The sequence below is a fragment of the Streptomyces soli genome, from assembly GCF_003999195.1.
Taxonomy (GTDB): Bacteria; Actinomycetota; Actinomycetes; order Streptomycetales; family Streptomycetaceae; genus Actinacidiphila; species Actinacidiphila soli.
Genome location: NZ_RJVR01000254.1, coordinates 1 through 55,577, shown reverse-complemented (window position 1 = coordinate 55,577; position 55,577 = coordinate 1). Strand labels below are relative to the sequence as shown.

Annotated in this window: 57 protein-coding genes and 3 pseudogenes (1 of these 60 running past the window's edge); 29 read left to right on the top strand and 31 right to left on the bottom strand. The window is 71.3% G+C overall.

What is annotated here, in order from left to right; genetic code table 11:
* Positions 1–66 carry the 3' portion of a DUF6629 family protein gene (locus EFK10_RS26110; RefSeq protein WP_127358106.1) on the top strand. 576 nt of this gene lie to the left of the window's left edge, so the window shows 66 of its 642 coding nt (coding positions 577–642); the start codon falls outside the window, past its left edge; its stop codon occupies positions 64–66.
* 24 nt (positions 67–90) lie between these two features.
* Complete coding sequence (locus tag EFK10_RS26105; protein ID WP_127358105.1) at positions 91–282, top strand: DUF1059 domain-containing protein; 192 nt, start codon at positions 91–93, stop codon at positions 280–282.
* Here EFK10_RS26105 and EFK10_RS26100 read toward each other — a convergent pair.
* The 19 genes and pseudogenes from EFK10_RS26100 to EFK10_RS26025 all read right to left on the bottom strand — a co-directional run bounded on the left by EFK10_RS26100 (position 254) and on the right by EFK10_RS26025 (position 16,052).
* Positions 254–1,060, bottom strand: coding sequence for a lysophospholipid acyltransferase family protein (locus EFK10_RS26100; RefSeq protein WP_127358104.1), 807 nt, complete (start codon positions 1,058–1,060; stop codon positions 254–256). The two genes, EFK10_RS26105 and EFK10_RS26100, sit on opposite strands and share 29 nt — an antisense overlap.
* Positions 1,060–1,860: a GNAT family N-acetyltransferase gene (locus EFK10_RS26095; RefSeq protein WP_127358103.1), complete on the bottom strand. Its 801-nt coding sequence runs from the start codon at positions 1,858–1,860 to the stop codon at positions 1,060–1,062. Before EFK10_RS26095 ends, EFK10_RS26100 begins: the two co-directional genes overlap by 1 nt.
* A gap of 501 nt (positions 1,861–2,361) precedes the next feature.
* Complete coding sequence (locus EFK10_RS47780; RefSeq protein WP_164836150.1) at positions 2,362–2,523, bottom strand: hypothetical protein; 162 nt, start codon at positions 2,521–2,523, stop codon at positions 2,362–2,364.
* Positions 2,524–2,570: 47 nt separating this feature from the next.
* Positions 2,571–3,083 (bottom strand): MarR family winged helix-turn-helix transcriptional regulator, encoded by a 513-nt coding sequence (locus tag EFK10_RS26090; RefSeq protein ID WP_127358102.1) that lies wholly within the window; start codon positions 3,081–3,083, stop codon positions 2,571–2,573.
* Positions 3,084–3,124: 41 nt separating this feature from the next.
* Positions 3,125–3,736 (bottom strand): FUSC family protein, encoded by a 612-nt coding sequence (locus EFK10_RS48850; RefSeq protein ID WP_206305591.1) that lies wholly within the window; start codon positions 3,734–3,736, stop codon positions 3,125–3,127.
* The gene (locus tag EFK10_RS52780; protein WP_206305590.1) at positions 3,697–4,116 is read right to left on the bottom strand and encodes a hypothetical protein; all 420 of its coding nucleotides are present in this window, start codon (positions 4,114–4,116) and stop codon (positions 3,697–3,699) included. The genes EFK10_RS48850 and EFK10_RS52780 overlap by 40 nt, the downstream gene beginning before the upstream one ends.
* 37 nt (positions 4,117–4,153) lie before the next feature.
* Positions 4,154–5,128 (bottom strand): L-histidine N(alpha)-methyltransferase, encoded by a 975-nt coding sequence (gene egtD, locus EFK10_RS26080; RefSeq protein ID WP_127358101.1) that lies wholly within the window; start codon positions 5,126–5,128, stop codon positions 4,154–4,156.
* Complete coding sequence (gene egtC, locus EFK10_RS26075; RefSeq protein ID WP_127358100.1) at positions 5,125–5,880, bottom strand: ergothioneine biosynthesis protein EgtC; 756 nt, start codon at positions 5,878–5,880, stop codon at positions 5,125–5,127. Before egtC ends, egtD begins: the two co-directional genes overlap by 4 nt.
* Positions 5,880–7,211, bottom strand: coding sequence for an ergothioneine biosynthesis protein EgtB (egtB, locus tag EFK10_RS26070; RefSeq protein WP_127358099.1), 1,332 nt, complete (start codon positions 7,209–7,211; stop codon positions 5,880–5,882). The genes egtC and egtB overlap by 1 nt, the downstream gene beginning before the upstream one ends.
* Positions 7,208–8,533 (bottom strand): ergothioneine biosynthesis glutamate--cysteine ligase EgtA, encoded by a 1,326-nt coding sequence (egtA, locus tag EFK10_RS26065; RefSeq protein WP_127358098.1) that lies wholly within the window; start codon positions 8,531–8,533, stop codon positions 7,208–7,210. The genes egtB and egtA overlap by 4 nt, the downstream gene beginning before the upstream one ends.
* Positions 8,534–8,745: 212 nt before the next feature.
* The gene (locus EFK10_RS47775) at positions 8,746–8,883 is read right to left on the bottom strand and encodes a hypothetical protein (protein WP_164836149.1); all 138 of its coding nucleotides are present in this window, start codon (positions 8,881–8,883) and stop codon (positions 8,746–8,748) included.
* On the bottom strand, positions 8,880–9,110 hold the full coding sequence (locus EFK10_RS26060) for a DUF3140 domain-containing protein (protein ID WP_127358097.1): 231 nt from the start codon (positions 9,108–9,110) through the stop codon (positions 8,880–8,882). Before EFK10_RS26060 ends, EFK10_RS47775 begins: the two co-directional genes overlap by 4 nt.
* A gap of 5 nt (positions 9,111–9,115) precedes the next feature.
* Entirely contained in the window at positions 9,116–10,948 is a 1,833-nt protein-coding gene (locus EFK10_RS26055) for a transketolase (RefSeq protein ID WP_127358096.1), read from the bottom strand.
* Between the two features lie 198 nt (positions 10,949–11,146).
* Positions 11,147–11,233 (bottom strand): annotated as a pseudogene (locus tag EFK10_RS26050) (IS200/IS605 family transposase); the annotation flags it as partial.
* 465 nt (positions 11,234–11,698) lie between these two features.
* Complete coding sequence (gene trxA, locus EFK10_RS26045; protein ID WP_127358095.1) at positions 11,699–12,067, bottom strand: thioredoxin; 369 nt, start codon at positions 12,065–12,067, stop codon at positions 11,699–11,701.
* 115 nt (positions 12,068–12,182) lie between these two features.
* Positions 12,183–12,650, bottom strand: a complete 468-nt coding sequence (locus EFK10_RS26040) for a universal stress protein (RefSeq protein ID WP_127358094.1) — start codon at positions 12,648–12,650, stop codon at positions 12,183–12,185.
* Between the two features lie 9 nt (positions 12,651–12,659).
* Positions 12,660–14,117 (bottom strand): DHA2 family efflux MFS transporter permease subunit, encoded by a 1,458-nt coding sequence (locus EFK10_RS26035; RefSeq protein WP_127358122.1) that lies wholly within the window; start codon positions 14,115–14,117, stop codon positions 12,660–12,662.
* A gap of 108 nt (positions 14,118–14,225) precedes the next feature.
* Entirely contained in the window at positions 14,226–14,729 is a 504-nt protein-coding gene (locus EFK10_RS26030) for a MarR family winged helix-turn-helix transcriptional regulator (protein WP_127358093.1), read from the bottom strand.
* Between the two features lie 72 nt (positions 14,730–14,801).
* On the bottom strand, positions 14,802–16,052 hold the full coding sequence (locus EFK10_RS26025; protein ID WP_127358092.1) for a citrate synthase: 1,251 nt from the start codon (positions 16,050–16,052) through the stop codon (positions 14,802–14,804).
* A 91-nt stretch (positions 16,053–16,143) separates the two neighbouring features.
* Between EFK10_RS26025 and EFK10_RS26020 the strand changes: the two genes are divergently transcribed.
* Together EFK10_RS26020 and EFK10_RS26015 are read left to right on the top strand one after the other, a co-directional pair.
* Positions 16,144–17,286, top strand: a complete 1,143-nt coding sequence (locus EFK10_RS26020; RefSeq protein WP_206305589.1) for a citrate synthase/methylcitrate synthase — start codon at positions 16,144–16,146, stop codon at positions 17,284–17,286.
* Positions 17,287–17,404: 118 nt separating this feature from the next.
* Complete coding sequence (locus tag EFK10_RS26015) at positions 17,405–17,683, top strand: hypothetical protein (protein WP_127358090.1); 279 nt, start codon at positions 17,405–17,407, stop codon at positions 17,681–17,683.
* Here the strand turns inward: EFK10_RS26015 and EFK10_RS26010 are convergent.
* The 3 genes from EFK10_RS26010 to EFK10_RS26000 all read right to left on the bottom strand — a co-directional run bounded on the left by EFK10_RS26010 (position 17,667) and on the right by EFK10_RS26000 (position 20,136).
* Positions 17,667–18,758 carry a hypothetical protein gene (locus tag EFK10_RS26010; protein ID WP_127358089.1) on the bottom strand — a complete coding sequence of 364 codons (1,092 nt, stop codon included), beginning with the start codon at positions 18,756–18,758 and terminating at the stop codon, positions 17,667–17,669. The genes EFK10_RS26015 and EFK10_RS26010 overlap by 17 nt on opposite strands.
* 1 nt (position 18,759) lies before the next feature.
* A complete protein-coding gene (locus EFK10_RS26005) occupies positions 18,760–19,698 on the bottom strand; it encodes a lysylphosphatidylglycerol synthase transmembrane domain-containing protein (protein ID WP_127358088.1) in 939 nt (312 codons plus the stop codon).
* A gap of 162 nt (positions 19,699–19,860) precedes the next feature.
* The gene (locus EFK10_RS26000; RefSeq protein WP_127358087.1) at positions 19,861–20,136 is read right to left on the bottom strand and encodes an isoamylase early set domain-containing protein; all 276 of its coding nucleotides are present in this window, start codon (positions 20,134–20,136) and stop codon (positions 19,861–19,863) included.
* Positions 20,137–20,275: 139 nt separating this feature from the next.
* On the opposite strand from EFK10_RS26000, the gene EFK10_RS25995 reads away from it, so the two are divergent.
* The 12 genes and pseudogenes from EFK10_RS25995 to pspAB (EFK10_RS25945) form a co-directional block, all read left to right on the top strand.
* Positions 20,276–21,229, top strand: a complete 954-nt coding sequence (locus EFK10_RS25995; RefSeq protein WP_127358086.1) for a quinone oxidoreductase family protein — start codon at positions 20,276–20,278, stop codon at positions 21,227–21,229.
* 123 nt (positions 21,230–21,352) lie between these two features.
* Entirely contained in the window at positions 21,353–22,261 is a 909-nt protein-coding gene (gene htpX, locus EFK10_RS25990; RefSeq protein ID WP_127358085.1) for a zinc metalloprotease HtpX, read from the top strand.
* Positions 22,261–22,848, top strand: a complete 588-nt coding sequence (gene pspAB / locus EFK10_RS25985) for a PspA-associated protein PspAB (protein ID WP_127358084.1) — start codon at positions 22,261–22,263, stop codon at positions 22,846–22,848. Before htpX ends, pspAB (EFK10_RS25985) begins: the two co-directional genes overlap by 1 nt.
* A gap of 235 nt (positions 22,849–23,083) precedes the next feature.
* Entirely contained in the window at positions 23,084–23,230 is a 147-nt protein-coding gene (locus tag EFK10_RS47770; protein ID WP_164836148.1) for a hypothetical protein, read from the top strand.
* A gap of 105 nt (positions 23,231–23,335) precedes the next feature.
* Positions 23,336–24,187 (top strand): serine/threonine-protein kinase, encoded by an 852-nt coding sequence (locus EFK10_RS25980; RefSeq protein WP_127358083.1) that lies wholly within the window; start codon positions 23,336–23,338, stop codon positions 24,185–24,187.
* A 282-nt stretch (positions 24,188–24,469) separates the two neighbouring features.
* Positions 24,470–26,551 (top strand): dipeptide ABC transporter ATP-binding protein, encoded by a 2,082-nt coding sequence (locus EFK10_RS25975; RefSeq protein ID WP_206305588.1) that lies wholly within the window; start codon positions 24,470–24,472, stop codon positions 26,549–26,551.
* The gene (locus EFK10_RS25970) at positions 26,552–27,424 is read left to right on the top strand and encodes an ABC transporter permease (protein ID WP_127358082.1); all 873 of its coding nucleotides are present in this window, start codon (positions 26,552–26,554) and stop codon (positions 27,422–27,424) included.
* A 41-nt stretch (positions 27,425–27,465) separates the two neighbouring features.
* Positions 27,466–28,461, top strand: coding sequence for an ABC transporter permease (locus tag EFK10_RS25965; protein ID WP_206305587.1), 996 nt, complete (start codon positions 27,466–27,468; stop codon positions 28,459–28,461).
* A gap of 46 nt (positions 28,462–28,507) precedes the next feature.
* A complete protein-coding gene (locus EFK10_RS25960; protein WP_127358081.1) occupies positions 28,508–29,146 on the top strand; it encodes a cysteine hydrolase family protein in 639 nt (212 codons plus the stop codon).
* Positions 29,143–30,756: an ABC transporter substrate-binding protein gene (locus tag EFK10_RS25955; protein WP_127358080.1), complete on the top strand. Its 1,614-nt coding sequence runs from the start codon at positions 29,143–29,145 to the stop codon at positions 30,754–30,756. Before EFK10_RS25960 ends, EFK10_RS25955 begins: the two co-directional genes overlap by 4 nt.
* 71 nt (positions 30,757–30,827) lie before the next feature.
* Positions 30,828–31,676: an N-acyl homoserine lactonase family protein gene (locus EFK10_RS25950; protein ID WP_127358079.1), complete on the top strand. Its 849-nt coding sequence runs from the start codon at positions 30,828–30,830 to the stop codon at positions 31,674–31,676.
* Positions 31,677–32,258: 582 nt separating this feature from the next.
* Positions 32,259–32,393: pseudogene (pspAB, locus tag EFK10_RS25945) on the top strand (PspA-associated protein PspAB); the annotation flags it as partial.
* Here pspAB (EFK10_RS25945) and EFK10_RS25940 read toward each other — a convergent pair.
* A complete protein-coding gene (locus tag EFK10_RS25940) occupies positions 32,394–33,668 on the bottom strand; it encodes a phosphodiester glycosidase family protein (RefSeq protein WP_127358119.1) in 1,275 nt (424 codons plus the stop codon).
* A gap of 77 nt (positions 33,669–33,745) precedes the next feature.
* Between EFK10_RS25940 and EFK10_RS25935 the strand changes: the two genes are divergently transcribed.
* From EFK10_RS25935 to EFK10_RS25920, 4 genes are all read left to right on the top strand, one after another.
* Entirely contained in the window at positions 33,746–34,186 is a 441-nt protein-coding gene (locus EFK10_RS25935) for a nitroreductase family deazaflavin-dependent oxidoreductase (RefSeq protein ID WP_127358077.1), read from the top strand.
* Between the two features lie 172 nt (positions 34,187–34,358).
* On the top strand, positions 34,359–35,867 hold the full coding sequence (locus tag EFK10_RS25930; RefSeq protein ID WP_127358076.1) for a fatty acyl-CoA synthetase: 1,509 nt from the start codon (positions 34,359–34,361) through the stop codon (positions 35,865–35,867).
* 52 nt (positions 35,868–35,919) lie between these two features.
* Positions 35,920–36,903, top strand: coding sequence for an ATP-binding cassette domain-containing protein (locus EFK10_RS25925; RefSeq protein ID WP_127358075.1), 984 nt, complete (start codon positions 35,920–35,922; stop codon positions 36,901–36,903).
* Between the two features lie 2 nt (positions 36,904–36,905).
* The gene (locus EFK10_RS25920; RefSeq protein ID WP_127358074.1) at positions 36,906–37,763 is read left to right on the top strand and encodes an ABC transporter permease; all 858 of its coding nucleotides are present in this window, start codon (positions 36,906–36,908) and stop codon (positions 37,761–37,763) included.
* A gap of 45 nt (positions 37,764–37,808) precedes the next feature.
* Here EFK10_RS25920 and EFK10_RS25915 read toward each other — a convergent pair whose 3' ends face one another.
* Positions 37,809–38,186 (bottom strand): glycerophosphodiester phosphodiesterase family protein, encoded by a 378-nt coding sequence (locus EFK10_RS25915; protein WP_240677463.1) that lies wholly within the window; start codon positions 38,184–38,186, stop codon positions 37,809–37,811.
* 76 nt (positions 38,187–38,262) lie between these two features.
* On the bottom strand, positions 38,263–39,069 hold the full coding sequence (locus EFK10_RS25910; RefSeq protein ID WP_127358073.1) for a (2Fe-2S)-binding protein: 807 nt from the start codon (positions 39,067–39,069) through the stop codon (positions 38,263–38,265).
* A gap of 134 nt (positions 39,070–39,203) precedes the next feature.
* Between EFK10_RS25910 and EFK10_RS25905 the strand changes: the two genes are divergently transcribed.
* From EFK10_RS25905 to EFK10_RS25890, 4 genes are read left to right on the top strand one after another with little or no spacing between them, the layout of a single operon-like run.
* Positions 39,204–40,421 carry an ATP-grasp domain-containing protein gene (locus EFK10_RS25905; RefSeq protein WP_127358118.1) on the top strand — a complete coding sequence of 406 codons (1,218 nt, stop codon included), beginning with the start codon at positions 39,204–39,206 and terminating at the stop codon, positions 40,419–40,421.
* On the top strand, positions 40,418–42,121 hold the full coding sequence (locus EFK10_RS25900; RefSeq protein ID WP_127358072.1) for an IucA/IucC family protein: 1,704 nt from the start codon (positions 40,418–40,420) through the stop codon (positions 42,119–42,121). The genes EFK10_RS25905 and EFK10_RS25900 overlap by 4 nt, the downstream gene beginning before the upstream one ends.
* On the top strand, positions 42,118–43,845 hold the full coding sequence (locus EFK10_RS25895) for an IucA/IucC family protein (protein ID WP_127358071.1): 1,728 nt from the start codon (positions 42,118–42,120) through the stop codon (positions 43,843–43,845). Before EFK10_RS25900 ends, EFK10_RS25895 begins: the two co-directional genes overlap by 4 nt.
* Positions 43,846–43,891: 46 nt before the next feature.
* Positions 43,892–45,079 (top strand): type III PLP-dependent enzyme, encoded by a 1,188-nt coding sequence (locus EFK10_RS25890; protein WP_127358117.1) that lies wholly within the window; start codon positions 43,892–43,894, stop codon positions 45,077–45,079.
* Between the two features lie 21 nt (positions 45,080–45,100).
* Here the strand turns inward: EFK10_RS25890 and EFK10_RS25885 are convergent, their stop codons facing one another.
* Together EFK10_RS25885 and EFK10_RS25880 are read right to left on the bottom strand one after the other, a co-directional pair.
* Positions 45,101–45,907 (bottom strand): SAM-dependent methyltransferase, encoded by an 807-nt coding sequence (locus EFK10_RS25885; protein WP_127358070.1) that lies wholly within the window; start codon positions 45,905–45,907, stop codon positions 45,101–45,103.
* A 73-nt stretch (positions 45,908–45,980) separates the two neighbouring features.
* The gene (locus EFK10_RS25880) at positions 45,981–46,850 is read right to left on the bottom strand and encodes a helix-turn-helix domain-containing protein (protein ID WP_127358069.1); all 870 of its coding nucleotides are present in this window, start codon (positions 46,848–46,850) and stop codon (positions 45,981–45,983) included.
* Positions 46,851–46,984: 134 nt separating this feature from the next.
* Here EFK10_RS25880 and EFK10_RS25875 point away from each other — a divergent pair, with 134 nt between their 5' ends.
* The 3 genes from EFK10_RS25875 to EFK10_RS25865 are packed head-to-tail and all read left to right on the top strand — an operon-like array spanning position 46,985 to position 49,503.
* Entirely contained in the window at positions 46,985–47,392 is a 408-nt protein-coding gene (locus EFK10_RS25875) for an ATP-binding protein (RefSeq protein ID WP_240677462.1), read from the top strand.
* Between the two features lie 9 nt (positions 47,393–47,401).
* Positions 47,402–48,658, top strand: a complete 1,257-nt coding sequence (locus tag EFK10_RS25870) for a VWA domain-containing protein (RefSeq protein WP_127358068.1) — start codon at positions 47,402–47,404, stop codon at positions 48,656–48,658.
* Positions 48,658–49,503, top strand: a complete 846-nt coding sequence (locus EFK10_RS25865) for a hypothetical protein (RefSeq protein ID WP_127358067.1) — start codon at positions 48,658–48,660, stop codon at positions 49,501–49,503. The genes EFK10_RS25870 and EFK10_RS25865 overlap by 1 nt, the downstream gene beginning before the upstream one ends.
* Here the strand turns inward: EFK10_RS25865 and EFK10_RS50875 are convergent.
* Positions 49,460–50,851 carry a DUF6528 family protein gene (locus EFK10_RS50875; RefSeq protein ID WP_240677461.1) on the bottom strand — a complete coding sequence of 464 codons (1,392 nt, stop codon included), beginning with the start codon at positions 50,849–50,851 and terminating at the stop codon, positions 49,460–49,462. The genes EFK10_RS25865 and EFK10_RS50875 overlap by 44 nt on opposite strands.
* 74 nt (positions 50,852–50,925) lie before the next feature.
* On the opposite strand from EFK10_RS50875, the gene EFK10_RS25855 reads away from it, so the two are divergent.
* The gene (locus tag EFK10_RS25855) at positions 50,926–51,432 is read left to right on the top strand and encodes a GNAT family N-acetyltransferase (RefSeq protein ID WP_240677460.1); all 507 of its coding nucleotides are present in this window, start codon (positions 50,926–50,928) and stop codon (positions 51,430–51,432) included.
* Positions 51,433–51,862: 430 nt separating this feature from the next.
* Here the strand turns inward: EFK10_RS25855 and EFK10_RS25845 are convergent, their stop codons facing one another.
* Complete coding sequence (locus EFK10_RS25845) at positions 51,863–53,167, bottom strand: MFS transporter (RefSeq protein ID WP_206305586.1); 1,305 nt, start codon at positions 53,165–53,167, stop codon at positions 51,863–51,865.
* 53 nt (positions 53,168–53,220) lie between these two features.
* Positions 53,221–53,427, bottom strand: coding sequence for a hypothetical protein (locus EFK10_RS53455; protein WP_407647140.1), 207 nt, complete (start codon positions 53,425–53,427; stop codon positions 53,221–53,223).
* Between the two features lie 562 nt (positions 53,428–53,989).
* On the opposite strand from EFK10_RS53455, the gene EFK10_RS25835 reads away from it, so the two are divergent.
* Positions 53,990–54,475, top strand: coding sequence for a hypothetical protein (locus EFK10_RS25835; protein ID WP_127358066.1), 486 nt, complete (start codon positions 53,990–53,992; stop codon positions 54,473–54,475).
* Between the two features lie 417 nt (positions 54,476–54,892).
* Here the strand turns inward: EFK10_RS25835 and EFK10_RS25830 are convergent.
* Positions 54,893–55,577, bottom strand: a pseudogene (locus EFK10_RS25830) (HEAT repeat domain-containing protein); the annotation flags it as partial.

The following is a 55,577-nucleotide window of genomic DNA, read 5'->3' as shown; positions in this document are numbered from 1 at the left end:
TGGTGCGCTTTCGCGGCCGTCGTCAGCGGAGGTCTGCTGGCGTGGGTCAGGACCAGGATGAGGTGACAAGTCCTGATATGTGAGGTAGTTATGCGCAAGGTAGCCGACTGCCGGGACCACCCGAACGTCAGCGGGTGCACCCTCACCATCAGCGGAGAGGAAGAAGAAGTCGTCCGGGCCGCCGCCGAGCACGCCGTCTCCGTGGACGAGCACGAGGACGACGCCGAGCTGCGTCAGATGATCCGCGGCGACCTCAAGGACGAGATGCCGGCGCACGCCTGACGGCCCGGGCCAGCGCACGCCGGTCGGCGTAGGCACCGACCGGTATCTCCTGATCAACGGTCACCTCGGCGATCAGCCCCCGGGTGGCCACGACGCGGCGCAGGGATGCCAGCAGGGTGTCGTCGCCGACGAACGCGGCCGCGGTCGTCGGCTCCCCGCCCGCCAGGCGGTAGCGGATCGCCACCGGGCGGACGGGCACCCCGGCGTCCAGCGCCGCCTGGAACACCGCAGGCCGGAAACGGCCCTCCTCCCGGCCGCACCAGGTACTGCCCTCGGGGAACGCCACGACGGTCGCGCCACTCCGCAGCGCCCCGGCGATCTCGGCCACCGTGCCCGGCAGCGCCCTGATGCGCTCACGGTCGATGAACAGCGTGCCGCCACGGACGGCCAGCCGCCCCACCAGCGGCCATGCGGCCACCTCGCGCTTCGCCAGCATCCGCCCCGGGCAGACGGCGGCCACCAGCAGGATGTCCAGCCACGAGACGTGGTTGGAGACCACCAGTACGCCGGCCGAACGGCGCTCTGGCTTGGGCGGCATGACAACCCGTACCCCGAAGGCCGCCACCACCGCGCGCACCCCCCACCGGATCAGCGCGTCCCGCCGCGCCGGCCGGCACCACCGCCCGGCCGGCACCGACACCGCGAGCCCGGCGAGCAGCACCGCCAGCCCGGCCGCGTACCGTACGAGCCGACGCGGCGGGCCCACCGACGGCACCCCGCCGGCCACGCAGGCCTGCGGCGTGCACGGGGCGACCGGCGACCACCATGCGGCGGACATCAGACGGGCCCGCCGAGGGAACCCAGCGACCCGAAGTGCCGCAGATAACGCGGGTCGGTCCGGTCCAGGGACAGCAGCACGAACAGGTCCGCCACCCCGAAGTCCGGGTCGTACGCCGGCTCCCCGCACACCCAGGCGCCCAGCCGCAGATAGCCGCGCAGCAGCGGCGGCAGCGGCGTCCGCGCGGCCCGCTGGATTCCCGTCGGGTCCCAGGGGCGGTGCGGCGTGACCTGGTACTCCTCCGGTGCGAGGTGCTTGGCCGACACCCGGTCCCATACGCCTGCGGCCAGCGCCCCGCCGTCGCCGAGCGGTATCGAGCAGCAGCCCGCGACCCAGGTGTGGCCGGTGGTGGTGAGGTACTGGACGATGCCGCCCCACATCAGCGCCACCACGGCGCCGTCCCGGTGCGCCGGGTGCACGCACGAGCGGCCCACCTCGACCACGTCCTCCCGGATCCCGACGAGCCGGCTCAGGTCGAACTCCGACTCCGAGTAACCGCTGCCCGCCCGGCGGGCGTTCGCGGGGGACAGCAGCCGGTACGTGCCGACCACCGCGCCGGTACGCTCGTCGCGGACCAGCAGGTGGTCGCAGTACGCGTCGAGCGGATCGATGTCCAGGCCGGGGACCGGCGTATCGAGCACCGCCCCCATCTCCCCCGCGAACACCTGATGGCGCAGGAGCTGTGCGGCCCGAACGCCGGCCTCGTCCTTCGCGAGGCCGACGGAGTAGCGCGGGCGGTCATCGGTGAGCGGCGAGTGGGCGGCGGCAGGAGCCGTTGCGAGGTCGTGCGTTGCGGTCATGGCGGACTTCCCGAAGCCGGGGGAGGGTGACACCTCTATGTCTTCCGCCACGCCCTTGCCTTGGCGTGACCATCGCGGATCGCGGAGATGTGCGCTCGCTGAAGCCCCGGGGGAGGGGCTCCCGGACTGCGCCGGCTGCGCCGGACTCCGTCCGGGTGCCGGGGCGGCCGTCTGCTGTTCGTCCGGACGCGGCTCGGTGGCCGGTTGCCTCCCCCACCCCGCCCCTTCCCGAAACCAGGGGCTCTGCCCCTGGACCCCGACTGGGTGCGTTGTCGGGTGCGGGTCCGTGGTCGGGTTGTGCCGGCCTCCCCCGGCCTTCGGCCGGGAGGTGCCCCCATCTCGCTTCGCTCGCCTCAGGCGGACGGCCTACCCACAACCCGGTTGGGCAAAATCAGCCTGTCCGGCATTTGGGGACTGGGGGTCCAGGGGCGGAGCGCCCGGCGTGTCCGGGCGGAGCCCGGTTTCGGGAAGGGGCGGGGTGGGGGAACAACGCCCCCGGCATCAGTCCGTGGGTTCGTCCGGGGTGGGCGTGGGGTCGTCGGGGGTGGGGGCGTCCGTGTCGTCGCGGGGCTCCTCGTGCTGCCAGAGGTCGGGCAAGGGCGTGGAGCCGGACTGCTGGTCGGGGAGGTCGCGGGGGACGGGGCCGGCGTGGTGATCGTTCATGCCGGGCGGCTACCCGGGAGGGGCGAGGGTATACGCAGGGGCCGGCGTCAGCCGGAGACGCTGCCGAGGCGGCCTTCCAGCAGCAGGAGGAGGTCGCCGAGGATGGCGGCGAGGTCCTGGCGGCGGTCGGAGGGGAGGCCGGAGAGGAGGGCGTTCTCGTACTCGAGCTGGTCGGGCAGGAGGCGGTCGACGAGCTCGCGGCCGGTGTCGGTGAGGGAGAGGTGGGAGACCCGGCGGTCGCGGCTGTCGGGGCGGCGGGAGACGAGGCCGCGCTCTTCGAGCTGCTTGATCCGTTTGGTGACGGCGGCGCCGGAGGCGAAGGTCTCGCGGGCCAGCCGGCCGGGGGTGAGCTCGCCGCCGACGCGGCTGAGGGCGCACAGGATGTCGTACTCGGGCCGGGTGAGGCCGGCACGCCCGAGCGGGGCGTCGGCTACCTGATGGAGCAGGGCGGTGCAGCGGTTGAGCCGCCCGATCACGGCGACCGGCGCGAAGTCCAGGTGGGGGTGCTCCTGCTGCCATTGCCGCAGCACGCCTGCGACGGCATCTTCGGCGTCCTCCACGCGCGGTTCCTTCCTTCCGGACTTCTTGATCGTACGCGCCGTCACCGTACCCGGCCGGACGGCGAGGTCAGCGCCGCGAGCACCCGGTGCCCCTGGCGTTCGGCGGCGGCGATGCGTTCCTCCGGGAGGGCGGTGCTCAACCACTCGCCGGACGCGGTGTCGGCGGCCTCGCGCAGCTCCAGGAGAGCCACCGCGAGCCGGTCCCGCGAGCCGGCCGCGACGGCGTCGTCGAGGCGGGCCAGGGCGGTGTCGACGCGGCCCGAGGCACGGCGGTTAGGGACGAGGTAGCAGGCCGGCAGGCCGGCGGCGACGCCGACGAGGGTGTCGAGCCAGCGGTCGGTGATCAGCCGGCCGACCGGCTGGGGGCCCGCGAACTGGACCATGATCATGGCCATCGGCGTGACGAAGACCGTGCCGAGCCAGTAGTTCCGGGCGATCGTCGCCTCGGCGCCGAATTGGCAGGCCAGGGCCACCGCCACCAGGGCGGCATGACCGGTGCTGGTCAGCGGCACCAGCGCGGTGAACAGCAGCACCCCGAGCAGATTGCCCAGGGCGCGCTGCAGCGCCCGGTGCCAGGACAGGGTGGTGTTGGCCTGGAAGACCGCGGCGGCGGTCACCACCGCCCAGTACGGACGGTCGACACCCAGCGCCATCGAGGCCCACCCGGCGAGGGCCCCGCCGAGCGCGACCCGGCCCGCGACCGGCAGCAGCGGCGAGCCAGGCGCGAAGGCCCGCAGGCCGGCGTCGGGCCGCCGTTCCGCCCCGACGCCGGCGTGCTCGGCATGCTGGCCAGCATGCCGAGCACCACCCACACCAGGGTGCGGGCGCGGGCCGCGTACGGCAGGCCGTGCGCGTACAGGGCGCACAGCCCGCCGGCGGCGACATAGAAGGCCAGGTCGAGCCGGCCCGCGAGGAGCAGCGCCACCTCGGGGATGGCGAGCGTGATCACCACGCTGAGGGCCGGCTTGTGCCAGATGTCGCCGCCGGGGCGCAGCGTGAGCGCGCCGCGCACGGGCAGGGCTTGCATCGTCATGACTGCAAGCTTAACAGGTGTTTTATTCGTGAAGGATTCATCCTTCCGGCGACGCGGGGGAAGCCAGCGACAGCGCGAACCGGCCCTTCCGGTCCGTCCACCAGTGCCGCAGCCGCATTCCGGCCGCCGCCAGCTCCGCCCGGATGCCCTCCTCGCGGAACTTGGCGGACACCTCGGTGCGCATCTCCTCGCCCGCCGCGAAGTCGGCCGTTAGGTCGAGTGCGGGGACCTTGACGGTGAGATCCCGCCGGGCGCGCAGCCGCATCTCGATCCACTCGTTCTCCCGGTCCCACAGGGCGAGGTGGTCGAAGTCGGCAGGATCGAAGTCCGCGCCGAGCTCGCGGTCGATGACGGTCAGGACGTTCTTGTTGAAGGCGGCGGTGACGCCCTGCGCGTCGTCGTACGCGGCGACCAGGGTGGCCTCGTCCTTCACCAGGTCGGTGCCCAGCAGAAACGTATCTTCAGGCGCCAGCATGGCCCGTGCGGACGCCAGGAACGCCGCCCGCTCCTCGGGCAGCAGGTTGCCGATCGTGCCGCCCAGGAACGCCACCAGACGCGGCCCCGGCGTGGGAGACAGCTCCAGGCCGCGCTGGAAGTCGGCGACCAGGGCGTGCACGGTCAACCCGGGATGGTCCGCCAGCAGGGCCCGGCCGGCCCCGTTGAGGGCGGACTCGCTGACGTCCACCGGGATGTACGTCAGCGGGGTGCCCAGCGCGTCGATGAGCAGGCGCGTCTTCTCCGAGGAGCCCGAGCCCAGCTCGACCAGGGTCCGGGCGCGGGTGATGTCCGCGATGGTCTTGGCACGTTCCTCCAGGATCTCCCGCTCGGCGCGGGTCGGGTAGTACTCGGGCAGCCGGGTGATCTCCTCGAACAGCTCGCTGCCTTGGGCGTCGTAGAACCACTTCGGCGGCAACTGCTTGGGATCATGGGTCAGGCCTTCGCGCACGTCGGCGCGCAGCGCGGCGGACATGGCATCGGCCGGCAGGGTGCGGGTCAGGTCGAACGGGCTCACAGGTGCGGCTCCTTGAGCGGGATGAGCAGGACTTCCGCCGGATCACCGGTCAGCAGATGCCGGTCGGGGACCTCGGTCCAGCGGGGGTCGTCGTCGTACGGTTCGGACGCGACGACCAAGGAGCGGTCAGGCTCTGCGAGATACCAGAGCGTGTCGCCCCAGGCGGTGGCGGCGATGGAACTGCCGTCGGTGAGAAGGAAGTTGAGACGTGAGCCGGGGGTCAGCGCGGCCAGCCGGCCCGTCGTGTCGGCCAGCGCCTCGTCCGGGCTCGCCCCCGCCCGCAACCGGTGCAGGGTCAGCGCCCAGGCGAGCGCCGAGTCGCAGCGTGACTCCAGCGCCAGCAGTTCCTCCACCGGCAGGGTCTCCGCCGCGTCCGCCACCGACCCGGGCCAGCCCTTGAGCGCCCCGTTGTGACTGAACAGCCAGGTCCCTGCCGCATACGGCGCCGTCGCCGACTCCTCCGCCACGCACCCGTCGGTGATGTCCCGTACGGCCCCGAGCAGTGCGCCGGAGCGCACCACCCGGGCGACGTCCGCGAACGACCGGTCCGCCCAGATCGGCCTGGCCCGCCGGTACCGGGCCGGGACGGGGTCGTCGGTCGCGTACCAGCCGACCCCGAAGCCGTCCGCGTTGACGGTGCCGTGGCGCTGCCGGCGCGGCGCCCACGACTGGCGGTAGAGCGAGTGCGGCGGCTCCATGACGACGCTGCCCAGCGGCACGGCGGGGCCGAGGTAGGCCAGATGTCGGCACATCAAAGAACCTGCGCGTCGCGGGCCGTACGGAAGCCGGAGAAGATCTGGCGGCGGATGGGGTAGTCCCAGTTGCGGAAGGTGCCACGGCAGGCGACCTGGTCGACGGCGAAGGAGCCGCCGCGCAGGACCTTGCACTCGGGCCCGAAGAACACCTCTGAGTACTCCTTGTACGGGAAGGCGGCGAAGCCGGGGTAGGGGAGGAAGTCACTGGCCGTCCACTCCCAGACGTCCCCGATGAGCTGGCGTACACCGAGCGGCGACGCACCCTCGGGATACGAGCCGACAGGCGCCGGACGCAGATGCCGCTGGCCCAGATTGGCGTGCCCGGGGCCCGGATCGGCGTCGCCCCACGGGTAGCGCAGGGAGCGACCGGTGACCGGGTCGTGGCGGGCGGCCTTCTCCCACTCGGCCTCTGCGGGCAGCCGACGGCCGGCCCAGCGGGCGTAGGCGTCCGCCTCGTACCAGCTGACGTGCAGCACGGGCTCGTCCGGCGGGACGGGCTCGGTGACCCCGAAGCGGCGGTGCAGCCACAGGTCGCCGCTCTCGCGCCGCCAGAACAGCGGTGCGGTCACGCCGTGTTCGCGGATGTGCGCCCACCCGGCCTCGGTCCACCACCGGGGGTCGTCGTAGCCGCCGTCCTCGATGAAGCGGGCATAGGCGCCGTTGCTGACCGGCACCGTGTCGATGAAGAAGGCCGCGACGTCCCGCACATGACCGGGGCGTTCGTTGTCCAGCGCCCACGGCTCGGTCGACGTACCCATGGTGAACGGGCCGCCGGGGACAAGGACTTCGGCCGGCAGCAGCGCCGCATCGGCGGGTGCGGGCGGCGGGGCGGGTGCGGTGAGGGCGGCGGGACCGCGCCGCAGCTGATGGGTGATGAGCATGGTCTCGTCGTGCTGCTGCTCGTGCTGGGCGATCATCCCGAAGGCGAAACCGGCGTGGGTGAGCCGGCTGCCCCCCTCCAGGGGGCTGTTCTCCAGGATGTCCAGTACCCGGCCGCGAACGTCGGCGGCGTAGCCGTGCGCCTCCGCCGGCGGCAGCAGCGGCAGGCTGGGCCGCGCGGCGCGCGGGTGCTCGAAGGCGTCGTAGATCGGGTCGATGTCGGGGCGCAGGGCCTCGCGTCCGCCGACGGTGCGGAGCAGCCACTGCTCCTCCTGGTTGCCGATGTGGGCCAGATCCCAGACCAGCGGGGACATCAAGGGGGAGTGCTGGGCGGTGAGTTCGCGGTCGTCGACACAGGTGGTGAGGGCCCGGGTGCGGTCACGGGCGGCCAGCAGCGCATCGAGCGCGCGCCGGCGCAGCGCTTCGGTGTCGAGAGGCGGGGCGGTCACGTGTTGCTCTCCTTACATGTGTGCACGTCGAGCACGTCGTCGGCGGGACATCGGCCCCGCAGGACATAGCGGTCGGTGAACTCGGCCACGGCCGCCTGGATCCGCGTACTCGCGCCGAGCCGGGGCAGCGCCTCCAGCGCGGCACCGAAGCAGGTGGCAGCGGTGGACTGCAGCTCGGGGTCGGTGAGCCCGAGGCGGGCGGCCGTCCGCCACAGTGGGTTGCGGGGGGCGGGCGCGGTGCCTGCCGTGTCGGCCAGCGGCTTCACGGCCCGGTACGCGACCTCGGAGGCGGCCGCGTCGTCGAACAGCGCCATGGTGACGGCCAGCGGCACGATCCAGCCGTCGTCGCCGGACTGGGCGTCGATCATGCGGAGTTCGAGGTGTCCGTGCGGCCTGACCGGCGGGAAGAGCGTGGTGAGGTGGTAGTCGAGGTCCGCCGTGCCCGGTGGGCGGGGCGACTTGGTGCGGACCCAGTCGCGGAAGGTGAGCCCGGCGGGCGGCACGGCCCAGGGCTGGTCCCGGTGCCTCTCGCCGTTCCTGTTCCTGTTCCCGTTCCCGTTCCCGTTCCCGGGCCGGACGCACAGCACCGGCGCGTCCAGCGCGTACAACGCCCACGCGGTGCGCGGGTCGGGGCCTGCGGCCGGTGCGTTGGTGCGCTCCGCGTCGAGATCCGCCCACACGGCCTGCCGGGTGGACCGCCAGCCCGTCGGCCGGCCCTCCCGCAACGGCGAGTTGGCGAAGGCGCCGACCAGGACCGCGCCGAGCAGATGGGCCAGCAGCCAGCGCCGGCCGATGCTGAAGGGCCCTGGCTCCTCGGTTCCCGCGTCGAGGCAGACCTGTACGGAGGCGGAGCTGCCCATCATGATGCGGCCGGCCGCACCGGCCCGGTCGAAGTACGACTCCATCGCGCAGTAACGCGGATGGTCCAGGAGACGGCGCGGGGGCTGCCACGGGTCGAGGCCGGAGCCTTCCAGACCCAGACCATGCTCCCGCAGCGTGCCGCGTACGGCGGCCAGCTCGGTGGACGTGGTCTCCACGCACGCGGTGAGGGAGCCGGCCGGGAGGGAGCTGAGCTCCAGCTGCCCGCCGGGCTCCTGGGTGAGCGCGGACCCTATCGGGAGCCCGCGCACTGCGGTGACGGCCGCCGTCAGCCGGTCGGGGTCGACGGCGGTGGTGGGGTCGTGCAGGTCGTGCACGAGCCATTCCAGCTCGACGCCGACGCTCTTCGGGGGACCGTTCTTGAAGCAGATGCCGTGGATATGGGCCTCCGCCTCGTCCTCGGTGATCGGTGGGGATGCCGCTGTCCGCTGTCCGCTTGGCATGTCCGGGACCTCCTGTCGCAGGCGGCTTCCGTACCACCTAAGCCGTCCGGCGCCCGGCCCTCAAGGGCGCCTCCGACGAACAGCGGGGGGACAGGTAATGACGAATGGGACATCGGGGGTCCCCTGCGGTCCGGCTCCCTCCAGCCTTGCGCGCCTTGCGCGACCCCGCATCTCCGAGTCCCCCACACGGCCCCCGCCGAGGGCAGGGACGGTCAGCCGACCGTCGCCGTCACCTCCTCGGCGGCGTGTTTGTCGAGGGTGGTGCGCACGAGGGCGGCCGCTTCCACGGCGTACGTCCGGCCGTGCCTGGCCGGCAGCGCGCGGACCATGTCCTCGGCGTCGTCGGTCACATCAGCCGCCCCTTGTCCACGACGTCGTACATCACGCCGATGTCCTCGTCGGTGAGCTCCGAGCGGCGCTTGCGCAGGATGGCGAGCACCTGTTCCCCGGTCTTCTGTTCCTCTCCCGGGGCGGCGGCCGTGCTGAGCCAATGGCCGAGCTCCAGGGAGGTCACGTCGACCACGCCCTGGAACTCCTCCCACAGGGCGTCCAGCTCGAGGGCGTCGACGTCCGCCATCCGGGTCAGTCCTTCCGTACGAGATCGCGGGCCGCCGCCACGATCGCCTCCGCGTCGATGCCGGCCTCGTGGAGCTGCTGCTCCGGGGTGGCGGAGCCCGGCATCGTGCGCACGGCCAGGCGCGTCAGGCGAGGCGGGCGGTTGCCGTCGAAGGCTTCGAGGACGGCGTCGGCGAGGCCGCCCTCGGCGCGGTGGTCCTCTACGGTGACGAAGCGGCCGGTGAGGTCGGCGGCGGCCCGAAGGGCGTCGGCGTCGACGGGCTTGACCGAGTACAGGTCGATGACGCGGGCCGCGATGCCCTCCTCGGCGAGTCGGTCGGCGGCGGTCAGGGCCTCGAGGAGAGTGATGCCGGCCGCGATGATCGTGACCTGGTCCTGGTCGCCGGAGCGCGGGAGCTTGCTGCCGCCGACCGGGAAGTCCTCGTTGGGCCCGTAGATCACCGGGGTCTTGCCGCGGGTCGTCCGCAGATAGCGGATGCCGTCCAGGTCGGCCATGGCGGCGGTGAGCCGGGCCGCCTGGTTGGCGTCGCAGGGGTAGAGCACGGTGCTGCCGTGCAGGGTGCGGAAGGCGGCGATGTCTTCCAGGCCCATCTGTGACGGGCCGTCCTCGCCGATGGACACCCCGGCGTGGGATCCGGTGACCGCGATGTCGGCCCGGCCGATGGTGGCCATGCGGGCGAAGTCGTAGGCCCGGGTCAGGAAGGCCGCGAAGGTGGACACGTACGGGATCCAGCCCCGCACCTGCATGCCCACGGCGGCGGCCATCAGCTGCTGCTCGGCGATGTAGCACTCGAAGTAGCGGTCGGGGTGCTCCTTGGCGAAGAACTCCGCGCGTGTCGAGTCGCCGACCTCGCCGTCCAGCGCGACCACCTCGGCCCGCGCCGTCCCGAGGGCGGCCAGCGCCTGGCCGTAGGCGTCGCGGGTGGCGACCTCGTCGCCGGTGTCGTAGCGCGGCAGCTCCACGGTGCCGCCCAGCGGCCGGTGCGGCACCCGCAGGTCGGTGGGCGGGGTCACGTGCACGCGCAGGTCCCGTACGCCGCCGAGCTCGGCGATCGCCGCCTCGGCGTCCGGCAGCGGCTTGCCGTGCGCGCCCTCGCGGTCCTGGACGGCGGCGACGCCGCGCCCCTTCATGGTGCGGGCGATGATCGCGGTCGGGCGGTCGGAGGTCGCCTGGGCAGCGGCGAAGGCACCGTCCACGGCGACGACGTCGTGGCCGTCGACCTCGATCGTGTTCCAGCCGAAGGCCTCGATACGGCGGGCGTAGGCGCCGGTGTCCCACTCGTGGCGGGTGGGTCCGCGCTGGCCGAGCCGGTTGACGTCGATGATGGCGGTCAGATGGTCCAGCTTCTCGTAGCCGGCGTGCTCGAAGGCCTCCCACATCGAGCCCTCGGCCATCTCGCTGTCCCCACACAGCACCCACACCCGGTACGGTGCGCGGTCCAGGTCGCGGCCGGCCAGCGCCAGGCCGACCCCGATGGGCAGACCCTGGCCCAGCGAGCCGGTCGCCACGTCCACCCAGGGCAGATGGGGCGTGGGATGGCCCTCCAGCCTGCTGCCGAGCTTGCGATAGGTCAGCAACTCGTCGTCGGTGATCGCGTCGGCGGCCTTGTACAGGGCGTAGAGCAGGGGCGAGGCGTGCCCCTTGGAGAAGATCAGATGGTCGTTGCCCGGATGGTCGGGCCGGTCGAAGTCATAGCGCAGGTGATTCGCGAACAGCACGGCCATCAGGTCAGCTGCCGACATCGACGACGTCGGATGCCCCGATCCCGCCGCGTCCGACGCCCGTACGGCGTCCACGCGAAGCTGCTGTCCCAGTTCCTGTAGTTGATCGTGTCGCATGTCGCTCCCTCCGGTGAACGGTCGCCTGCCCGTGCCGATGGGGACGAAACGACCGCTGTGCCGCCACGCCTCGATCACGACAAACTTGCCATCCCCTAATCTTCGCCGGGTACCCGCGGCTTTACCGGGGGGTGAAGGTGATCCTTGGCACTGTGTCGCGGAGCGAGACAGCATCGCTTCGGTGAGCTGGACGGCTGGTCACGTGGGGCGCTGCTGGCTCTCGATGTACTGCTTGATGACGGTCGGCGGGGCGCCGCCGCAGGAACCGGCGAAGTAGGAGCGGGACACCCCCCCACCCCCCGTGTGGCATGCATGCCGGGCATGGACGACGACGCAGCGGCAACGACGCCGCAGGACGCGGCTCCGACAAGCTCGGGTATCTGGCGGCGCAACTCGGTCAGCGCCCCAGCAGCTCCTCGCGCCCCTGGGCCCGATAGCGGGCAGGCAGGGCGGCACGGTCAGCCGCCGTCAAACGGTAGGCAGCGCCGCATGGTCCGGCGCCGGGCAGCGACCACCACCGGCGCGGCCAGCCCCCACCGCGCCGGTGGTTCGCCGGGGGAGTGCTGGATCGCGGCGCCGCCCGGATCGGCCGGGAACGCGGCACCGGGCGGCCGCTTCCGCGGCCGCCCGGTGATGGCTGAGCACATGGTTCCGGTACTTCAGGCCGGGGCGGTCATCGCCCCATCGCGCCGGCATCAACTCCGCGAGGGTCTCCATGCCGCCGCACGGTAGCTGACGTGCCGTCAGATATCAGGCCTGCTGCGCCGATTCGCTGACCGACTTGCGGACCTCGTCCATGTCCAGTGCCTTCGCCTGCTCGATCACGCTCGCCAGCGCCTGCTCGGGGAGCGCGCCCGGCTGGGCGAAGACGGCGATACGGTCGCGCACGATCATGAGCGTCGGGATCGACTGGATCTCGAAGGCCGCCGCCAGCTCAGGCTGCGCCTCCGTGTCGACCTTCGCGAAGACCGCGTCTTTGTTCCGCTCCGAAGCCGCCTCGTACACAGGGGCGAACATCCGGCACGGGCCGCACCAGGACGCCCAGAAGTCGATAAGCACGAGGTCGTTCCCCGACACGACCTCGTCGAAGTTGTCCTTGGTGAGCTCAATGGTGCTCATACGTCCCTTACCTGCTTCCGGGTCGTCGGTCGGAATACCCACTGGCAGGAACGGAACGGACCCGCGCCCTATTCCGGCGTCCGGCGAGGGCCGGGCGGGCGCTGGGGCCAGCCCCTTACGGGACCACCGTCACCGGCCAGCGCCCCGCCTTCACGAGGCGGACGGCGACGGAGCCGATGATGCGGTGGCCGGCCTGCTCGGAGGCGCCGACGACGACCGCGTCGGCCTTGAGGTCGTCGGCGGCCTTGGCGAGCCCGTTGAAGGGATCGCCGGTGAAGGTGTGGAATTCCCAGCGGAGCTTGAAGACGCCTTCCACGTGGGCGGCGGCGCGGCGGATCTCGGCGACGAGCTGCTCGGCGATCTCACCGGTGGCCTCGGCGACGGGGGCGCCGAAAGCGGCGCCGGCGCTGATGACGGGTTGTACGTAGACGATGGCGAGCAGGGCGTTCTGGCGCCGGGCGAGCCCGGCGGCGTAGGCCGCCGCCCGCCAGGACGATTCGGAGCCGTCAACGCCCGTCACGATCACTTTCGGGCCGTCCGTACCGCGCTCGAAAGGCGCGGGCACCTTGTTCTCGTCCTTCACGCCCCGAGGCTATCGCTTGGCGCGGGCGGTGTGTTGATCGGGGAGGGGCTCGGCCGGAGCGGCATGCGGGGACCGGCCGCCCGTCCGCAGGACGGTCGCGGTGAGCAGGGCCGCGGCGAGCATGAGCCCGGCGCCGGTGGCGAAGGCGAGGTGGTAGCCGCCGGTGAGCGCGGTGGCGGTGTCCTGGCCGGAGCCGAGCAGGTGGTCCGTACGGGACGCGGCCAGCGTGCTGAGGACGGCGAGGCCGAGGGCGCCGCCGACCTGCTGGGTGGTGCTGGCCAGGCCGGACACGAGCCCCGAGTCGCCGGGCGTCGCGTCCGCCATGGCGAGCGTGGTGATCGTGGGCAGCGCCAGGCCTGCCCCGGCGCCGAGCAGCAGCAACGCGGGCAGTACGTGTGCACCGTAAGCGCCCTGCGCGGGAAGCCGGGTGAGCAGGACGAAGCCGCCGGCGAGCAGCAGCAGGCTGGCCGCCATCACGGTCCGCAGTGCGAAGCGGGCGATGAGCCGGGCGGCGAGGAAGAGCGAGGTGGCCCCGATTGCGAGGGTGATCGGCAGGAAGGCGATACCGGTGCCGACGGCGTCGTACCCCAGGACCCGCTGCAGATACAGCGCGACCAGGAACTGGAAGCCGAACATCGGCGCCACCATCACCGCCTGCACAAGGTTCGCTCCCGACACATTGCGCGACCGGAAGATCCGCAGCGGAAGCAGTGGTTGCGCGGCGCGCGCCTGGCGCAGGACGAAACCGGCGAGCAGTGCGACCGACAGCGCGCCGAGGCCGAGGGTGCGGGCCGAGGCCCAGCCGAAGTCGGCGGCCTTGACGATGGTGTAGACGCCCAGCATCAGCGCCGCAGTGACCAGGGCCGCGCCGATCGCGTCGGCGCCCCGGCGCAGCCCGGCGCCCTGGTCGGGGTCGAGAACGCGCCCGGCGAGGAGGGCGGCGGCGACGCCGATGGGGAGGTTCACGAAGAAGATCCAGTGCCAGCTGATGACCTGGGTGAGCACGCCGCCGGCGATGACCCCGATCGACGCGCCCGCCGAGCCGACGAAGCTGTAGACGGCGATCGCCTTGGACCGCTCGCGGGGTTCCGTGAAGATCGCGACGATCATGCCGAGGGTCACGGCCGACGCCATCGCGCCGCCGACGCCTTGCAGGAAGCGGGCGGCGATCAGCGTGCCGGGACTCGTGGACACCCCGCAGAGGAGTGAGGCGGCGGTGAAGACGCCGAGCCCCGTGATGAAGACGCGCTTGCGGCCCAGGAGGTCACCGAGTCGCCCGGAGAGCAGGAGCAGGCCGCCGAAAGCGATCAGGTAGGCGTTGACGACCCAGGTCAGGTTCGACTGCGAGAAGCCGAGATCGCTCTGGATGGACGGCAGGGCCACATTCACGATGGTGCCGTCCAGGATCACCATCAGCGTGCCTGCGCACAGGACGAAGAGCGTCGGCCAACGTGAGCCAACGGTCATGGGGACGTGCTGGGGCACGGGGTCGCCTCCTGGTCGTCGAAGTACCAGGAAGGACACTACCAGATTGTTTTGTATGGGACTATCTACTTCGGACTTACTTTCGCGACCTTACTTTCGCGACTGCCGTGCCCGCCGCACCGGACGCTCGCACTCCACGGGCTCCGCGAGATGCCCGTTCACCAGCCGTACGAGCGCCGAGGCGAAGGCCTCCCGCTCCTGCTCGGGCAGTGCGCCGAGTACGTCGCCGTGCACGTGCTCGGTGATCTCCCGGCCCGCCTCGACGGTCTTGCGGCCCTCCTCGGTGACCCGGATGATGCGCGCCCTGCGGTCGGTGGGCGACGGGACGCGCTCGGCCAGGCCGGCCTTCTCCAGCTCGTCGACGGTCACGACCATCGTGGTCTTGTCGAGCCGGGACAACTCCGCCACCTGCGCCTGGGTGAGACCGCCGGGCAGGGCGTGGGCGAGCACGCAGAAGCCGCGCGGGGAGATGTCCAGCTCGCCGAGCGCCGCTGTCGTCTGCGTGGTCAGGACGTGGGCCGCGTGCTGCAGCAGGCCGGTGAGGTCGAGGCCGGCCGACACGGGCTGCGGAGGTGTGTGTGCAATGGTGGTCATGGATCGAGCGTAACAAAATAGGTCCGCTACGGGACTATTCGCGTCCGGGACGATTGCGGTGTCGGCGCCGCGTCACGGCAGGGGCTGCGGCGGCTTCGGGCCGTCGTAGTGGCCGACGGGGCGCATGCGCAGGGGTGGCTCGGCGTACTCCTCGAGGGCGTGGGCGATCCAGCCGGCGGTCCGGCCTACTGCGAACACCGTTTCACCGGCCTCGGCCGGCATGTTGGAGGCGACGGACAGCACGGCGAGGGCGAGGTCGACGTTGGCGTGCAGCGGGGTGTGCCGGGCGGCGGTCTCGACGACGTCGCGGGCGGCGGCGAGGGCGGGCGCGGCCTGCGGCACCGCGTCCAGGAGCCGGAAGAGCATCCGGGCCCGCGGATCGTCGCCGGAGTACAGGCGGTGGCCCAGCCCCGGCACGGGCTGCCCGGTGCGCAGGTGGTCCGCGACGACGGGGGCGGCGCCGCCCCGTTCCAGCACCTCGACCAGGAAGCGGTGGGCGAGCCCGCTCGCCGCGCCGTGCAGGGGGCCCTCAAGAGCGCCGAGCCCCGCCGAGACGACGGCGTACGGATGGGCCCGGGCGGACGCGGCGACCCGTACGGCGAGGGTCGAGGCGGCGAGGTCGTGGTCGATGAGCAGGGCGAGTGCGGCGTCCAGCACACGCAGTGACGCATCGTCAGGAGTGCGCTCCGTCAGCCGGGACCACAGCCGCCACGCCAGCCGGCCCTCCCCCCGGTGCGGCTGCCCGGCCGGTGGCAGCGCGTCGACCAGGGCCGGAATGAGGCTGCGGGCGCTGCCGAGTACGGCCCCCGGCGACAGGTCGAAGCGCAGCGGATCGGCGGCCGCGGCCGCGATGGCCGTGACCCGCAGCCGGTCCACGGGGCCGCTGTGCGCGGGGAGTGCGGCGACGGAGCGCCGGGCGGCGGCCAGCGTCTGCTCCGGCGCGGTGAAGCGCGCGCCGGGCCGCATCACGCCGGTCCACAGCCACTCCGCGATCTCCTCGTAGCCGTAGCGCGCGGCCAGTTCGGTGGCGTCGACGCCGCGGAAGAAGTACCGGTCCTTCTCTATCAGGGTGATGCCGGTACGGACGGGCCCCACCGCCCCGGCCCCCGTGCCCCCCGACCCCGGTGTGTCGTCCCCCGGACGCCGGGCGGCGCGCCGCGCCAGCGCGTCGACCTCCGTGGCGTCGAAGGTGCTGCCGCGCCCGCCTTCCGCGCGACGGCTGGTCAGCAGCCCGCGGCTGACGTACGCGTACACCGTCTCGGGCTTGACGCCGAGCCGCTCGGCCGCCTCGCGCGTGGTCAGTCTCGTTGATTGATCCGCCATGGCCCCATCTCATCACACATTGATTGAATCAATGTTGACAGGCATTGATTCAATCATAGACAGTCGCATCAACATCAAGGGAGGAACCACCATGGCGATCACCGACGTACCGCGCGGCCTCAAGGGCGTCGTCGTCACCGAGACCGAAATCGGCGACGTACGCGGCAGCGAGGGCTTCTACCACTACCGCCAGTACTCGGCCGTCGAACTCGCCCGGACCCGCACCTTCGAGGACGTCTGGCACCTGATGGTCCACGGCACGCTGCCGGACGCCGCCGAGCGCGCCGCCTTCACCGCCCGCACCGCCGCCCTGCGCCACCTGCCCGCCGACGTCAGCGACGCGCTCCCCGCCATCGCCCGCTCCTGCGCGCTGAGCGGCCCGCTCACCGGCCTGCGTACCGCGCTCTCCCTCTACGGGGCCTCGGCCGGGCTGCGCCCGCTGTACGACATCGACGCCGACCGGCGCCGCGACGACGCCATCGCCGCCTGCGCCGCCGTGCCCACCCTGCTCACCGCCCTGCACCGGATTGGCCAGGGCCTGGCGCCGGTCGGGCCGCGCGACGACCTGCCGTACGCCGAGAACTACCTCTACATGCTCACCGGCGAGGAGCCCGACCCCGTCCGGGCCAGGGCGGTCGAGCAGTACCTGATCTCCACCATCGACCACGGCTTCAACGCGTCCACCTTCACCGCCCGCGTCATCACCTCCACCGGCGCCGACCTCGCCGCCTGCCTCGTCGGCGCCATCGGCGCCCTCTCGGGCCCCCTGCACGGCGGCGCCCCCAGCCGCGCCCTGGACACGCTCGGCGCCATCGGCACCCCGGATCGCATCGACCCCTGGATCCGCGAACTCGTCCTCGCCGGTGACCGCGTCATGGGCTTCGGCCACCCCGTATACACCACCGAGGACCCCCGCTCCCGCATGCTCAAGGAGATCGCCCGCAGCTTCGGCGGCCCGCTCGTCGACTTCGCCGTCCAGGTCGAGGAGCGCGTCGAAGCGATCCTCGCCGAACTCAAGCCCGGCCGCGAATTGCACATCAACGTGGAGTTCTACGCCGGCGTGGTCATGGAACTCTGCGGCCTGCCAAGGGAGATGTTCACTCCGACGTTCGCCTGCGCTCGGGTCGTCGGGTGGAGTGCGAACATCCTTGAGCAGGCGGAGGACAGCAAGATCATAAGGCCCTCCGCCCGTTACGTCGGGCCGCCGGCGCCGCAGCCGGTGCCGGCGGTCTGACCGGGCGTTCACGCAGTCTTCTCCGGGTGTTGCCGGGGGCTCCGCCGTGCGCTTGGGGCGGCCGACCGTAGCGTTCCGTTCCGGTTCGCTGTGACGATCACGGAACACGGAGATGGCCATGTGCAGTCCGCACCACCAGCCCGAAGGGCCCCAAGTCGGCGCGAGCCGCCGTTCCTTGCTCATGGGCGCCGGGCTGGTGGGAGCCGGCGTCGCGGTGGCGGGGCTGGGCGGCGCGCCGCGGGCGGCCGCCGCCGGGCGTGGGGACTGGCGGCCGGACACCGAGGACCAGCGGGACGAGTACGGCGGAAAGATCGACCAGATCCTGCACGGCACCGTCGGGGACGTCCGCGTGACCGAACGGGCGCTGCGCACCGCGGAGTTCATGACGGCCCGGTAGGCCGACGGTCCACCGGCGTCGTGGGCACCACCACCGCCTCGCCCGTCCGGCGAGGCCCGGACCAGGGGGCCGGGACCGCGTCGATGTCACGGGCGATGCGGTGCGCGACGGATTCGTAGTTGACCCGCCAGCCACGGAACTGGGGCCAGGCCTCCTCGGGCGTGCGCTCCATCGGATAGCCGTACTCCGCCATGCGGCCCACCCCCGCCAGGAACTCCTCGTACGTCAGCTCGATGGGACTGTCGGGGGTGGGGTCGCGGTCGTACGGGATGCCCCGGGCGTCGGCGAGGTCGCGCAGGCACATGAACCCGGCGCGCAGTCCCATGCGGACCTCGGCCTGCGGGCTGCTGGGGTTGAAGGCCAGCCGCAGCGCTCCGGCGTCGAGGACGGAGAGCAGGGCGATGAGCCAGTTGCGGTCGGCCCTGGGGGAGCGGAAGTGGATGAGGATCGGGTACGAGGTGTGGCTCTCGCTGACCTCGGCGCTCCACCGCTCCCAGTTGTGGAACAGCTCCGTGAGCTCGTCCAGCAGCTGGACCTGGGCGTACCGGGCAAGGATCTCGGGCCCCCAGGGCGGGGTGCCGGTCCTGGCGAAGAGCAGGGTCACCTCGGTCTCGCGGCGCGCGTAGGCGCTGTAGATGGTCGGCAGATAACCGACCTGGAGCCCGATGACGATCGGCCCGGTGGCCGCGGCGCAGAAGTCGATCACGGTGAGCTCGACGTGGTGGCTGCTCGCGAAGCCAAGGGTGAACAGCGAAGAGCCAGCCTCCCGGATGGCCTGCAGAGGCCCCAGTTCGCTGACCGAGCCCTGGAGCATGGCGTAGCCGATCAGAAAGGCCAGCAGCCAGCACACCAGCGTCACCAGGATCGACAGCGGGGCCACCGGTCCGAGCACCCGGTCCTTCGCCTCGGGATCGTCCAGTCGGTCGGCCACCGTCTGGAACATCCGGCGGACCAGCGCCTGAATGGTCCGGGTGAAGCTGGACCGGGTCGGCCGGGGGATCACCAGTGTGCGCAGGACCGAGGAGAAGGTCCCGGCGACCACCAGCGCACCGAGTACGCCGAAGAGAACCCGCACGTCAGAGCACCCGCCGACGCACCAGCGCCGCCAGCACCAGCACCCCGGGCACCAGCGGCAGCCATACGGTGACCAGACGGTAGGCCAGCACCGCGGAGGTCGCCACGACCGCCGTCGTCCCCGCCGTCACCAGAGCCAGCCCCAGCGCGACATCGAGCGAGCCCAGCCCGCCCGGCGTCGGCAGCAGCGCGGCCGCCGCGCTCCCCGCCAGATACGCCACCGCCACGTGTGCGGCCGGCACCGGCGCGTGCAGCGCCCGTACGGCCGCGACCAGCACCGCCGCGTGCGCCACCGGAAAGGCCAGCGAGCCCGCCCACAGCGCCGCCACCCGGGCGGACCGCCCGTGGACCGCCCGCACATCGGTCGCCAGAGTGCCGAGGAAGGAACGCAGCATCGTACGCACCCGCCGCACGCCGGCCAGCCCCGCCACCACCGCGCACACCAGCACGGCCACCCCGATGACCAGCGAGTTGTCCGGCCGGCCGTGCACGCCCACCCGGTGCACGGTGAGCGCGTGCGGGAAGGCGAGCAGCAGCACCAGCAGCAGTGCCACCCGCACGATCCCGCCCGCCACCGCCCGCACCGTCAGCGCGGCGGCCGAGCGGCTCGGCGACAGGCCGCAGCGGACCAGGAAGCGCAGACTGACCGCGTTACCGCCCACGCCGGCCGGAAGGATGTGATTGGCCGCCGAGGCCGCGAACGATGTCGCCAGCAACCGCCACGGCGGCAACTGCTCCAGCACCGCCCCCTGCTGCGCGGTCGCCGAGCACACCCAGGTCAGCACCGCCGCACCGGCCGCCAGGAGCAGCCACTCCCGGTCCGCGGAGCCCAGCTGGGCGGTGCCGGAATCCACCATCGGCCACCGCCAGAACACCAGCGCGACGACCAGCAGCAGAGGAGCCACGCAGCAGATCTGACGCACAGGGAGGCGACGCCACATAGGTTTCTCGCCCTTCCGGTCCACGCGGTCGCCCGCGCCGCCGCGAGTCGCTCCCCATCGCAAGCCCCGGCTCCAGCACTACGCACGACCATACGGGCCGGGGGCCGCGGACGCTCTGTCAGCGACCGGCGGTCGGGTCAACCCTCACCCCCGTGTCCGGGGTCAGAGCTCGAGCAGGCTGCCCTGACCGTCTATGCCGTCGGCGGTGTCGTCGTCGAACCACAACGAACCGGTGGCCAGATAGCGGAAGCGGTGTACACCCGAAGGGAGGATCACCGAGATCGTACGGGTGCCGTTGCGGCGCGGCACGAGGGCGTGGCGGCCAGGCTCCCAGCCGTTGAAATCGCCGACGACGCTCACGGCGCCGGGCGGCTGGTCGGCCGGGAGGGCGAAGGTGACGCGGGTTTTCCTGCCGAAGAGCTTGGTGCGCCTGAGCATGGGCAACTCCCTGCGAGGGTCGGCGATGAGAGCGCGGGCTCTCACATTCCTCCGGTGTCGCGGTGGATGTCACATACCGACTGGTCGGTGTTGACGGTAGCGTGGTCCCGTACCCAGCAAGACGATGGAGGGAGTCGCGGTGCGCGCGATCCAGATCACCGAGTTCGGCGGGCCGGAAGTGCTGCGGCAGGCGGAGCTGCCCGACCCCGTGCCCGGGCCGGGACAGGTGCTGGTGGAGGTCTCGTCGGCGGGCGTGAACTACGCCGACACCCACATGGTCGAGAACTCCTACCTGTCCAAGGCGGCCCTTCCCCTGGTGCCCGGCGGCGAGGTCGTCGGTCGCACCCCCGACGGCCGCCGCGTGGTCGCCCTCACCGACAACGGGGGCTATGCCGAGAAGGCCGTTGTCCAGGAGTACCTGGCCCACGAGGTCCCGGACGGCGTCAGCGACGGCCAGGCCCTCGCCCTGGTCGTCCAGGGCCTGACCGCCTGGCACCTGCTGCGCACCTCGGCCCGGATCGCCGAGGGCGAGTCCGTGGTCGTCCACGCGGCCGCGGGCGGCACCGGCTCGCTCGCCGTGCAGCTCGCCAAGACCTTCGGTGCCGGCCGGATCATCGCCACCGCCTCCTCCAAGGAGAAGCGCGACCTGGCCCTGGAACTGGGCGCCGATGTCGCGATCGATGCCGACGCCGAGGGTCTGAAGGAGCGTCTGACCGATGCGAACGGCGGCAAGAAGGTCGACATCGTCCTGGAAATGACGGGCGGCCCGGTCTTCGACGCCTCCCTCGCCGCCCTGGCGCCCTTCGGCCGGCTGGTCACGTACGGGCTTGCCTCCCGCGTCCCGCCGACCCCCATCCAGGCCGCCCAGCTCATGGCCCGCTCCCGGGCCGTCGTCGGCTTCTGGCTGATGCACTGCCTCGGCCGCCCCGGCATGTACCGCGAGCCGATGGCCGAGCTGCTCGCCATGACCGCCGACGGCCGCCTCAGGCCGCAGATCGGCGGGGTCTACCCGCTCTCGGAGGCGGCCAAGGCCCACGAGGACCTGCGGGCCCGCCGCACTTACGGCAAGTTGATCCTCGACGTGTCACGCTGATCCCCGCAGGCGGCTCGTCGCACGCGCTGTCGTAGGAGCACAATCGATATCGACAGCGGAGCACGACGAGCCGCACCCACCGCACCACCGCTACCCCGCGGCCCGCAGAAATCGGGAGGGGCCATGGCCAAGGACAGGTCTCATTTCGCACCTGACCGGGGACTGACGACCAGAATGACGGTCACCATGTTCCTGATCGGACTGCTGTACGTGGTCTTCGTAGGGGCCCTTCTCGCCCTGCTGCGCGGATCCTGGCCGTTCATCCTGATCATCGCGGGCGGGCTGTTCATCGCCCAGTTCTGGTTCAGCGACCGCATCGCCGCCTTCAGCATGGGAGCCCGCGAGGTCACCCCGGAGGAGGCCCCCGAGCTGCACGGCGTCGTGGACCGGATCTGCGCGCTCGCCGACATGCCCAAGCCCAAGGTCGCCGTCGCCGACAGCGACGTCCCCAACGCCTTCGCCACCGGGCGCAACCAGAAGGCGGCCGTCGTCTGCGCCACCACCGGCCTGCTGCGCCGCCTGGAGCCGGACGAGCTGGAGGGCGTCATCGCCCACGAGCTGTCCCATGTGGCCCACAAGGACGTCGCGGTGATGACCATCGCCTCCTTCCTCGGCGTCCTGGCCGGACTCATCACCCGCATCGGCCTGTGGAGTAGCCTCGGCCGCAGCAGCCGCGACCCGGGCACGCAGATGGCGATCATCCTGATCCCGCTGGTCAGCGCCGTCGTCTACGCGATCAGCTTCCTGCTGACCCGGATGCTGTCCCGCTACCGCGAGCTCTCCGCCGACCGCTCCGCCGCACTGCTGACCGGCCGCCCCTCCTCGCTGGCCTCGGCGCTCACCAAGATCACCGGGCAGATGGCGAAGATCCCGACCAGCGACCTGCGCAAGGCCGAGCCCTTCAACGCCTTCTACTTCGCCCCCGCCTTCTCCTCCGGCGAGTCCCTGTCCAAGCTGCTGTCCACCCACCCCTCGCTCGAGCAGCGCCTGGAGCAACTCGGGCGGATCTCGGTCGAGCTGGGCCGCCACTGATGGGTTTCCTGGATGTGCTGCTCGGCCGCAGCAAACCCGTCAAGCCGGACCTCGACCAGCTCTTCGGGCTGCCGTCGGCTGCGATCACCCTCGAAGCGGCGGCCGGCTTCAAGCCGACGGGCCTGGGCTCGGTGTGCTTCGCGGCCGTCGAGGGCGGCGCCTTCGCGGAGGTCCAGCAGGACGTACGGCAGCTCCTGGACATGGACACCGGCGAGGACAGCGCGCCCGTGGAGTCCACCCGGGATTCATACGGCTACACCTGGCTGCTTCTACGGCACGCCCCGGACGACATGGCGTCCCTGGTCACCGACCTGCACGCGGTGAACTCGGCGCTGGAGAGCCATGGCTTCGGGCCGCAGCTGCTCTGCTCGCTGGCCGGCTTCCGGGATGCGGAGGGCCGCTCGCTGGCGCTGGTCTACCTCTACAAACGCGGCACGTTCTATCCGGTGTGTAAGCGCCCTGGCCAGCAGAAACGTGACAACGCCCTCGAACTTCAGGTCGCTGCCCTACTCAGGAATGATCTTCGAGTCGAGGAGGATCTGTCTCGCTGGTTCCCCGTCTGGGGTGCACCCGGGACAGAGGACTGAGACCTTGAAGGCGGGGGAGTGGCTGACGGGGATCAGCCTCAATGATGGTCCATCAGACCGGCTCTTGAAGTTACTCGCAGAGAGCGGAGTCAGGCCGGACCAGCTTGGGGCGGCTACCTCACTTTTCGTGGCTTCGAGCGCTGCGAGCCAGGTGTCTCCGCCGCAAGTGCAGCAAGTTCGCAGGGCGGCAGCCTGGCGTGGGGCGGAGCCGTATTGCGCCCCTGCAACAGTCAAGGTGACGGCCACCATCAAGGCCATCGACAACCTCGCGGGCGCGGCGAGGGCATCGAGCGCTGCGACTTTTCAGAAATCGCCGCTGCCAGGTGTGACACTTCTGGGCCCGGCGGCGCTGTGGTGGATGGACGCGCTGCTCAGGCAGTGACCGTCCTTCGCCCCGGACCTGACCCGTGGGCGGGTTTCTGTCCCGGTCTGGCGTTCCCGTGGGGGGAAATGCCGGTCGGGGTGGGGCCGCATCCTAGTGCGGCACATGGCAGCCCCGGTCGTCCGCCTCCCCCCGTGGCGGACGACCGGGGCTTCCCGCTCGCGGCCTGGTTGCCCGGCCGGCCTGGCCGCGGCCCACCGCCAGGGAGTGGTCCACCGCGACATCAAACCCGACAACCTGATGCAGGATGCCCTCGGGACGTTGAAGGTAGGCGACTTCGGCATCGCCCGGTTCGTTGACGATGCCTCGGCCGGCGCTTACCAGCACCGGCCAGATCGTGGGCACCAGCCCAACCTCGCTCCCGAGCGCGCGCTCGGCAAGCCCGCCGGGCCCGGCTCCGACGTCTACGCCCTCGGCTGTGTCCTCCACCAACTGCTGGCCGGCGAACCCCCCTTCCAGGCGGACACCGCCCCCGCCGTACTGCACCTGCACGTCGACGCCCCGCCCCCGCCCGCTTCACTACGGTGCCCTCAGCTGCCCGGCGCGTTCGAGCAGTACCTGCTCCGGATGCTGGCCAAGCGGCCCGAGGACCGTCCCAACGCACAAGGGGTGGCTGACTGGTTCGCCGACGCGGCCTGGCGCGGCGGCGCGCAGCAGATGCACACCCTGCCGCCAACCACCGCCCAGCCGTCTGCCGCGAACCCCCGGCGCCGTGCTCCACAGGGGCAGCAGCGCGCCGCCTCCCGGGCGCAGATGCTCGTCCGCATACGGGCTCACCTGCGGCGGCACAAGATGCTGAAGTGGGCCCGTGCCTCGGCAGGTATGCGGGCGGCCAAATGCCCGCCAAATGCTGGGCAAAACGTTAGACGGTCCGGAGTTGGGGGCCAGCCGCTCGAGTGCCGTAGCAGGGCACGTCGCGATCCGGGCCGCAGGCAGTTAATGCGATTGACGCGGTAAGACCGTCTCATTTACTTGTCCGAAACGCGTCCAATAGTGGCCGGTAATACGACGGCCGTTGGATCTTCATCTGACCGACGAGCAGGGCACTGCCGGACGAATGGCCCCAAAGTCCCTTGCTGCTGTTCGGAATTCTGCCCACGGGACGGGCGGACGTCACGGGTCGTGCTGTCTCCCGGCAGCACGTCGACCCGCGGGCCGCACCCATTCCCGCGCAAGCGGAATGGGCGCCCGGCATCGCGGTCGCCATGGACGCCAGTGGCGGAGCAAGGGAGTCAAAGAATGATGCGTCATGTCAGCTCGGGTGAAGAGGAGGCCGGTGCGGCGCCGCCGCATCCGGACGTGTCCTTTTCCCCCGCGCGGCCCGGGACGGTCGCCGAGGTCGAAAACCTCGCGGTGACCTTCCGGCGGGGCAATCGGCGGATCCACGCCGTGCGCGGGGTCAGCCTGGACATCCGGCCCGGGGAGATCCTCGGCCTGGTGGGCGAGTCCGGCTCAGGCAAGAGCGTGCTGGGCATGTCGTTGCTGGGCCTGCTGCCTGAGGACACGCTGGAGCACACCTCCGGCCGGGTCGCGGTTGCTGGCAAGGACATGCTGCATGGCTCCGCGGACCTTCGCAGGCGGGTACGGAAGGAGCATCTCGGTTCGGTATTCCAGGACCCGATGACATCGCTGAATCCGACGATGCGCGTCGGCCGGCAGGTCATCGAGGCCGCTGGGTCGACCGAGGAGGCCGTACGGCTGTTGCGCGCCGTCGGCATATCCGACGCCGAACGGCGGATGTCCAGCTTCCCGCACGAGCTGTCCGGCGGGCTCCGGCAACGCGTCATGATCGCCATGGCTGTGGCCGGCAACCCATCGCTGGTGATTGCCGACGAGCCCACCACAGCTCTGGACGTCATGGTGCAGAGCCAGGTACTGACCCTGCTGCGGTCCCTGGTCGACGAAATCGGGTGCAGCTTCCTGCTCATCACCCACGACCTGGGCGTGGCCGCACAGGTGGCGGACCGGATCGCCGTGATGTACGCGGGCCGACTGGCCGAGTCCGGCCCGACCGACACCGTGCTGCGCAGCGCAGCACACCCGTACAGCCTGGGGCTGATGCGCTCCCGACTGTCGCTGACCTCGCCCAGGACCGGGACGCTGTCGACGCTTCGTGGTGAGGTGCCGAGCCCGGTCGCACCGCCACCCGGATGTCCCTTCCAGCCACGGTGCGATCTGGCCACCGACGATTGCACCCAACTCCTGCCCGATCCGGTACCGGTCATCCCCGGGCACCTGAGCGCGTGTGTGCTCCCGGCCGAGGTGGTCCGGGCCCGTCGCCCGGCCCCCGACGCCGGCGAGCAGGACGCCGGCGAGCAGGATGCCGGCGGGCAGGACGCGCCTCAGGCCGATGCAGCCGACCCCGAATCCGCCGTACCGGCCGCAGCCGACGCCCCGGGTGCGGCGTCGGCCGTGTGGGTGCGGCAGATCCGCAGGACGTTCCGGGTCAAGGCCGGGCGCGGCCGGCGCAAGGACCTGCAAGCGCTGCGCGAGATCGACCTCGACGTGGCGGCCGGGGAGTCGGTGGCGATCGTCGGGGAGAGCGGCTCGGGCAAGTCGACACTGCTGCGGGTCATGGCCGGACTGGAGCGGGCCGACCACGGAGAGGTCGTGCTGGGTGGAAGCACCCGCCCGCAGATGGTGTTCCAGGATGCCGGCGCGTCCCTGACCCCGTGGATGACCGTCGGCGCGCTGATCGATGAACGGCTGCGCGGCGAGGGGTTGTCCCGCGCCGAGCGCCAGGAGCGCGTCGTGGCTGCCCTGGCGCAGGTCGGGCTGCCTGCCGAGGTGGCGCAGGCGCGCTCCCGCCAGCTCTCCGGCGGCCAGCGACAGCGCGTCGCCCTGGCCAGGGCGACGGTGATCCCTCCTCAGGTGCTGCTGTGCGACGAGCCGACCAGCGCACTGGACGTGTCGCTGGCCGCAGGCGTGCTCAATCTCATCGGCCGGCTGCGGCGCCAGTTGGGCATGTCGGTGGTCTTTGTGACGCACGACCTGTCCGTTGCCCGCGTCGTCGGCGACCGCATTGCGGTGATGTACCTCGGCAATATCGTTGAGCTGGGGCCGGCCGAGCGCGTGGTGAGCCAGCCCGCGCACCCGTACACCAAGGCGCTGCTCAGCGCGGTTCCCGAGGCAGGAGCCGCCCCCATGGTGCTGACCGGCGAGCCGGCCAGCCCGCTGGCTCCCCCGTCCGGCTGCGCCTTCCACCCCCGTTGCCCGCTGGCCGACGACGCCTGCGCCGACTCGGAGCTCAGGCTGCGGCCGGTGCGGCTGCGCACGGCCCACGATCGCGCTGTGGCCTGTCTGAAACCGGAGTTGATCTAAATGGCCGTGGCCGAACCTCAACTGGCCGCTCCGCTGGCGGCCCGGCGGCGAAGCGCCCGGCTGCTGCCGGCGAATGCCGCCCGGTGGGCCAACTGGTCGATCGCGGGGCTGCTGGGCGTCGTCACGCTGGTGGCCCTCCTTGCACCCGTGCTCGCCCCGCATGACCCCCTGCAACCGGTGGGTCAGCCGCAACTCGCCCCAGGGCAGGGCGGATTTCTCCTCGGCACGGACGGCATCGGCCGCGATGTGCTCAGCCGAGTGCTGTACGGTCTGCAAGCCAGCTGGTTCGCGGCGCTGCTCGTGATAGTCGGCGGCGTGATCATCGGCGGGATCATCGGCGTGGTCGCCGGGACCTTCGGCGGCATCGTGGACAACGTACTGATGCGCATCACCGACGGGTTCCTGGCACTGCCCGCTCCGGTACTGGCGATCGCCATCGTGGCAGCGCTCGGCCCCGGGTTCGTCCACACGCTGCTCGCCGTCTCCATCGTGTGGTGGCCGTTCTATGCCCGAATCGTCCGTGGTGAGGTCCGGGCGCTGGCCGCCAGGCCACATGTGGAGGCCGCCCGGCTCGCCGGTGCGGGAACGTTCCGCGTCGCGCTACGGCACCTGGCCCCCGGCGCGGTGCCCGCGACCGTGGTCACCGCGAGCCTGGACGTGGGGAACCTCGTTCTCACCCTGGCCGCGCTGTCGTTCCTCGGGCTGGGGCAGCCGGCCCCTACCCCGGAGCTCGGCGCCGACGCCGCGCGCAACCTGTCGTACCTGCTGCAGCAGTGGTGGATTCCGACGATGCCGGGCCTGGCCGTGCTGGTGCTGGCCATGGTCGGAAACCTGGCGGGCGACGCCATCCGCAACCTCATGGAAGACCGATAGGTCACGCCGTCCCACCACTCCCACTACCCAAGGAGTCCCCTGTGCTCCAACTGGCAGGCAAGCGCCTAGGCGCCATGGTCGTGATCATATTGGCTCTTACCGCCGTGATGTTCGGGCTGCAGAAGATCTCGCCGCTCGACCCGGTCCACGCCATGCTCGGCCAGAGCGCGTCGGCCCAGGCAGTCGCCGCGGAGCGGCACGTTCTCGGCCTGGACCAGCCGATAACCGCGCAGTACTTGCACTACCTGGCCGGGCTGCTCCACGGCGATCTCGGCACTTCCTACCGCACGCGCAATCCGCTCAGCTCCGACCTGGGGACGGCCTTCCCCGCCACCGCCGAGCTGACGCTGTACGGATTGATATTCGCGCTCATCCTGGCCGTGCTGCTGGCTGTCGCGACGACCCTGCGGTGGCCGGGCTCCTGGCTGTTCCGGCTGATCCTGTTCGTCGGCGCGTCGATGCCGCCGTTCCTGCTCGCGATCGGCGGCATCTTGCTGTTCTTCGTGAACCTTGGGTGGCTACCGGCGACAGGGCGGACCAGCATCCACAATCCGCCAACCGGCCCCACCGGCCTGCTGACCATCGACGGGCTCCTTGCCGGCCAGTTCAACGTCGTCACCGACGCGCTGAGCCACCTGCTGTTGCCCGCCCTGGCGTTGGCGATCGGCCCCGCTGTCTCGATCGGCCGGGTGCTGCGGTCGAGTCTGGTCAGCGAGCTCCGCAGCGACTACGCGCGGACCGCGCGGGCGAAGGGGCAGCGGGAGCGGCAGGTGCTCATCCGGCATGTGATCCGCAACGCGATCGGCCCCGCACTGTCCATGACAGGCCTTCAGGCGGGTCTGATGTTCGGCGGTGTGCTCGTCATCGAGCAGGTCTTCTCCTGGCCCGGCATGGGCCAGTACATGACCCAGAGCATCCCGGTCGCGGACTTCCCCGCCATCGCCGCCGTGACGCTTGTACTGGGAATCGGTTACGTCCTGATCAACACGGTGGTGGACCTGCTCCAGGCCGCCGCGGATCCGCGGATCGATGTCTGACGAGGCGCGCGACCCGGCACCACACCCCAGACCGCAAGGAGATCACTTGCCCCAGCAACCCCTGTTCGTCGGCGACCCCGCGCTGATCGTCGTCGACATCCAGCAAGGTATCTCGATGTCGCCCGACATCGCCGGCATCACACATATGCCTGGCTGGCAGGAGCGCGTCGAACGGGCCGAACAGCTCGTCGCGGCTGCCCGCGAGGCGCAGGTGCCCGTCGTCTTCTTCCAGGAGGTGCATCGGCGCAGCGGCGTGGATTTCGGCCGTGAGCTTGACGGTGCCGAGGGGCCGCACTGCGTGGAGGGGGAGGAGGCGACCGAGCTGTGGCCGACTCTGCGGCCCGCGCAGGGTGAGGCCCATATCGTCAAGCGCCGCTACTCCGGCTTCATCGGCACCGACTTCGAGATCCTGCTGCGCGGTCTGGGAGTCTCCACGCTGGTGCTCATCGGTGTCTACACGGATGTGTGCGTCCATTACACCTTCGCCGACGCGCACCAGCGCGACTACTACGTCCGCGTGGTCGAGGACTGCGTCGGCGGTTCCAACCAGGCCCGGCACGACGCGGCGCTGGAGGCCATGGAGTACTTGCAGGCGGGCGCGCGCCGGACAACCGCGCAGATTCTTGATGCCTTCGCTCGGCTGGCCGCCGAGCGAAGCCCGGCCCCAGCGGAGACACTGATATGACGACCAGCAACACTCCATTGACCAAGCGCACATCCCGGATCCGAATGGCCGGTGCCATCGCCGCCGGTCTGGGCATGCTTCTCGCGAGCGCGTGCTCATCGCAGTCCAGCTCATCGCAGCCGACGGGCGGTGCGGCACCCACCGACCATGTGCTGAAGCTCTCTTTCCTGCAGGACCCCGGACAGCCGCCGGACCCGGACATCTATTACGCCGGGCAGGGGCTGCTGCTCACCAACAACACCTATCAGGGGCTGCTGCAGTACCAGCCCGGAACCGCCCAGCCGAAGATCATCAGCAACCTCGCCACCAGCTGGAAGGCATCGAAGAACAACAGCGTCTTCACCTTCCAGCTGCGCCACGGGGTGACCTTCCACGACGGAACGCCCTTCACCTCGGCGGCCGTCAAAGCCTCTTTCGACCGCCGGCTGGCGGTCAACTCAGGGCCGGCCTATATGGTCCAGAACGTCAAATCGGTCACCGCCCAGGGCTCCTACGGTGTGACCGTTACGCTCAAGCAGTCCAACGCCCAGTTCCCGGACTACATGGCCTCGCCGTACGGGCCGAAGATGATGAGCCCGACCGGGCTGGCCCAGCATGCCGGCAAGGACCATACCCAGACCTATCTGCGCACCCACGATCTGGGCACCGGCCCCTACCAGCTCACCGAGGCCAAGACCGGTTCCCAGTACCAGCTCACGGCGTATGCGAAGTACTGGGGTGCCAAGCCCTACTTCACCACCGTGGACCTCCCCGTGGTGGCCGACACCTCCACCCAGCAGCTGCTGCTGAACAAGGGCGACCTGGCGGCCGTCCTGCACGATCTGCCGCAGTCCGCGGTGCAGTCCTACCGCAAGAGCAAGGCATTGAAGTCCTATTCGCTGCCGTCGATGATCTCGGACTTCCTGTACGTCAATCCGCACAACGGGATGCTCGCCAACCAGGCGAACCGGCAGGCGCTCCTCCAGGCCGTCAACGTCGACCAGATCTACAACCAGGTCTTCGCCGGCCGGGCGCAGAAAGCGAGCCAGGCTTACCCGGCGAACGTGATGGCGCCGAGCCTGGCCAAGCAGAACATCCCCTACAGCCCATCCGCGCTCCAGAAGATCGTGCAGTCATTGCCTGCATCCCAGCGCGCGCTGACCGTCGGCTACGACTCCAGCCAGTCGGACAACCAGGTGGTAGCGAACCTGCTCTCGGCGCAGCTGGCCAACTACGGCGTCACCGTAAAGGTGCAGAGCTACCCGACTTCGCAGATCTTCGGCTGGGTCACGAACCTCCAAGGCGCACCTGACATGCTGCTGACGACAGGCTGGCCTGACGCCGCGCCGCCGTACATGTGGGCGCACATCAGCTACGTCACCGGCGGCGGTCTGAACTACTTCCAGTGCTCCACGCCCCAGCTCAACAAGCTGGTCGACCAGGGGCTGTCGACCGGCAGCACCTCTGTGTTCTCCCAGGTCGGGCAGCTCGCCGCGCAGTCCGGCTGCTGGGACAACCTGATCAACGAGGACGACTTCATGGTCGCCCAGCCCTGGCTGAAGGGCGTCGCCGAGTCACATGTGGTGAGCACGCCGGCCACGCTGAACCTGGCGACTCTCTCCGTCGGCTGACCGCTCACCATCCCCATCGGCTCCGCCGTCCGCACGCGGACGGCGGAGCCGCCAAGACAGGAGGAATGAACATGGCCACTGGCGTGCGGGAGATCGTGCTGCTCACCCTGGGCTGGGAGGACCTGCCGAAGTCGGTGTCCGTGCATGGCGCGCCGCCCGAGCAACGGATGCGTGAACCAGTCCCCGGAGTGCTGCTGCGCTGCGACGGCGGCTGGCTCCTGTTGGACACCGGCTTCAACTCGGCGCTGATCAACGACCCCGTCCTGCGCCGCCGCTTCCACGGCAAGCCCGGCTTCGGGGCGATCCTGCCCGGCCCGGGGGAGCCGCTGGAGGAGGCGCTGGGCAGGGCGGGCATCGACATGGACGATATTCACGCGGTTGGCCTGAGCCACCTGCACCTCGACCACGCCGGCGGGCTGAAGCACTTCGCCGGCCGGGTACCGGTGCATGTGCAGGGCGCGGAGCTCGAGTACGGGCTCTCGAACCACCCCGAGCCCGAGCAGCACGGGATATTCCGGATCGACTTCGACGACCCGCGGATCGACTGGCGCACCGCCACGGGCGACGTCGAGATCGCTCCGGGGGTGACCGCCGTGCTCACCGCTGGGCACACGCCGGGGCACCAGAGCTTTGTGGTCGATCTGGACGAGTCGGTTGGCGGCGGCGGCTTTGTTTTCGCCTTCGACGCCGCCGATCTGACCGAGAACATCGAGCACGAGCTGCCCGTCGGAGGCGTGATCGGCGTTGATCCGGCCGAAACCGTCGAACCGATCCGCCGGTTGAAGCGGATCGCCGCCGAGCGCGGCTACCGCCTCATTCCCGGGCACGACCCGGTCGTGTGGCCGGCGCTGACCAACGAGCTCGCGGACCGTTTCGCGGTCACGCATTCACATGTGCACGGGTCACATGTCCATGCCTGAGTGCCTGGACGTATGCCGACGGCGGATCGGCCCGGGTCGCCGGTTCATGTGATCGCAAGGCGCCGACACTCCTAGCGGAGCCGCTCGCGTCCGCGGCCCCAGCCGATGATGGGGTGGTCGGCAACGCGGCGAGGGTGCGTGCCGGCCGACCGGGCCCGGCGCCAGGGCCGGCCAGGCTCTGCAGCGCCCCGGCTATCCGCGGGTAGCCGGGGCGCTGCATGTCGCCAACGGCGTTCTGCATGTCCGCAGCCAGGCGATCGCCGCCATCCCCGAGGCGATCTGGAACGACGACAAGACGAAGCGCTACCGAGTCAGCGCCGGCCTGCTAGTGGCTGGTCGTGCGACCTTGGCCGGGTAACGAGCGGCGTCTGGTGCCGTGCATCGCAAGGCGGTGGGGGCGCTCCCCCAGCCTTCGGCCGGGGGGACCCCCACCGGACGAAGTCTGGGGAGATTGCCCTCGTACTGGATGTGCTCGGGTGATGCGACAACGCAGCGAGGTGTGGTGCGTGGGGGCGCGTCGCGAGCCGGTCGAGGTTGCGCGACGAGCCACTGGCCCGCCGGGTCAAGCGGCTCGGCGACGGCCCCTTCGCGCCCCTGGAGGGGGAGAAGCGGGACAGTGCCCTGGGGCTGCCGATCAAGGCCTTGATCGGCAATGACCTGCGGGTCGAGGAGGACCTGTCCCGCTGGTTCCCGGTCTGGGGCGCCCCGGGGCTGTGATCAGGGGCGGGAGAACACCCCGATGGCGTTGGGCACCGCCCGCTCGGCGCCGCCCGAGGGATGGTTGCGTACCGTCACATGCGAGGCGCCAGGATCCCGGGAGACCAGGGTCGAGGAGCCGCCGCCGTCGAGATTGACGGCGGCGCTTGCCCCGATGTCGCTCATGAGGGAGGCGAGCTCAAGGATCGTCAGTCCGGCCCCGGTCTCGGCGTTGCCGTCCAGGGCCAGCAGATACAGCACCCGGCCGCCATCGCCGAAGCCCGCCGATGTACGGGTCGCCGCCGTGCCGTTGTCCAGTCCGGACAATGGACTTCCGCCGCGCAGCACGGGGAAGCCGCCGACCGCGAAGCGGTAACCGCTGTGCCGGGCGGCGAGGAGGCGACGGCTGACCGACACCTTGTCCCCGACCTCCAGCTTCCGCAGGGCGTCCGCGCCGGCCTCCCGGCCGACCAGGACGACCGACCCGGCGGCGATCGCCCCGCGCCCCGGGGAGCCGGCCACCCCGGTCACCCGGTCGTGCCGCACCGTCACCTCGTACGTGTCGTCGCTGCACGGCGCCGCCCGTACGGTGTCGGTGCCGCAGGTCGCCCGGACCCGCGAGGCGGTGCCCCAGGCAGGGGTGTACGCGCCGACGCCGTCCACGGGGATGGCGTACTGGTTGAAGCCCCTCAGTTTCAGGTCGCCGAGGGGCGAGTGGACGGTGCCGCTGAGGGTGAGCCGGTCGAGCCGCGCGGTGCGGTCGGTGCCCACGCCGAGCACGTCCTCGGCCGTGGTGCCGGGCGGCAGCGACGGGCCGAAGCGCTGGCCGTCCGGGACGGCGGCCTTCAGCTGCTTGCCGGAGGCGATCTCCGGGCCGTCGGCGGCGCCGGTCGCGTCGACGCCGGGGTGCTGGGTCTCGCTTATGTTGAAGAAGTCCGCGTTCACCCCGCCGACCGCACCCCGGGCGTCGGCGAGCCGCGACACCGGGGCCCGGGCGGCGACCGCCCCGGGGGTGAGCAGGTCCACGCTCACCCGTGGGTCGCGCAGGTCGACCGTCAGCAGGTGGCCGTGCGCCTGCCCGTGCGATGCGTCGTAGGAGAACTCCCGGTACTGCACGCCCTGCGCGAGCCGCGTGGCGTCGCCGTCGTACCGGAAAGCAGGCGCCTCCGCGGCGCCCGCCGTGCCGGTCCCGGCGATCAGGGCGCCCAGCGTCGCCAGCGCCGAAAGCGCCACTCGCGCCCGTCCCGCGTGTCGTGTCACAGTCCCCCCAGATGGCAGACAGAGTTGACGGAGCATCACCAGTCAACGGTGCCCCTCGCGACGACCGGGCACGCCACGCCGCTTTCTGCCCACCCGAGTCGTACGGTGGACGTATGACTGATTACGATCCGGACAATGTGAAGCAGAGCCCTTCCGACTGGGTGGCCGAACAGGCCCGTCGGTACGAGGAGTCGGGTGGTACCGAAGCCACCGACATGAAGGGCTCGCCCTGCCTGCTGCTGGACTACCAGGGACGCCGCAGCGGCGACTGGCACCGCACCGTGCTCATCTACGGCCGGGACGGCGATGACTACCTCATCGTGGCCTCCCAGGGCGGAGCGGACGAGCACCCGCAGTGGTACCGGAACATCGAGATCAACCCCCAGGTGTGGCTGCGGGTCGGCACCGAGCGTTTCGAGGCCATGGCCGAGACCCTTCCGCCCGCGGACAAGGCGCGCGTCTGGCCGCACCTGGTCGACGTCTACGGTCCGTACGCGGACTACCAGACGAAGACCTCCCGCGACATTCCGGTGGTGCGACTGATGAGGAAGTGACGCTCCCGGCACGTCCGGGGCACCGCAGAATGCTCGGGCCCGTCGCTCTCCCCGCCCGGCCGCGGCATGTCGTGGCTCTCGCCAAGCGGCCGACGGGGTGCGACGCTGACGCAGCGGGAACGGCAACGGTGGAGCTAGCGGTAGCGGTACGCACGGAGTCGGGAGGTCGGAGATGCTCGCGGTGCGCGGCAACACGGTCGACGGGGTGCTGCGGCGCAGCGCGCGGCGGGTGCCGCGGCGTACGGCGGTGCGCTACCGGGACCGTGCCTGGACGTACGCCGAGCTGGACGAGGCCGTCTCGGGAGCCGCCGCCGTGCTGCTGGCCGAGGGGATGCGGCCCGGGGACCGGGTGGCGGCCTACGGGCACAACTCAGACGCCTATCTGATCGGCTTCCTCGGCTGCGCGCGGGCCGGCCTGATCCACGTACCCCTCAACCACCATCTCGAGGGCGACGACCTGCGTTATCTCGTCGAGCAGTCGGGCAGCTCCCTGGTTCTCGCCGACCCCAAGCTCATCGACCGGCTGCCGCTCGGCGTACGGACCCTGCCGCTGCGCGACACCGAGGACTCGCTGCTCGACCGGCTGCGCACGGCCGTGCCGCCACGCGGCTGGCCGGCGGTGGTCGACGAGGACCTGGCGCAGCTGCTCTACACCTCCGGGACCACCGCGCTGCCGAAGGGCGCGATGATGACGCACGGCGCGCTGGTGGCCGAGTACGCGAGCGCCATCACCGCCCTGGACCTGGGGGAACGGGACCGGCCGCTGCACTCGCTGCCGCTCTACCACTCGGCGCAGATGCACGTCTTCCTGCTGCCTTACCTGGCGGTCGGCGCCGAGAACACGATCATCCCCGCGCCCGAGCCGGGGGCCGTCTTCGACCTGGTGGAGGCGGGCCGTGCCGACAGCCTCTTCGCGCCGCCCACGGTCTGGATCGGACTGGCCAACCACCCGGACTTCGCGACCCGCGAGCTGTCGGGACTCCGCAAGGCGTACTACGGCGCCTCGATCATGCCCGTGCCCGTTCTGGAGCGGCTGCGCGACCGGCTGCCGGAGCTGGCCTTCTACAACTGTTTCGGTCAGAGCGAGATCGGTCCGCTGGCGACCGTTCTCGGACCGGACGAACACGAGGGCCGGATGGACTCCTGCGGCCGGGCCGTGCTCTTCGTCGAGGCCAAGGTGGTCGACGAGGCCGGCAAGGACGTACCCGACGGCACGCCCGGCGAGGTCGTCTACCGCTCGCCGCAGCTGTGCGAGGGCTACTGGGACAAGCCCGAGGAGACCGCAGAGGCCTTCCGCGACGGCTGGTTCCGCTCGGGCGACCTGGCGGTGCGCGACAGCGAGGGGTACTTCACCGTCGTCGACCGGGTGAAGGACGTCATCAACTCCGGTGGCGTACTGGTCGCTTCACGCGAGGTCGAGGACGTGCTGTACGGCCATCCGGCGGTCGCCGAAGTCGCCGTCGTCGGCCTGCCGGACGAACGCTGGATCGAGGTGGTCACGGCGATCGTCGTGCCGCGCCGGGCGATCACCGCGGAGGAGCTGGTGGCGTACGGCCGCGAGCAGCTGGCGAACTTCAAGGCACCCAAGCGGGTGCTGCTGGTGGAGGGCCTGCCGCGCAACGCCAGCGGCAAGATCCTCAAGCGGGAGCTGCGCGACCGGTACGCAGCAAAAGGCACGTAAAGCGCCGGGTCCGCCCCACCGACGGGCCCCCTGGAGACGTACGCTCGCGACTATGGCGGAACCGGCGGTGGCGGTGAGCGGGCTGCGGAAGACCTACGCCGAGGTCGAGGCTGTCCGGGGAATCGACTTCGAGGTGGCGGCAGGGGAGACCTTCGGGTTCCTCGGGCCCAACGGCGCGGGCAAGTCCACGACGATCGGAATGCTGTGCACGCTGGTGACCCCGACCGGCGGCTCGGCGACGGTGGCCGGACACGATGTCGTACGGGACCAGGGGACCGTACGCCGCAACATCGGGCTGGTCTTCCAGGACACCACCCTCGACGGGTATCTCAGCGCCGAGCAGAATCTGCGCTTCCACGCCGAGCTGTACGGCGTCCCGCGCGCGGCGCTGGGCCCGCGCATGGACCGGGTGCTGGAGATGGTCAACCTCGCCGACCGGCGCAAGGGCAAGGTGATGACCTTCTCCGGCGGCATGAAGCGCCGGCTGGAGATCGCCCGCGGGCTTCTGCACTCCCCGCGTGTGCTGTTCCTGGACGAGCCGACGGTGGGTCTCGACCCGCAGACCCGCAGCTCGATCTGGGAGTACATCGACGAGCTCAAGCGCACCGAGGACATCACCATCTTCATGACGACCCACTACATGGACGAGGCCGAGTACTGCGACCGGATCGCGATCATCGACCACGGGACCATCGTGGCGATCGACACTCCCGAAGCACTCAAGGCCAGCGTGGGGGAGGACCGGGTGCGGGTGTCGACGGCCGACGACACGGCCGCGGCGGCTCAGCTGCGGGAGCGCTTCGGGATCGAGGGGCGGATCAGCGAGGGCCAGCTGACCTTCCACGTCGCCTCCGGGGAGGAGTTCGTACCGAAGCTGTTCGGCGGGCTCGACGTGCCGATCCGGTCGGTCAGCGTCTCGCGGCCGTCGCTGGACGACGTCTTCATGACGTACACCGGCAAGACCATCCGCGACGCCGAGTCCTCCAACGGGGCGGGCGACTTCATGCGGGCCATGATGGCCCGAGGGAGGCGATGACCATGGCAGCGGCAAGCACGGCCGTAGCGGCGGTCGCGGTCCCGCGCGGCGGCTTCAACAGCGGCGTGCGCGCCGTGAAGATCGTCTGGCACCGCGAGCTGCTGCGGTTCTGGAGCGACCGGCTGCGTATCGTCACCGCGCTGATCCAGCCGCTGCTCTTCGTCTTCGTGCTCGGCACCGGGCTGGGATCGCTCACCAAGGGTGTGCCGGGGGTCGACTTCAAGACCTTCGTCTACCCGGGCGCGCTGGCCATGTCGGTGCTGTTCACGGCGGTCTTCTCGGCCGGGTCCATCGTCTGGGACCGGGAGTTCGGCTTTCTGCGGGAGATGCTGGTGGCCCCGGTGAGCCGGACCGCCCTGGTGATCGGCAAGTGCCTGGGCGGTGCTACGACGGCGACCGCGCAGGGCGTGGTGGTGCTGGCGATGGCCGGGCTGGTCGGGGTGCCGTACAGCGCGATGCTGATGCTGAAGCTGCTCGGCATGATGGCGCTGCTGGCCTTCACCCTCACGGCCTTCGGCGTGATGATGGCCGCCCGGATCCCCACCTTCCAGGGCTTCATGGGCCTGACCCAGATGCTGCTGATGCCGCTGTTCTTCACCTCCGGCGCCATGTTCCCGCTGTCCGGCCTCCCCGCGTGGCTGACCTGGGTGACCCGGCTCAACCCGCTGACGTACGCCGTCGACCCGATCCGCCGGGCGGTCTTCGACCACCTCGACATCAGCGCCGCGGCGCGCGCCGCCTACGCGCCGGGCGTCAGTTGGGGGAGCTATCACGTGCCGATCTGGCTGGAGTTGCTGATCGTGGCGGCGGCCGGTCTGCTCATGCTGACCGTGGCGAGCCTGGAGTTCAGCAGGATCTAGCGAGGAACCCCAGGCCTTCAGGCCTGGGAGGAATCGCTTCCTGAGTCACGGCGGTGCGGAGCACCGCCGTATCACTGCGGTCGCTTCTGGCTTGCCGACGTAGGGGTACTGCGGGTCGCCGGGGAAGGCGGGTCCGGTGTCGAGACACTTGCGGCCGTCGACCTTGCGGTCGTGGGTGACGACGGCCTGGCCGTCCTTGGTGATCTGCACATCGAGTTCGAGGCTGCTGACCCCGGTCTCCAGGCCGTTGGCGAAGGAGGCGAGGGTACTCTCGGGCCGTAGGCCGAGGCCGCCCCGGTGGGCCTGCAGGTCGAACGTCCGGTGCTTCACGGGTTGACGGCTCGCTTCCGCGGGAGTGGCCGCCGCGAGGGTGAGCACTGAGCAGACGAGCGCCGCCGCAGCTGCGATACGTAATCTGATCATACGTCAGAGCATCGGCCCCCGAGGTGAGCGCCGGGCGAAGACGCGGTGTCAGCCCGCTGACATCCCTGGTCCCTGGCTACCCCTCCAGTCGGCGCAGCCGCTCCGCGTCGGCCGCGCGCGGGCAGGTGAGGCAGGCCTCGCCGGGGCGGATGACGTAGAACAGGCAGCACCCGGCCCTGGTCCGGGTCGCGTACGAGCGGCCGGAAGCGCCCCGCAGGTCGCGGAAGCCCGCGCCGGAGGGGAAGGGCGGGGTGTCGTCCGGCAGAAGGGCGGCCGCCTCGCGTACGGCGACCCGCTCCTGGCCGAGGAGGCGGCCGAGGTACCAGACGGCGGAGACCAGATCGTCGCCGGCCATGCCCCACAGCGCCCGGGGTCCGCGCCTGATCTCGGGCCGGAAGGCGGCCAGCAGCGGCGTCACGAACTCCGCGAAGGCCGCCCGCAGCGCGGCATGCGAGGCCTCCCGGCCGGGCGGCGAGGCGAACGAGCCGGGCGCGATGGCGAAGGTGCCGGTCCGGGGCTCGATCCAGAGCTCCTGCGGGCGGATCAGGGGAATCCGCCGCTGCAGGTACCAGGGGCCGCCGAGCAGGAGCCCGGTGGACCACAGGTAGTGGTGCAGGACGCGCGACGCGGCGACATCGGGGCGGGCGGTGTGCCCGTACGCGTTCAGGATGCGGACGGACTCGCCGTCGAGGACGGCACGCAGGGCCTCCGGGCGGCCGGTCAGCTGAGCCGTGTCCCACCAGGTGCCGCCGAACGTGTCCGTGGGGTGGCCGCCGTCCGTCACCTCCAGGGGAAGCGCCTCGCACATTCCGGCCAGCAGCCGGAAGGCGTAGGCCGCCGGGGCGGGCGTGGCGGCCCGGGCCGGGGGAGGCAGGGTGAGCATGGCACTCCGTTCAACACACAGGGTTCAACACGCAGGCGGAAGAGCCGATTAAGGTAAGGCTAACCTTAATGCTCTGCTCGCGGGAAGCAACTTGACACACTGAGGTATGGCAACCCTAAGTTGATCTCGTGTCAATGCCCCGACGGCGGCTCTACGCGCTCGCCCAGAATCCGACCGACTCCGTCACCGAAGGCTTCCTCCCGGCCGCGGACCTCCTCGGCCTCGAGGTCACCGTCCTCACCGGACCCGGCCACGCCGCCGCCCACCGGCGCGCGTACGCCGGTCTGCCGGGAGTGGAGGTCCTCGCCTGCGAGGTCCGGGACTTCCGCGAGGTGATCGGCCGGATCTCACGGCACCACGCCCCGGACGCGGTCTTCTCCAACAGCGACCATCTGCAGACCCAGACCGCGCTGGCCGCCGAGTACTTCGGACTGCCCGCCAAGGACTGGAAGGCGGCCCTGCGCACCAAGAACAAGGCGCAGATGCGACGCCACCTCGCCGCCACCGGCGCGGACACCGTCCGCTCGGCCGAACTCGGCCCGGACCAGGACCCCGCCACACTGCTCGGCCAGGACCTCCCGTGGCCGCTGGTCGTCAAACCGCGTGAAGGCGTGGCCAGCGAGGACGTCCTCCTCGCGACCGGACCGGAGGAACTGCTGCGGTACTGCGCGCGAATTCGTGCCCGCAGGCCCGGAACGGCCCTGGTCGCCGAGGAGTTCCTGGCCGGCGAGCTCTACACCCTGGAAACCCTCGGTGACGGCAGCACCCTGCACGTCCTCGGCGGCTTCCACACCTGGCTGTCCGTCCCGCCGCACTTCATCGAGGAGCGGCTCGACTTCGTCCCCGCCCACGACCCGGCCGTCGTCGACGAGCTGCTCACCCAGCTCAAGGCCCTCGGCGTGGGATTCGGCGCCTGCCACACCGAGTTCATCCTCCAGACCGACGGCCGCCCCCGCCTCGTCGAGGTGAACTACCGGGCCATCGGCGACCAGTGCGACCTGCTGCTCGCCGGGCTCCTCGGCATCCTGTACTTCGAGACCGTCCTGCGCACCCACCTCGGCGAACCTCTGCCCGCAGACCTCGGTGCCCGCACCGACGCAAGGGCCCGGCTCGACTACCCCTGCGCCGACCGCGCGGGCACCCTGACCGCCGCACCCGGTGCCCAGGAACTCACGGTGGACGGCGTTCGTCTGACGTACCGGCCGCTGCGGAGCATCGGTGAGCGGCACGAGGTGTACGGCACCAACCGCGACTTTCTCGGCGTGGTCCGGGCCACCGGCACCGAACAGGAAACCGTCAACCGGGCCGTGGCGGACTTCATCGCGGCACAGCGCTGGGAGATCACACCGTGACGACCACGGCCGCCGACCCGACGGCGGAATCGGCCGAGGACGAGCTGTTGTTGCGGGTGCTCAGCGCGTTGCTGCGCGAGGACACGGTCGGCCTGCGCACCCGCAGTACACCGCTTCGGCGCGCCGACGGGCTGTGGCTGCGGCTGCCCGTGGCGGCCTCGCCGGCGCGCTGCGCGCTGCTGCTGCCGGTCGCCGACGACGGCTTCCAGTGCGAGTACGCCGCCCGGCTCCCGCTCCTGGAAAGCGAACCGGACGGCGCCTCACTCACCGGCCTCGACCGCGTCATCGGCGCCCTCGGCGACCTGGCCGATCCCCAGGACCGGGGCGGGTTCGCGGCCTTCGCCGCCGAGTGCCGGCAGACGGTGGCCACGATGCGGCTCCAGGCCGGTGCCGCCGGGCCCGTACGGGAACGGCTGGCCGCCACTTACGGCGCCGACCCGGCGGACTGGACCGGCTGGGCCGCCTCGCTCGCCTTCGACACCCTCGCGGCCTACCGCGACCACCCGGTCTACCCGACGGCACGGGGGCGGGCCGACCTGGGGGAAGCCCAACTGCGCAGGTACGCACCGGAGTTCCATCCGTCCTTCGAACTGCGCTGGACTGTGGTACCGCGGGCCGACGTGACCTCACCGGTCCCCGGGGTTTCCGACGGGTGGCCGGTCCCCGGCGACCTCGGACTGACGCACCTGGACGACAGCCACATCACCATGCCCGTCCACCCCCTGGCCTTCGGGCATCTGCCCGAGCACGCCGTCCGCGCCGAGGCGTCCCGGCTCACCGTCGTGCCCACCCTGTCCATGCGCACCCTCGCCCTCGCCGACGATCCGTCCGTGCACCTCAAGCTGCCGCTGCCCACCGCCACCCTCGGCCTGCGCAACCGGCGCACCGTCAAGGCCGGCACCTTCGAGGACGGCGCCACCACGGAACGGCTCCTGCGGACCGTCCTGGACCGCGAACCGCGCTTCCGGGGCCGGATCCTCCTGGCCGACGAGCAGCAGCACCTCCACGCCGGGGACGAACTCCTCGCCGTGCTGCGCCGCCGCTACCCGCCAGACCTCGAAGGCGCCGTGATCGTCCCGCTGGCGGCGCTGCTCGCCGAGGAACCCGGCGGGGGGCGGGTCGTCGATCGGCTGGCCGACCGCTTCCACGACGGTGATGTCCCGGCCCTGTACGACGCCTTTCTCACGCCGCTCATCGACTGGCAGACCAGCCTCTTCACGTACGGTATCGCCCTGGAATCGCACCAGCAGAACATCTCCCTGGTCCTCGACCAGGTCTCCGGCCGGTCCCGCGCCCGGCTGCTCCTCAAGGACAACGACGGCCCCCGCATCAACCCGCACCGCCTGAAGGACGCCATCGGCTTCGTCCCCGGCTTCGCCGACCCGCGCACCTTCACCGACGGCGACAAGCCGCTCGCCGACCTCTTCACCACGATCACCGTCCACCTGTGCGCGGCGGCCTTCGCCTTCGGCCTGCCAGAACACCGCGACCGGATCCTCGACCTCGTACGCGACCGGCTCGACGCCATGGCCTGCCCCCGGCTGCGCGCCCATGTCCTGGACTCGGCCCGCCTCCCGGTCAAGGCGATGGTCACCGCCGGCACGCTGCTCAGCAAGGAGCGGTCCGGGGTGGCCGACATCAACAAGCACTACACCACCGGCCCCAACTACCTGCGGCGCCCGGACGGGGGACGGCCATGAGTACCACCGTGCCCACCGGGCTGCCCACCGCTGACCACGTCGTCGCCCACACCCTGCTCAACTGCCTGCTGCGCGAGGTGTGCGGGCCCGAACACAGCACCGCAGTCACCGACGGCCAACTGCTGCTGCGGCTGCCCGCCCACGGGACGGTGCTGCGCGTCGCCCTTCGCCGCATGTCGCTCACCGGCGCCCACCGCTTCGCCGGACCCGCGTGGCGCCAGCAGGGCGACGGCTGGACCGAACTGGGCTGGCGGCAGCTCGCCGAGGAGGTGCACGCCGAGCTGACCGCGCGTACCGGTGTGGCCAATGACGAGTTCCTGGCGCAGCTCGCCTCCAGCCACGAGGGGGTCGCCGCCGCCCTCGACGCGCAGCGGCCCGCGCCGGGCTCCCGCTACCTCGAATCCGAACAGGCCCTGGTCTTCGGGCACCGCTTCCATCCCACCCCCAAGGCCCGGACCGGCGGCCCGGACGCCTGGTCCGCCTACGCGCCCGAGGCCGGCGCCGCCTTCCCGCTGCGCCATCTCGCCGTACGGTCCCGGCTCGTCGCCGAGGAGAGCGCGGAGCCGTGGGCGGCCGCCGCGCTCGACCGTCTCCGCCCAGTGCCCGAAGGTCACCGGCTGCTGCCCGCCCACCCCTGGCAGTACGAGCTGCTGAGCGGCCATCCGCTGCTGCGGGCCGCCCTCGCCGCCGGTGACATCCTCGACCTGGGGACCGCCGGGGCGCCCTTCACGCCCACCGCGTCGGTACGCACCCTGCACGGCGAGGGGATGTTCCTGAAGTTCAGCCTCAACGTCCGCATCACCAACTGCCTGCGCAAGAACGCCTCGTACGAGCTGACCGGCGCCGTCACCCTCACCCGGGCCCTGGCCCCCGTGCTGGACAAGCTGGCCGCCCGCTTCCCCGGCCACGGGGTGCTGCGTGAGCCCGCCTACCGCAGCCTCGCCCTCGGGATGCCCGGCGACCCGGCGCTGCTCGAAGGCCTGGGCGTGATCGTCAGGGAAGGGCCCGAACGCCGCCTGCCCACTGGGGTGACCCCGCTGCTCGCCGCCGCCGTGGCCGACGAGTACCCCACCAGCTCCGGCCACATCACCCGGCTGCTGGAAGGCGCCGGGCCCGGCGCCGCCCTGGAGTGGTGGTCGGCGTACCTGCGGCTGCTCGTGCCGCCGGTGATGGCGGCGTACTTCGAGCACGGCGTCGTCCTCGAACCCCATCTGCAGAACGCGCTGATCGGCGTGGACGGCGACGGCCGGCCCGCGCAGGCGCTCTTCCGCGACATGGAGGGCACCAAGCTGCTGCCCGGGCACCATGCCACCCTGCTCGCGTCACTGCCCGCCGAGGTGGCAGGGCCCATGGCCTACGACGAGCGCCGTGGCTGGGACCGCGTCGTGTACTGCCTGTTCGTCAACCACCTCGCCGAGCTGGCGGCGGCCCTCGCCGACCTGCACCCGGACCTGGAACCCGCCCTATGGGCCCGGGTCCACGCCACGCTGCGCGAGTACGGAGCCGAACACGGCTGCCCGCCCAGGCTCCGCGCCCTGCTCGACGGGGCCCCGCTGCCGGCCAAGGCCAACCTCCTCACCCGCTGGCGGCGCCAGGCCGACCGCAGCAGCGGCTACGTCGGCGTCCCCTCGCCCCTCGCGCCCTGGAGCGACGAATCCTGCATTTCCCCGGGGGGCGACGCCCGTACCCCCACGAAAAGCGGCCCCCGGGCCGATCCGGCGTGACATCGCGAGGCGACACTGAGTGAACGCACCATTGACGGCCGCGACGATGACCGCCCCGGTCCGCGCCCGCCTCGCCGAGCTGACCGCCGACGACCTGCCCGCCTACCTCTACGACCTGACGGCGCTGCGCGAGCACGCGACCGCCGTGCGCGCCGCGCTGCCCGGCCGCGTCGAGCTGTATTACGCGGCCAAGGCCAACCCCGAAGCCCCGGTCCTGGCCGCGCTGAGCGGCGTCGTGACCGGCTACGAGGTCTCGTCGGGCGGCGAACTGGCCCATGTGCGCACGGCCTTGCCCGAAGCGCCGCTGGCCTTCGGCGCGCCCGGAAAGACGCCCGCCGAGATCGAGGCGGCGCTGCGGCTGGGCGTGGGGCGCTTCCACGCCGAGAGCGAGCACGAGTTGCGGTTGCTCGGCGCCCTCGCGGCTCGCCACGCGGCGGGCCGGACCGTGGACGTACTCCTGCGGGTGAACCTGCCCGTGGCCCCGGAGGCGCTGGAGGGCGTGCCCTTGGCGATGGGCGGTCGGCCCACCCCGTTCGGCATCGACCCGGCGGACGTCGACGGATGCCTGCGGCTGCTGGGGGAGCCGCAGTGCGGGCTACGGCTTCGCGGGATCCACGCCCACCTCGCCAGCGGCCTCGACGCGGCCGCCCAGGTGGCGCTGGCCGGGCGCATCACGGACTGGGCGGCGTGGCTGTCGGCCCGCCACCGGATCGCGCTGCCCGAGGTCAACGTGGGCGGCGGCATGGCCGTGGACTACGCCGACCCGGCGGCGCGCTTCGACTGGGCGGCCTTCGGCGCCGGGCTCTCCGGGATCCTGGACCGGCATCCCGGGGTGACCCTGCGCATCGAGCCGGGCCGCGCCCTGACCGCGTACTGCGGCTGGTACGCCACCGGGGTGCTGGACGTGAAGCGCAGCCACGGCGAGGACTTCGCCGTCCTGCGCGGCGGCACCCACCACCTGCGTACCCCGGCGACCCGGCAGCACGACCAGCCCTTCACGGTGCTCCCCGCCGACGACTGGCCGCATCCGTGGCCGCGCCCCGCCGTACGGGACGGCCGGGTCACGCTGGCCGGGCAACTGTGCACGCCCAAGGACCTGCTGGCCCGGCGGGCGCCGGTGGGGGAGCTGCGGGCGGGGGACCGGGTAGTGTTCGCGCTGGCCGGGGCCTACGCTTGGAACATCTCCCACCACGACTTCCTGATGCACCCCCGCCCGGGGTTTCACTTCCTCTGAGCGGCTCCTGCGAGCGGCCGCCTACTTCTTGTAGCCGGCGCCGCCGTAGATGTGCACTCTCTCCAGCTCGTACTCGGTCGGCTGCGGCCCGTCGGGACGCCACAGCGGCAGCTGGACGACTCCGGGCTCGACCAGGTCGAAGTCCCTGAAGAGCCCCTCGACTTCCTGTTGCGTGCGAGTGGTGAGGGGGACGGTGGCGCTCTTGTAGACGTTCCGGGCGTCGCCGTGCTCCTGGCGCCGGAGGTCGGCCGTGGCGTGCGTGACGATGAGCGCGCTGCCCGCCGGGAAGGCCTCGCTGAGGGTGGCGATGATGCCGACCGGGTCCTCCTCGTGCGTGACGAAGTGCACGACGGAGATCAGCATCAGGGCCACCGGCTGGTCGAAGTCGATCAGCCCGCGGATCACCTCGTGGTCGAGGATCGCCTGCGGGTCGCGCAGGTCGGCGAGTACGAATCCCGTGTTGCCGGTGTTGGTGAGCTTGGCGCCCGCGTGGACCGAGACGATGGGGTCGTTGTCGACGTAGGCGACCTTGACCTCGGGATCGATCTCGCGGGCCACCTCATGGGTGTTGGGGGAGGTGGGGATCCCCGTGCCGATGTCGATGATCTGGCGGATCCCGCCCGAGACCACCGTGCGGACCGCGCGGTGCATGAAGGCGCGGTTCGCACGGGCGCTGGCGGGGGCGTCCGCAACCAGTTTGATGACCTGCTCGGCGGCCTCGCGGTCGACCTCGTAGTTGTCCTTGCCGCCCAGGTAGTAGTCGTACATCCGGGCCGGGTGCGGGCGGCTGGTGTCGATCTCCTCGGCGGAGAAGGGGCGGTCGGTCATGTGCGGGTCCTCCGGTGGGGGGTGGTGCTGCGTTGGCGCGGGTGACGGCCTGTGCGACGACGTCAAGGTCACGTCACAGCTCCTTGCGCCGGGCGTCGAGGAATTCCTGGGTCCTGGTCGCCTGCGGGGCCTGGGCGCTCATCCGGTCCAGGGCCTCGCGGAAGGCGGAGACGTCGTTGCGCTCGTCGAGATAGATGGCGCCGACCAGGCTCTCCACGTAGGCGACATCGGGCAGTTCGGGCTGCGCGAAGCGGAAGATGTGGAACGGCCCGTACATCGCCGGGTGTGGTCCCAGCGAGAACGGCAGGACCTGCAGCCGGATCTGCGGCATGTCGCAGGCCTCGATCAGCCGGGAGATCTGGGCGCGCATGACACCGGCTCCGCCGATCGGGCGGCGCAGGACCGTTTCGTCCATCACCACCCACAGCAGGGGTGGTTCCTCGCGTGTCAGTAGCGCCTGCCGCTCGCGGCGCAGCGCCACCGAGCGGTCGATCTCCGCCTGGGAGGCCTGCGGGCGGCCGGCGCGCAGCACGGCGTGCGCGTAGTCGTCGGTCTGCAGCAACCCGGGTATGTAATGTGGCTCGTACGCGCGGATCAGCACGGCGGAGCCCTCCAGGCTCACGAAGGCGCTGAACCAGTCAGGGAGGACGTCGCGGAAGCGGTGCCACCAGCCCGGCCGGTTGGCCTCCTTGACGAGGTCGAGGAACCTCTCGACCTCCAAGGGGTCGGTGATGCCGTAGACCTGCAACAGCTTCTCGACGTACGGAAGCCGCAGGCCGACCTCCGCCTTCTCCATGCGGCGGATGGTGGCGTGGGTGACATCCAGCGCGTGGGCGGCCTGCTCGTAGCTCAGCCCCGCCCGCTCCCGGAGATCCTGGAGACGTTTGCCGAGCACCACTCGCAGGACGGTCGGTGCGGCACCCGCCGGACGCGCATCGTTCACGACTTTCCTCCAACACCCCTGGCTCAGCGGCAGTCTGTCATGACGTCAGTACGAATCGCAGCCTGTTGCTTTCGACTCTGCAATTTGCAGATCGCATCTTGTCATCCGTTCGGCGCGACGCGCATAGTAGCGGAGTGGCATCCTCCCATGACGCGTTCAGGCTGACCGCGCAGGGCGCCGCGGTCGCCGAGGCGCGACGGCGCGTCCGGGCGCGGCTGCGCGAGTGGGGGATCGACGGAGAGCTGTCCGATGACGCGGGGCTGATCGTGTCCGAGCTCTTCACCAACGCCCTGCGCTACAGCGACAGCGAGAAGATAGCCTGCGCGGTCCGGCTCTGCGACGGCGTCGTACGCATCGAAGTCGCAGAACAAGGACGTGGCCTGACGGTGCCTCAGCCTCGCTTGGCAGGTACGGACGAGGAGGGCGGACGCGGACTGCTGCTGGTCAGCGCGCTGTCCAAGGCGTGGGGCGTGACGCTCGGCGAGGGCGGACGCGGACGGGTCGTCTGGGCCGAGTTGGGACCTGCGGGCGATCATCAATAAGATCCGCCAATGATCATAAGAAGACGGCCGGCGATGGGCCTGTGTGCCCTGTTCGCCGTGCTGGCGACCGGCCTGTTCCCGGCCGGTGCCGTAGCGGACGAGCCGCAGCCGGAATCCCCCAAGGTCGAACTGGTACTGGACGCCAGCGGGTCGATGAGCACCCGCGACATCGACGGACAGTCCCGGATGACCGCCGCCAAGCAGGCCTTCAACGAAGTCCTCGACAGCGTTCCCGCGGACGTACGGCTCGGCATACGCACCCTCGGCGCCAACTACCCCGGCAAGAGCAAGGTGGAGGGCTGCAAGGACACCGAACAGCTCTACCCCGTGGGTCAGCTGGACCGCACCGAGGCAAAGACCGCCGTCGCCACCCTCGCCCCCACCGGCTGGACTCCCATCGGGCCCGCGCTGCGCGCCGCCGGCAAGGACCTCGCGGGCGGGAACGCCACCCGCAGGATCGTCCTCATCACCGACGGCGAGGACACCTGCGCTCCGCTCGACCCCTGCGTCGTCGCCCGCGAACTCGCCGCCGAGGGCACCAACCTGGTGATCGACACCCTGGGCCTGGCCTCCACCGACAAGATGCGCAAGCAGCTCACCTGCATCGCCGAGGCCACCGGTGGCACCTACACCACCGTCTCCCACAAGGAAGAGCTCGCCGACCGGACCAAGCAACTGGTCCACCGCGCGGCCGACAACACCGTCACCCCGACCGCCACCGAAGGCACCTCCACCTGCTCCACCGCCCCCCTGCTCGGCGCCGGCGTCTACACCGACCGCGAGACCTTCGCCGAACACCGCTGGTACCGGGTCAACGTCGCCGACGGACAGGAACTGCGTGCCTCCGTCAGCGTCGGCGCCGACCGCGCCGTCAACAACGACTACGGAGTGCTGCTGCGGGCGGTGACCGGCGACCGGGAACTCGTACGCGGCAGCGACGCGGGCAGCGGACGCACCGACGACATCTCCACCGGACTGCGCTACGCCTGGCCGGCGAGCGGAGCCGACACCCCCGCGTCCCGGACCGTCTGCCTGGAGCTCAGCAACTCCTTCTCGGCCCCGGCCTTCGTCAAGACCACCCCGGGCCTGCCGGTCGAGCTGACCGTCGGCCTCGTCTCGTCCCCCGACAACGCCTCGGACGTCGCCTCCTTCGGTCTCGGCCGCGGCTGGATCATGCTCGCCGTTCTGACCCTCACCGGCCTGCTCGCCGGACTGCTCTGGGGCTGGCTGACCCGCTGGCGCGTCGCCGTCTGGAGGACCAACTGATGCGTACGACACGTCTGACAGCCGCTGCACTGGCGGCGGCCGCCGCTGTCCTCGGCAGCGCCCCCATGGCCGCCGCCGACACCGCGAGCCCGAGCCCCAGTCCCAGCGGCAGCGTCGCCGCGCCGACCGAGGCCGGCACCAGCTTCCGTACCGCCACCGCCCTGCAGCAGGGGCAGACGGCGACCGCCACCGCCTCCACCGGCGACTACCTGTACTGGATGTTCCCGGCCACCGCGGGCCAGAACGCCACCGTCGAGGCCACCGTCACCCTGCCCGACTCCTCGGCCCGGCACGGCTCCGCCACCTGGCGGCTCGACGTCTACGACGGCCTCCGCCGCCACCAGGCCTGCGCCGCCGGACACCCCTCGCGGACGGCGACGGCCGCGGCCGCCGACGTGTCGCTGCGCTGCACGCTGCGCACCGTACGCCCCTGGTCCGAGGCCTGGGCCAACGACCCGCTGCCGGGGGCGTACTACGTACGGCTCACCGTGGCCGATCTGCCCGACCAGGACCTCGGCCTCGCCGTGAAGACCGAGATCCTGGCCACCGCCAAGGACGCCGGCGGCGCCAAGGCCGCCGGGGGCGAACTGGCCGCTCCGCTCACCCCGGTCGAGCAGGCCGGCGCCACGCTCGACCCGAGCGCGGAGCCCAGCGCCTCCCCGTCGGAGACCGTGTCCGAGGCCCCCGCGTCGCTGGCCGCGCCCGACGGCGGCTGGTCCCCGGGGTGGTGGTCGGACCGCTGGATCTGGACCGCCGCCGGGGGAGTGCTCGGCGCACTGGCGGGCGTGGGCGGCTACACCCTCACGCGAGGAGATCGATCGCGTCGACGGAGACTCCAGGGCTGAGATACCCGGTCCCGGTCCCGGGACGTTGTAGTGACCGGTGTCGGTCAGCCACGCGCCGGCCGGCACCGGGTACGTGAAGGGGTCTACGACGAGGAAATACCCAGCCGCGCTGCTCGCCCGAGGCCCAGCAGCCGCCGTCCGCGGCGCAGCGCACCGTGTCGTACGAGCCGGTGTCGAAAGTCCGCCAGGTGCGCCCGCCGTCCGTGGACAGGTCACTGCCGGTCGGCCCGACCGCGACCGCCGAGGAAGGGGCGTACGGAAGCCAGCTGACGCCCGAGCGGTACGCGGGCGGGGGCTGCGCCGACGCGGTCCAGGTCGCCCCGCCGTCCCGGCTGACCGCCGCCGCGTCGGGGGAGGCCTGGTCCGCCCGGTAGTCGCCGCCGACCGCGATGCCGTGCCACCCGTCGCGGAAGGCCAGCGCGAAGACGCCCTTGGCCGAGTCACCCGCCGGGACGGTGGTGCCGGCCGCGGTCCAGGTCAGGCCCCGGTCGCCGGAGTGCAGCACCCGCGCGGTCGCGCCGCCGCCGGTCGCCAGCCAAACGTCGTGGCCGCCCGAGCCGACCAAACACTGGCCGCTCGCTGCGAAGGACGCCTCACCGTCCAGCGCGGCCGGCATCCCGTCGGACGGCAGCACGGCCCAACTGAGGCCGCCGTCGCGGGTGGAGAGCATCCGGTACTTGCCGTCGACCGGGTCGCTCACCGCGAGGCCGTGCTTGTCGTCGAAGAAGGTGACGCAGTCGTAGAAGGCTTTCGGGTCGGTGTTGCGGAAGGTCTCCGTCCAGGTCACGCCGCCGTCCTCGGTCCGCAGGACGCCCTTGAAGGTCACCCGGCTGTGCACGGCGAGCTTGGTGCCCGCCCCCTTGCCGGACAGCGAGTAGCGGATGAGCTGCTTGTCGCCGATAGCCCACAGGGCTTTGCGCGCCGGGTCGTAGAGCACGCCGTGCGCCAAGGCCAGGCCGACGGTCCTGAAGGGTTTGGTGTGGGTGGAGTCGGCGTAGAAGCGCAGCCGGCCCGGTTTGGTACTGGCGGTGACGATCACGCCGCCCGGGAGCCGCTCGATGGCGTGCGGATTGTCCTCCGGGGTGCTGACCTGCCAGAGGATCTGGCGGGTGGACTTGCGCAGCATCGCGGTCCTCCCGCCGGACGCGGCGACCAGCACGACCGACCCGTACGCCTTAGTGCTGCGCAGCCGTACGTCGGACAGGTTGTACCAGGGCGTCCCCGACCCGCCGGGCGCGCTCCAGCGCCAGACGACCGAGGACGCGTCCGCCCAGTCGCCTTCCTGGTCGAAGACGATGACGTCGTTCGTGGTCTGCTCGGTCGTCGCTATCGGATACGTCGTCGGCATCGTGCCCCCGTGGCCTCGAACTGTCCGTGAATAAACCGGAGGATAGCCGTGCCGGGCCCTGCCAGGATGGCCTTGTGGAGAGATCAGCACAGAGCGCCGCGAGCTGGAACGTCCTGCCCCTGCCGGTCGGTGATCCCGTCTCGGCGGGCCTGCTCCGGCAGTACTTCGAGGACATCGTCAGCCGTTACTACGGCCGCCGGATGACCGTCGCCGAGATCGACGACATCCTCGCCGAGTTCACCAGCGCGGAACTCGCCCCGCCCACCGGGCTGTTCCTGGTCGGGCACTACGCCGGAGCCCCCGTCGGTTGCGTGGGCCTGAAGGCGCTCGGCCCCGGTATGACCGAACTGCAGCGCGTCTTCGTCCATGCCGCCGCCCGTGGCACCGGCGGCGGCCCGGCCCTGGTCCGAGCGGCCGAGCAGGCGGCGCGCGAGGTGTTCGGCGCGAGCGTGATGCGGCTCGACACGCGAAAGGACCTGGTGGAGGCCCGGGCGCTGTACGCCAGGCTGGGCTACCGGGAGATCCCGGCGTATCACGACGACCCGTTCGCGGATCACTTTTTCGAGAAGAAGCTGGTATAGGGGCCGTAAAGGTGCCTTTACCAGCAGCTGTGCCGCCGATAGGGGCACTCCTCGTGCCGCCTGTGCCGTGTTGGGGCCGTCGTGCGCTTGACCAGCGGTCCGCTACATGCCGTCAAGGGCCGGTGGCCCGTCCGGTGTCAGCCACGGCAGGGTGACTTCGGCCGGCGGGAACTGGGCCACGTGCGCAGCAAGCACGCGCGCCACCTGTTCGGACAGTGGCACGTCGCGCACCTTGCCGCCCTTCGGGGCGCGAAGACCGCATGCCCGTTGACCTGTTTCACCTGGTACCCGACGTGCAACCACCCCGTGACGAAACCCACCTCGCCAACCGGGGGTTGGTCCGCGCACCGGCTCACGTCCAAGCGGCCCCGCACCCACCAACGCGAGCCGCAACCTGGGGAACCATCCCGGTCAGAGCACGAGCCGCCGCTCACCGCTGCGCGGGCGGGCCCGGTCTTCCGCGCCCGCCGGGTGACTCCTCGTACGCCATGCCGGTGCCCGGCGGTTCAGCCGAGCCCGCTACCACGGCTCGGCGCGAACCCGAACCCGTGGTGGCGAAGGGCGAGTATCGCGGCACCCAGCGCAACAGCGCCGCCGCGGCCAACACCCCCACCCCGCCCATCAGGACGATTCCGGAGGCCAGGCTACCCAGCCCGGCGGCCGCGGACACCACCAGCGGTCCTCCGGCGCTCCCGGAGTCGGCGCACAGTCTCCACACCCCGAGGAACTGCGAGCGGGTCTCCGGCGGCGCGACATCCGCGCCGAGAGTCATCAGAATCCCGCTGCCGATCCCGTTGCCGAACCCCATGAGCATCGCGACAACGGTAAGCGAGAGCAGTCCGTGGGTGAGCGGTAGCAGGGCCTGTGTCAGTCCCAGTACGAGCATCGACGGCACGGCGATCCACAGCCTGCCAGCGCGGTCCATGACCATCCCCGAGGGATAGAACGTCAAGGTATCCACGAGTCCGGCGATCCCGAAGACGATGCTCGTTGTCGAGGGGGCCTGACCGAGGTGCTCGGCCCACAGCGGCAGTACCGTTTGCCGCGTCGCGCGCACCGAACCCACCAGGAAGACGGCCGTCCCCAGGGTCAGGAAGACCCTGTGGTGCCGCGCGACCACGGTCCGCACCGAGACGGGTGCGGAGCGGCGCTCCTGCACCCTGCCCGGTTCCGAGACGTCGCGGACGAGCAGGACAACCAGACCCGCGGCCATCGTGCACGTCAGGGCCAGCCAGTACACGTCCCGCACCGGGCGGTCGTACACCACCGCCGCGCCGATGAACGGCCCGATGAACGCGCCGACCCGGGACATGCCCCCGAGCGTGGACAGCGCGCGGGCTCTCAGGTGCGACGGGATGACCTCGGTGAGATAGGACTGCCGGGCCAGGACAAACACAGCGTTCGTCGCCCCTGTGGCCGTGATGGCCAGTGCCAGTTGCCAGAGGGCGCGGGCCTCCGCGCAACCGACCAGCGTCATCGCGGCAACCGCGGCGGCGATGAGCATGGCCTTGCGGTCGCCCACCCGGGCCGCCAGAGCCCCCGCCGGTACGTCCCCCAGAATCTGCCCGACCCCGAGGAGCGCCAGCGTCAGCCCGGCCGCGCTCACCGAGGCGCCCAGCGCACGCCCGCTCAGCGCGATGATCGGAGCGAGCGCACCCATGCCGGTCTCGAATATCAGCGCGGGCAGGAAAACAGCCGGCGCCATGCCGGCGAGGGACACCTGCCGTGACTTCACCTGCCAAGGCCTCGCTTCGAAGGTCGCCAGCGATCCGGGAATTACCGGCGATCCTATGCGGCGGCAACCTCGCAGCGGTCGGCGGGTCCCGCGGTGAGCATTCGGGGCACTGGGCCGTGTCCCACGCCGGCCAGGCTGCACTGCGAGCAGGTCGCCCTGCGCATCGCGCCGGCCAGGCCGGCTTCGGTCATGGCGTACCGGGCCAGGCGGTCCATCCACTCCCGTAGCACCTGCTCGGGTGGGCGGGTCTCGAGCAGCAACCCGCGTGCGGACGCTGTCTTCCCTCACCTCTCCAGGAGAGCCAGGGACGGCTTTTCAGTGGGGGGCTCGCAGTCGCCCCTAACTCGCGTTCCATCCTTATAAGGGACAGGAGAGTTCAGAATAGCCACAGGCGGCCGACAGGGTCCTCACATGAACGGCTGGCACTCTCTGCGTAGCTTCCTGAGCCGGAGAAACAGCAGGAGAAACGCAATTATGAACGTTTACGACCCAACAAGCCCCCACGAGGCGAGCGCTACGTCAGGGCCGTCGGTTGCTGGAAGTTCCGGTGCCGCCGTACGGCGGTCGCTGTCGAACACAAGAAGTGGATGGATCGGGGCCGCTGCGCTGATGTGTGCGGTGATCGGACTTTCCGCCGGTTGCGCCGCATCCCCCTCGGCACCAGCCGCGTCCTCCTCGGCACCAGCCGCGTCCTCCTCGGCGCCAGCAGGGGGCCACATGCCCGGGGCGAGCGGCTTCCCTGGCGGTCCCGGAGCTGCCGGCGGGGCATCCAACGCTCGGTCTGGACCGGCCCCGGGGGGAGTGGCCGGAACGGTCGCCAGCGTGTCCAAGTCGACCTTCACAGTGTCGACAGCAACGGGTCAGAAGGTGACCGTCGACGAGGCGTCCTCCACGACATTCCAGAAGGGGACGAGCTCGACCTCGGCGAGTGCCGTTACAAAAGGCGACCCCGTCCTCGTAATTGGGTGGGCCAGCAGCACGATCATCACGGCCACGCAGGTCATCGTGCAACCGACGGGCGGCGTATCCGCGACTTCCTCGGCGATCCCCTTCAAGCAGGGTGCAAAGGCCGTGTCAAAGAAGGTCGGTCAGATCCCGGCGAACTACACCGAGGGGGACGGGACGCTCGTCATCGGAACGGCAGCGACCAAGGCAACGGAAGCTTCGCTGACCTCCCCCTACTCGGGAGGCGTCGTCGACCGTGTTGTGAAGCTCAGCAACGGCGAGTACGAGGTCCACAACATCGGCACGCAATGGCCGCACCACATCTTCGTCAACCAGGCTTTCAAGTTCGTCGGCGCCTTTTAACCGCCGCGGTAGAGCGCGGTACGGTACCAACGGTCGGCGTAAAGCTCGTCCATGGGGCGAACTGCTACAGCACACCCCGGCTCTCAAGTCCGCGTACCGACCGGTTTACCGACCGCGCGGCTCACCGTGTGTCACCTGCAGATTCGAAAACATCAGGCGTCCGCACCCCGCATCCACCCCAGTCGATCCCTCGCCGGGGTCTGATGGCTAGGTCACGTGGCGACGATTGGGGTGGCCCCAACCGTGGCTTGGGTCGGTCCAAAGCAGGCCAACGACTCCCAGGACAGCAGCCGTATCGGGTGCGACGTCCCCAAAGAGCTCGCCCCCCGTCCGGCGTTTGAGGACCTGGGGGCACCCTTCTGGGGGAGGGTCCAGCGGGCGGAGCCCCCTGGTTTCGGGAAGGGGCGGGGTGGGGGGTCAGATGTCGGTGCGGAGGCGGCCGCGGACCGCGGTTTGGACGTCGGCTTCTTCCGCGGGGTCCGCGGCGAGGCGGCGGAGTTGGGCGAGGACGCGGATGTCGGCGGTGGCGGCGTGGTGGGCGGCGAGGCCGCGGGTGGCTTCTTCGCAGTCCCAGAGGCATTCGACGGCGAAGCCGGAGGGGAAGGAGGGGTCGGTGGCGGCGAGGGCCTGGGCGGCGATGCCGCGGAGCTGGGATGAGGAGGTCTCGCGGTAGATGTGGCGGAGGACGGGCGCGGCGCAGTCGATCGAGAGGCGTCCGGTGCCTTCGACCAGGGCGGCGAGGCCGTCCGCGTCGGCGCCGTCCTGTTGGACGAGGCGGCGGAGGGCGCCGAGTACGCGCTGCGAGTCATGGGTGCCGCCACGGCAGGCGAGGACGCGGGCGGCGGCGGAGCCGAGGGCGTCTTCTCGGGAGGACCAGGCGCGAGCGCGGGCGATGGCGGCAGTGCTGCGCATGCGTTCGAAGGATTCGAGGGCCGCGCGGGTCACGATGTCGGCCGGGCCGGCGGCGGCGGCTTCGATGAGGTCGAGGATGTCGGGGTCCTGGCGGTCGGCCAGGTGCCGGAGGGCGGCGGCGCGGGCGGCGTCCGGGCCGCTGCGGGCGGCGGTCAGCAGTTCGGGGCGGTCCTCGGGGCCGGCGACGGCG

Bases quoted from the DNA above. Each gene is read 5' to 3' on its own strand.
- EFK10_RS26105 (WP_127358105.1), top strand. From the start codon at position 91: ATGCGCAAGGTAGCCGACTGCCGGGACCACCCGAACGTCAGCGGGTGC.
- EFK10_RS26100 (WP_127358104.1), bottom strand. From the start codon at position 1,060: ATGTCCGCCGCATGGTGGTCGCCGGTCGCCCCGTGCACGCCGCAGGCC.
- EFK10_RS26095 (WP_127358103.1), bottom strand. From the start codon at position 1,860: ATGACCGCAACGCACGACCTCGCAACGGCTCCTGCCGCCGCCCACTCG.
- EFK10_RS47780 (WP_164836150.1), bottom strand. From the start codon at position 2,523: ATGAACGATCACCACGCCGGCCCCGTCCCCCGCGACCTCCCCGACCAG.
- EFK10_RS48850 (WP_206305591.1), bottom strand. From the start codon at position 3,736: ATGGCGCTGGGTGTCGACCGTCCGTACTGGGCGGTGGTGACCGCCGCC.
- EFK10_RS52780 (WP_206305590.1), bottom strand. From the start codon at position 4,116: ATGACGATGCAAGCCCTGCCCGTGCGCGGCGCGCTCACGCTGCGCCCC.
- egtC (WP_127358100.1), bottom strand. From the start codon at position 5,880: ATGTGCCGACATCTGGCCTACCTCGGCCCCGCCGTGCCGCTGGGCAGC.
- egtA (WP_127358098.1), bottom strand. From the start codon at position 8,533: ATGCCAAGCGGACAGCGGACAGCGGCATCCCCACCGATCACCGAGGAC.
- EFK10_RS26060 (WP_127358097.1), bottom strand. From the start codon at position 9,110: ATGGCGGACGTCGACGCCCTCGAGCTGGACGCCCTGTGGGAGGAGTTC.
- EFK10_RS26055 (WP_127358096.1), bottom strand. From the start codon at position 10,948: ATGCGACACGATCAACTACAGGAACTGGGACAGCAGCTTCGCGTGGAC.
- trxA (WP_127358095.1), bottom strand. From the start codon at position 12,067: ATGAGCACCATTGAGCTCACCAAGGACAACTTCGACGAGGTCGTGTCG.
- EFK10_RS26035 (WP_127358122.1), bottom strand. From the start codon at position 14,117: ATGACCGTTGGCTCACGTTGGCCGACGCTCTTCGTCCTGTGCGCAGGC.
- EFK10_RS26030 (WP_127358093.1), bottom strand. From the start codon at position 14,729: ATGACCACCATTGCACACACACCTCCGCAGCCCGTGTCGGCCGGCCTC.
- EFK10_RS26025 (WP_127358092.1), bottom strand. From the start codon at position 16,052: ATGGCGGATCAATCAACGAGACTGACCACGCGCGAGGCGGCCGAGCGG.
- EFK10_RS26020 (WP_206305589.1), top strand. From the start codon at position 16,144: ATGGCGATCACCGACGTACCGCGCGGCCTCAAGGGCGTCGTCGTCACC.
- EFK10_RS26015 (WP_127358090.1), top strand. From the start codon at position 17,405: ATGTGCAGTCCGCACCACCAGCCCGAAGGGCCCCAAGTCGGCGCGAGC.
- EFK10_RS26005 (WP_127358088.1), bottom strand. From the start codon at position 19,698: ATGTGGCGTCGCCTCCCTGTGCGTCAGATCTGCTGCGTGGCTCCTCTG.
- EFK10_RS26000 (WP_127358087.1), bottom strand. From the start codon at position 20,136: ATGCTCAGGCGCACCAAGCTCTTCGGCAGGAAAACCCGCGTCACCTTC.
- htpX (WP_127358085.1), top strand. From the start codon at position 21,353: ATGGCCAAGGACAGGTCTCATTTCGCACCTGACCGGGGACTGACGACC.
- pspAB (WP_127358084.1), top strand. From the start codon at position 22,261: ATGGGTTTCCTGGATGTGCTGCTCGGCCGCAGCAAACCCGTCAAGCCG.
- EFK10_RS25980 (WP_127358083.1), top strand. From the start codon at position 23,336: ATGGCAGCCCCGGTCGTCCGCCTCCCCCCGTGGCGGACGACCGGGGCT.
- EFK10_RS25975 (WP_206305588.1), top strand. From the start codon at position 24,470: ATGATGCGTCATGTCAGCTCGGGTGAAGAGGAGGCCGGTGCGGCGCCG.
- EFK10_RS25970 (WP_127358082.1), top strand. From the start codon at position 26,552: ATGGCCGTGGCCGAACCTCAACTGGCCGCTCCGCTGGCGGCCCGGCGG.
- EFK10_RS25955 (WP_127358080.1), top strand. From the start codon at position 29,143: ATGACGACCAGCAACACTCCATTGACCAAGCGCACATCCCGGATCCGA.
- EFK10_RS25950 (WP_127358079.1), top strand. From the start codon at position 30,828: ATGGCCACTGGCGTGCGGGAGATCGTGCTGCTCACCCTGGGCTGGGAG.
- EFK10_RS25940 (WP_127358119.1), bottom strand. From the start codon at position 33,668: ATGCTCCGTCAACTCTGTCTGCCATCTGGGGGGACTGTGACACGACAC.
- EFK10_RS25935 (WP_127358077.1), top strand. From the start codon at position 33,746: ATGACTGATTACGATCCGGACAATGTGAAGCAGAGCCCTTCCGACTGG.
- EFK10_RS25930 (WP_127358076.1), top strand. From the start codon at position 34,359: ATGCTCGCGGTGCGCGGCAACACGGTCGACGGGGTGCTGCGGCGCAGC.
- EFK10_RS25925 (WP_127358075.1), top strand. From the start codon at position 35,920: ATGGCGGAACCGGCGGTGGCGGTGAGCGGGCTGCGGAAGACCTACGCC.
- EFK10_RS25920 (WP_127358074.1), top strand. From the start codon at position 36,906: ATGGCAGCGGCAAGCACGGCCGTAGCGGCGGTCGCGGTCCCGCGCGGC.
- EFK10_RS25915 (WP_240677463.1), bottom strand. From the start codon at position 38,186: ATGATCAGATTACGTATCGCAGCTGCGGCGGCGCTCGTCTGCTCAGTG.
- EFK10_RS25910 (WP_127358073.1), bottom strand. From the start codon at position 39,069: ATGCTCACCCTGCCTCCCCCGGCCCGGGCCGCCACGCCCGCCCCGGCG.
- EFK10_RS25905 (WP_127358118.1), top strand. From the start codon at position 39,204: ATGCCCCGACGGCGGCTCTACGCGCTCGCCCAGAATCCGACCGACTCC.
- EFK10_RS25895 (WP_127358071.1), top strand. From the start codon at position 42,118: ATGAGTACCACCGTGCCCACCGGGCTGCCCACCGCTGACCACGTCGTC.
- EFK10_RS25890 (WP_127358117.1), top strand. From the start codon at position 43,892: ATGACCGCCCCGGTCCGCGCCCGCCTCGCCGAGCTGACCGCCGACGAC.
- EFK10_RS25885 (WP_127358070.1), bottom strand. From the start codon at position 45,907: ATGACCGACCGCCCCTTCTCCGCCGAGGAGATCGACACCAGCCGCCCG.
- EFK10_RS25870 (WP_127358068.1), top strand. From the start codon at position 47,402: ATGATCATAAGAAGACGGCCGGCGATGGGCCTGTGTGCCCTGTTCGCC.
- EFK10_RS25865 (WP_127358067.1), top strand. From the start codon at position 48,658: ATGCGTACGACACGTCTGACAGCCGCTGCACTGGCGGCGGCCGCCGCT.
- EFK10_RS50875 (WP_240677461.1), bottom strand. From the start codon at position 50,851: ATGCCGACGACGTATCCGATAGCGACGACCGAGCAGACCACGAACGAC.